The sequence below is a fragment of the Thiomicrospira sp. genome, from assembly GCF_036568485.1.
Taxonomy (GTDB): domain Bacteria; phylum Pseudomonadota; class Gammaproteobacteria; order Thiomicrospirales; family Thiomicrospiraceae; genus Thiomicrospira.
This window is the reverse complement of the sequence record NZ_DATCSL010000040.1, coordinates 1-53,173: the sequence shown is the minus strand read 5'-3', so window position 1 is coordinate 53,173 and position 53,173 is coordinate 1. Positions and strand designations below refer to the sequence as shown.

56 protein-coding genes and 2 tRNA genes are annotated in these 53,173 nt (G+C 43.8%); 10 read left to right on the top strand and 48 right to left on the bottom strand.

The window, feature by feature from the left end; genetic code table 11:
• Nucleotide 1 precedes the first annotated feature (1 nt).
• The 23 genes from VIM91_RS04030 to rlmE form a co-directional block, all read right to left on the bottom strand.
• Nucleotides 2-78, bottom strand: a tRNA-Met gene (locus tag VIM91_RS04030).
• Between the two features lie 69 nt (nucleotides 79-147).
• On the bottom strand, nucleotides 148-471 hold the full coding sequence (locus VIM91_RS04025) for a DUF2818 family protein (protein ID WP_331863531.1): 324 nt from the start codon (nucleotides 469-471) through the stop codon (nucleotides 148-150).
• Nucleotides 472-545: 74 nt separating this feature from the next.
• Nucleotides 546-1,988 carry an NADH-quinone oxidoreductase subunit NuoN gene (gene nuoN, locus VIM91_RS04020; protein ID WP_331863530.1) on the bottom strand — a complete coding sequence of 481 codons (1,443 nt, stop codon included), beginning with the start codon at nucleotides 1,986-1,988 and terminating at the stop codon, nucleotides 546-548.
• Between the two features lie 25 nt (nucleotides 1,989-2,013).
• Entirely contained in the window at nucleotides 2,014-3,528 is a 1,515-nt protein-coding gene (locus VIM91_RS04015) for an NADH-quinone oxidoreductase subunit M (RefSeq protein WP_331863529.1), read from the bottom strand.
• A 32-nt stretch (nucleotides 3,529-3,560) separates the two neighbouring features.
• Nucleotides 3,561-5,534: an NADH-quinone oxidoreductase subunit L gene (gene nuoL / locus VIM91_RS04010; protein WP_414719596.1), complete on the bottom strand. Its 1,974-nt coding sequence runs from the start codon at nucleotides 5,532-5,534 to the stop codon at nucleotides 3,561-3,563.
• A 12-nt stretch (nucleotides 5,535-5,546) separates the two neighbouring features.
• Complete coding sequence (gene nuoK, locus VIM91_RS04005; RefSeq protein ID WP_331863527.1) at nucleotides 5,547-5,852, bottom strand: NADH-quinone oxidoreductase subunit NuoK; 306 nt, start codon at nucleotides 5,850-5,852, stop codon at nucleotides 5,547-5,549.
• Entirely contained in the window at nucleotides 5,852-6,490 is a 639-nt protein-coding gene (locus VIM91_RS04000) for an NADH-quinone oxidoreductase subunit J (RefSeq protein WP_331863526.1), read from the bottom strand. Before VIM91_RS04000 ends, nuoK begins: the two co-directional genes overlap by 1 nt.
• Nucleotides 6,491-6,510: 20 nt before the next feature.
• Nucleotides 6,511-7,002 carry an NADH-quinone oxidoreductase subunit NuoI gene (gene nuoI, locus VIM91_RS03995; protein ID WP_331863525.1) on the bottom strand — a complete coding sequence of 164 codons (492 nt, stop codon included), beginning with the start codon at nucleotides 7,000-7,002 and terminating at the stop codon, nucleotides 6,511-6,513.
• A 13-nt stretch (nucleotides 7,003-7,015) separates the two neighbouring features.
• On the bottom strand, nucleotides 7,016-8,077 hold the full coding sequence (nuoH, locus tag VIM91_RS03990) for an NADH-quinone oxidoreductase subunit NuoH (protein ID WP_331863524.1): 1,062 nt from the start codon (nucleotides 8,075-8,077) through the stop codon (nucleotides 7,016-7,018).
• Between the two features lie 11 nt (nucleotides 8,078-8,088).
• Nucleotides 8,089-10,203: an NADH-quinone oxidoreductase subunit NuoG gene (gene nuoG / locus VIM91_RS03985; protein WP_331863523.1), complete on the bottom strand. Its 2,115-nt coding sequence runs from the start codon at nucleotides 10,201-10,203 to the stop codon at nucleotides 8,089-8,091.
• A 30-nt stretch (nucleotides 10,204-10,233) separates the two neighbouring features.
• Nucleotides 10,234-11,514, bottom strand: a complete 1,281-nt coding sequence (gene nuoF / locus VIM91_RS03980; RefSeq protein ID WP_331863522.1) for an NADH-quinone oxidoreductase subunit NuoF — start codon at nucleotides 11,512-11,514, stop codon at nucleotides 10,234-10,236.
• 2 nt (nucleotides 11,515-11,516) lie between these two features.
• Nucleotides 11,517-12,020, bottom strand: a complete 504-nt coding sequence (nuoE, locus tag VIM91_RS03975) for an NADH-quinone oxidoreductase subunit NuoE (protein WP_331863521.1) — start codon at nucleotides 12,018-12,020, stop codon at nucleotides 11,517-11,519.
• Nucleotides 12,017-13,270, bottom strand: coding sequence for an NADH-quinone oxidoreductase subunit D (locus VIM91_RS03970; protein ID WP_331863520.1), 1,254 nt, complete (start codon nucleotides 13,268-13,270; stop codon nucleotides 12,017-12,019). The genes nuoE and VIM91_RS03970 overlap by 4 nt, the downstream gene beginning before the upstream one ends.
• A 24-nt stretch (nucleotides 13,271-13,294) precedes the next feature.
• Nucleotides 13,295-13,948 (bottom strand): NADH-quinone oxidoreductase subunit C, encoded by a 654-nt coding sequence (locus VIM91_RS03965; protein WP_331863519.1) that lies wholly within the window; start codon nucleotides 13,946-13,948, stop codon nucleotides 13,295-13,297.
• Nucleotides 13,949-13,978: 30 nt separating this feature from the next.
• Complete coding sequence (locus VIM91_RS03960; protein ID WP_029933956.1) at nucleotides 13,979-14,455, bottom strand: NuoB/complex I 20 kDa subunit family protein; 477 nt, start codon at nucleotides 14,453-14,455, stop codon at nucleotides 13,979-13,981.
• Complete coding sequence (locus VIM91_RS03955) at nucleotides 14,446-14,802, bottom strand: NADH-quinone oxidoreductase subunit A (protein ID WP_029933955.1); 357 nt, start codon at nucleotides 14,800-14,802, stop codon at nucleotides 14,446-14,448. Before VIM91_RS03955 ends, VIM91_RS03960 begins: the two co-directional genes overlap by 10 nt.
• A gap of 58 nt (nucleotides 14,803-14,860) precedes the next feature.
• Nucleotides 14,861-14,945: transfer RNA gene (locus tag VIM91_RS03950), tRNA-Leu, on the bottom strand.
• 12 nt (nucleotides 14,946-14,957) lie between these two features.
• The gene (gene secG / locus VIM91_RS03945) at nucleotides 14,958-15,278 is read right to left on the bottom strand and encodes a preprotein translocase subunit SecG (protein ID WP_331863518.1); all 321 of its coding nucleotides are present in this window, start codon (nucleotides 15,276-15,278) and stop codon (nucleotides 14,958-14,960) included.
• The gene (gene tpiA / locus VIM91_RS03940; protein ID WP_331863517.1) at nucleotides 15,266-16,036 is read right to left on the bottom strand and encodes a triose-phosphate isomerase; all 771 of its coding nucleotides are present in this window, start codon (nucleotides 16,034-16,036) and stop codon (nucleotides 15,266-15,268) included. Before tpiA ends, secG begins: the two co-directional genes overlap by 13 nt.
• 69 nt (nucleotides 16,037-16,105) lie before the next feature.
• The gene (gene glmM, locus VIM91_RS03935) at nucleotides 16,106-17,446 is read right to left on the bottom strand and encodes a phosphoglucosamine mutase (RefSeq protein WP_331863516.1); all 1,341 of its coding nucleotides are present in this window, start codon (nucleotides 17,444-17,446) and stop codon (nucleotides 16,106-16,108) included.
• 3 nt (nucleotides 17,447-17,449) lie between these two features.
• On the bottom strand, nucleotides 17,450-18,295 hold the full coding sequence (gene folP / locus VIM91_RS03930) for a dihydropteroate synthase (protein ID WP_331863515.1): 846 nt from the start codon (nucleotides 18,293-18,295) through the stop codon (nucleotides 17,450-17,452).
• 86 nt (nucleotides 18,296-18,381) lie between these two features.
• Nucleotides 18,382-20,325 carry an ATP-dependent zinc metalloprotease FtsH gene (gene ftsH / locus VIM91_RS03925; RefSeq protein ID WP_331863514.1) on the bottom strand — a complete coding sequence of 648 codons (1,944 nt, stop codon included), beginning with the start codon at nucleotides 20,323-20,325 and terminating at the stop codon, nucleotides 18,382-18,384.
• Nucleotides 20,326-20,467: 142 nt separating this feature from the next.
• Nucleotides 20,468-21,085, bottom strand: a complete 618-nt coding sequence (rlmE, locus tag VIM91_RS03920; RefSeq protein WP_331863513.1) for a 23S rRNA (uridine(2552)-2'-O)-methyltransferase RlmE — start codon at nucleotides 21,083-21,085, stop codon at nucleotides 20,468-20,470.
• Nucleotides 21,086-21,170: 85 nt separating this feature from the next.
• On the opposite strand from rlmE, the gene yhbY reads away from it, so the two are divergent.
• Nucleotides 21,171-21,479: a ribosome assembly RNA-binding protein YhbY gene (gene yhbY, locus VIM91_RS03915; protein ID WP_331863512.1), complete on the top strand. Its 309-nt coding sequence runs from the start codon at nucleotides 21,171-21,173 to the stop codon at nucleotides 21,477-21,479.
• 24 nt (nucleotides 21,480-21,503) lie between these two features.
• On the opposite strand, the gene VIM91_RS03910 is transcribed toward yhbY, so the two are convergent.
• The 15 genes from VIM91_RS03910 to leuC form a co-directional block, all read right to left on the bottom strand.
• Entirely contained in the window at nucleotides 21,504-22,724 is a 1,221-nt protein-coding gene (locus VIM91_RS03910; protein WP_414719593.1) for an O-succinylhomoserine sulfhydrylase, read from the bottom strand.
• Complete coding sequence (gene purF, locus VIM91_RS03905) at nucleotides 22,684-24,207, bottom strand: amidophosphoribosyltransferase (RefSeq protein ID WP_331863535.1); 1,524 nt, start codon at nucleotides 24,205-24,207, stop codon at nucleotides 22,684-22,686. Before purF ends, VIM91_RS03910 begins: the two co-directional genes overlap by 41 nt.
• 93 nt (nucleotides 24,208-24,300) lie before the next feature.
• Nucleotides 24,301-24,987, bottom strand: coding sequence for an SPOR domain-containing protein (locus VIM91_RS03900; protein ID WP_331863510.1), 687 nt, complete (start codon nucleotides 24,985-24,987; stop codon nucleotides 24,301-24,303).
• A complete protein-coding gene (gene folC, locus VIM91_RS03895) occupies nucleotides 24,975-26,255 on the bottom strand; it encodes a bifunctional tetrahydrofolate synthase/dihydrofolate synthase (protein WP_331863509.1) in 1,281 nt (426 codons plus the stop codon). The genes VIM91_RS03900 and folC overlap by 13 nt, the downstream gene beginning before the upstream one ends.
• Nucleotides 26,256-26,264: 9 nt before the next feature.
• Complete coding sequence (gene accD, locus VIM91_RS03890; protein ID WP_331863508.1) at nucleotides 26,265-27,116, bottom strand: acetyl-CoA carboxylase, carboxyltransferase subunit beta; 852 nt, start codon at nucleotides 27,114-27,116, stop codon at nucleotides 26,265-26,267.
• Entirely contained in the window at nucleotides 27,113-27,940 is an 828-nt protein-coding gene (gene trpA / locus VIM91_RS03885; RefSeq protein ID WP_414719595.1) for a tryptophan synthase subunit alpha, read from the bottom strand. Before trpA ends, accD begins: the two co-directional genes overlap by 4 nt.
• A 10-nt stretch (nucleotides 27,941-27,950) precedes the next feature.
• A complete protein-coding gene (trpB, locus tag VIM91_RS03880; protein ID WP_331863506.1) occupies nucleotides 27,951-29,156 on the bottom strand; it encodes a tryptophan synthase subunit beta in 1,206 nt (401 codons plus the stop codon).
• Between the two features lie 24 nt (nucleotides 29,157-29,180).
• Nucleotides 29,181-29,804, bottom strand: a complete 624-nt coding sequence (locus VIM91_RS03875; RefSeq protein ID WP_331863505.1) for a phosphoribosylanthranilate isomerase — start codon at nucleotides 29,802-29,804, stop codon at nucleotides 29,181-29,183.
• The gene (gene truA / locus VIM91_RS03870; RefSeq protein ID WP_331863504.1) at nucleotides 29,795-30,577 is read right to left on the bottom strand and encodes a tRNA pseudouridine(38-40) synthase TruA; all 783 of its coding nucleotides are present in this window, start codon (nucleotides 30,575-30,577) and stop codon (nucleotides 29,795-29,797) included. Before truA ends, VIM91_RS03875 begins: the two co-directional genes overlap by 10 nt.
• An 8-nt stretch (nucleotides 30,578-30,585) precedes the next feature.
• Entirely contained in the window at nucleotides 30,586-31,605 is a 1,020-nt protein-coding gene (locus tag VIM91_RS03865; protein ID WP_331863503.1) for an aspartate-semialdehyde dehydrogenase, read from the bottom strand.
• Nucleotides 31,606-31,640: 35 nt separating this feature from the next.
• The gene (locus VIM91_RS03860; protein WP_331863502.1) at nucleotides 31,641-32,021 is read right to left on the bottom strand and encodes a polymer-forming cytoskeletal protein; all 381 of its coding nucleotides are present in this window, start codon (nucleotides 32,019-32,021) and stop codon (nucleotides 31,641-31,643) included.
• A 17-nt stretch (nucleotides 32,022-32,038) separates the two neighbouring features.
• The gene (locus VIM91_RS03855; RefSeq protein ID WP_331863501.1) at nucleotides 32,039-32,995 is read right to left on the bottom strand and encodes a M23 family metallopeptidase; all 957 of its coding nucleotides are present in this window, start codon (nucleotides 32,993-32,995) and stop codon (nucleotides 32,039-32,041) included.
• A gap of 3 nt (nucleotides 32,996-32,998) precedes the next feature.
• Nucleotides 32,999-34,075 carry a 3-isopropylmalate dehydrogenase gene (gene leuB / locus VIM91_RS03850; protein ID WP_331863500.1) on the bottom strand — a complete coding sequence of 359 codons (1,077 nt, stop codon included), beginning with the start codon at nucleotides 34,073-34,075 and terminating at the stop codon, nucleotides 32,999-33,001.
• A gap of 24 nt (nucleotides 34,076-34,099) precedes the next feature.
• On the bottom strand, nucleotides 34,100-34,738 hold the full coding sequence (gene leuD, locus VIM91_RS03845) for a 3-isopropylmalate dehydratase small subunit (protein WP_331863534.1): 639 nt from the start codon (nucleotides 34,736-34,738) through the stop codon (nucleotides 34,100-34,102).
• 2 nt (nucleotides 34,739-34,740) lie between these two features.
• Complete coding sequence (gene leuC, locus VIM91_RS03840; RefSeq protein WP_331863499.1) at nucleotides 34,741-36,168, bottom strand: 3-isopropylmalate dehydratase large subunit; 1,428 nt, start codon at nucleotides 36,166-36,168, stop codon at nucleotides 34,741-34,743.
• A gap of 145 nt (nucleotides 36,169-36,313) precedes the next feature.
• Here leuC and queE point away from each other — a divergent pair, with 145 nt between their 5' ends.
• A complete protein-coding gene (gene queE / locus VIM91_RS03835) occupies nucleotides 36,314-36,949 on the top strand; it encodes a 7-carboxy-7-deazaguanine synthase (protein ID WP_331863498.1) in 636 nt (211 codons plus the stop codon).
• Nucleotides 36,950-36,968: 19 nt separating this feature from the next.
• Entirely contained in the window at nucleotides 36,969-37,568 is a 600-nt protein-coding gene (locus VIM91_RS03830) for a class I SAM-dependent methyltransferase (RefSeq protein ID WP_331863533.1), read from the top strand.
• On the opposite strand, the gene VIM91_RS03825 is transcribed toward VIM91_RS03830, so the two are convergent.
• The 4 genes from VIM91_RS03825 to VIM91_RS03810 form a co-directional block, all read right to left on the bottom strand.
• Nucleotides 37,569-38,264 carry a flagellar motor protein MotB gene (locus VIM91_RS03825; protein WP_331863497.1) on the bottom strand — a complete coding sequence of 232 codons (696 nt, stop codon included), beginning with the start codon at nucleotides 38,262-38,264 and terminating at the stop codon, nucleotides 37,569-37,571. It abuts the gene before it with no gap.
• Between the two features lie 27 nt (nucleotides 38,265-38,291).
• Nucleotides 38,292-39,134 (bottom strand): motility-associated protein, encoded by an 843-nt coding sequence (locus tag VIM91_RS03820; protein ID WP_331863496.1) that lies wholly within the window; start codon nucleotides 39,132-39,134, stop codon nucleotides 38,292-38,294.
• 104 nt (nucleotides 39,135-39,238) lie between these two features.
• Entirely contained in the window at nucleotides 39,239-41,467 is a 2,229-nt protein-coding gene (gene parC / locus VIM91_RS03815) for a DNA topoisomerase IV subunit A (RefSeq protein WP_331863495.1), read from the bottom strand.
• A gap of 2 nt (nucleotides 41,468-41,469) precedes the next feature.
• A complete protein-coding gene (locus tag VIM91_RS03810) occupies nucleotides 41,470-41,748 on the bottom strand; it encodes a heavy metal-associated domain-containing protein (protein ID WP_331863494.1) in 279 nt (92 codons plus the stop codon).
• A 39-nt stretch (nucleotides 41,749-41,787) separates the two neighbouring features.
• On the opposite strand from VIM91_RS03810, the gene VIM91_RS11840 reads away from it, so the two are divergent.
• Both VIM91_RS11840 and VIM91_RS03805 read left to right on the top strand, forming a co-directional pair.
• On the top strand, nucleotides 41,788-42,147 hold the full coding sequence (locus tag VIM91_RS11840; RefSeq protein WP_414719592.1) for a PilZ domain-containing protein: 360 nt from the start codon (nucleotides 41,788-41,790) through the stop codon (nucleotides 42,145-42,147).
• A 202-nt stretch (nucleotides 42,148-42,349) separates the two neighbouring features.
• Nucleotides 42,350-42,931, top strand: coding sequence for a response regulator (locus VIM91_RS03805; protein ID WP_331863493.1), 582 nt, complete (start codon nucleotides 42,350-42,352; stop codon nucleotides 42,929-42,931).
• A gap of 35 nt (nucleotides 42,932-42,966) precedes the next feature.
• Here the strand turns inward: VIM91_RS03805 and VIM91_RS03800 are convergent, their stop codons facing one another.
• The 5 genes from VIM91_RS03800 to ectA form a co-directional block, all read right to left on the bottom strand.
• Nucleotides 42,967-43,956, bottom strand: a complete 990-nt coding sequence (locus VIM91_RS03800; protein WP_331863492.1) for an amidoligase family protein — start codon at nucleotides 43,954-43,956, stop codon at nucleotides 42,967-42,969.
• An 18-nt stretch (nucleotides 43,957-43,974) separates the two neighbouring features.
• Nucleotides 43,975-44,412: a gamma-glutamylcyclotransferase family protein gene (locus tag VIM91_RS03795; protein ID WP_331863491.1), complete on the bottom strand. Its 438-nt coding sequence runs from the start codon at nucleotides 44,410-44,412 to the stop codon at nucleotides 43,975-43,977.
• An 86-nt stretch (nucleotides 44,413-44,498) separates the two neighbouring features.
• The gene (locus VIM91_RS03790) at nucleotides 44,499-44,891 is read right to left on the bottom strand and encodes an ectoine synthase (protein ID WP_029933922.1); all 393 of its coding nucleotides are present in this window, start codon (nucleotides 44,889-44,891) and stop codon (nucleotides 44,499-44,501) included.
• Nucleotides 44,888-46,165 (bottom strand): diaminobutyrate--2-oxoglutarate transaminase, encoded by a 1,278-nt coding sequence (ectB, locus tag VIM91_RS03785; protein ID WP_331863490.1) that lies wholly within the window; start codon nucleotides 46,163-46,165, stop codon nucleotides 44,888-44,890. Before ectB ends, VIM91_RS03790 begins: the two co-directional genes overlap by 4 nt.
• Before the next feature lie 54 nt (nucleotides 46,166-46,219).
• On the bottom strand, nucleotides 46,220-46,711 hold the full coding sequence (ectA, locus tag VIM91_RS03780; RefSeq protein WP_331863489.1) for a diaminobutyrate acetyltransferase: 492 nt from the start codon (nucleotides 46,709-46,711) through the stop codon (nucleotides 46,220-46,222).
• Nucleotides 46,712-47,104: 393 nt separating this feature from the next.
• Here ectA and hemA point away from each other — a divergent pair, with 393 nt between their 5' ends.
• From hemA to VIM91_RS03755, 5 genes are read left to right on the top strand one after another with little or no spacing between them, the layout of a single operon-like run.
• A complete protein-coding gene (gene hemA, locus VIM91_RS03775) occupies nucleotides 47,105-48,391 on the top strand; it encodes a glutamyl-tRNA reductase (RefSeq protein WP_331863488.1) in 1,287 nt (428 codons plus the stop codon).
• Nucleotides 48,388-49,476: a peptide chain release factor 1 gene (gene prfA, locus VIM91_RS03770; RefSeq protein ID WP_331863487.1), complete on the top strand. Its 1,089-nt coding sequence runs from the start codon at nucleotides 48,388-48,390 to the stop codon at nucleotides 49,474-49,476. The genes hemA and prfA overlap by 4 nt, the downstream gene beginning before the upstream one ends.
• 3 nt (nucleotides 49,477-49,479) lie before the next feature.
• Entirely contained in the window at nucleotides 49,480-50,319 is an 840-nt protein-coding gene (gene prmC, locus VIM91_RS03765; RefSeq protein WP_331863486.1) for a peptide chain release factor N(5)-glutamine methyltransferase, read from the top strand.
• Nucleotides 50,316-51,068, top strand: a complete 753-nt coding sequence (locus VIM91_RS03760) for a molybdopterin-synthase adenylyltransferase MoeB (RefSeq protein WP_331863485.1) — start codon at nucleotides 50,316-50,318, stop codon at nucleotides 51,066-51,068. The genes prmC and VIM91_RS03760 overlap by 4 nt, the downstream gene beginning before the upstream one ends.
• On the top strand, nucleotides 51,058-51,696 hold the full coding sequence (locus tag VIM91_RS03755) for an outer membrane beta-barrel protein (protein ID WP_331863484.1): 639 nt from the start codon (nucleotides 51,058-51,060) through the stop codon (nucleotides 51,694-51,696). The genes VIM91_RS03760 and VIM91_RS03755 overlap by 11 nt, the downstream gene beginning before the upstream one ends.
• A gap of 52 nt (nucleotides 51,697-51,748) precedes the next feature.
• On the opposite strand, the gene hemN is transcribed toward VIM91_RS03755, so the two are convergent.
• Nucleotides 51,749-53,131: an oxygen-independent coproporphyrinogen III oxidase gene (gene hemN, locus VIM91_RS03750; RefSeq protein ID WP_331863532.1), complete on the bottom strand. Its 1,383-nt coding sequence runs from the start codon at nucleotides 53,129-53,131 to the stop codon at nucleotides 51,749-51,751.
• Nucleotides 53,132-53,173 lie beyond the last annotated feature (42 nt).

The following is a 53,173-nucleotide window of genomic DNA, read 5'->3' as shown; positions in this document are numbered from 1 at the left end:
TTGGTAGCGGGGGCAGGATTTGAACCTACGACCTTCGGGTTATGAGCCCGACGAGCTACCAAGCTGCTCCACCCCGCGTTAATTGATGTGCGTATTATACTGGCTGAGACTCAGATTACAAGCCTTTATTTGGTTTATTTATAATGATTATTTCTTGGCTTTGTCTAGATACATTTTTAGGTTGTATCGATAGATAAAACCTGGAAATGAAAAGATGATAAACATAAATAGGTTAATTACATAAAACTCCCATTGTTGCGGTTCTATATTTCCCATAGTGCTGTATTCCAGCCCCACTCCGATCAAACCAACTAGGACTAAATACACAGACCATTCTATTAGATTCAACCAAAGTGGTTTGGGTTTAGCCAGTGGCACCACCACGAAAAGCTTGTTAGATATGATCCATGGAATATTGGCCATTACAATTGCTAAAAACAACAATACCCATACAGCTTGATCTAGACTCATTTTTAATTCCTTTTAATACAAATAAGGCGCCATATGGCGCCCTCTTTTAAATGCTTAAAAGTCTCGTTTGGACCTTAAACAAGTAAGCTGTTATAAACAATAGTCATTAACCAAGCAGGCATTAAGCCTAACACTAACAAGGCTAATGAAAACACACTAACGGCTACCGCCATTTCTTTCGTGGTGGCCTTTAATTCGCCTTCAACCGGTGCCGTATCAAAGTACATGACTTTCACCACTCTCAAGTAATAGAAAGCACCTGCAACAGCGGTTACCACACCAACAATTGCCAACCATACGAACCCAGCTGTGATGACTTCTTGTAGCACCACAACCTTGGCGTAGAAGCCAATAAATGGTGGAATACCCGCCATAGAGAACATAATGATAAGCATCATAGCCGCTAACCATGGATTACGTTGATTAAGGCCTTTAAAATCCTTAATTTCATCAAATTCAAACCCTGTGCGCGCTAAGGTAATAATCATACCGAATGCCGCTACACTGGTAAGCGCATACACTAATACATAAAACATCGCGGCTGAGTAGCCTTCTGGCGTAGCTGCAATAAAGCCTAGTAATAAGAAGCCAATGTGTGCAATACCAGAATAGGCTAATAGACGCTTGAAATTGGTTTGAGCAATCGCAATCACCGTACCCACAACCATCGACAATACTGCCATGATAATCAGTAATGGCTGCCAATCAAGCACCAGGCCTGGTACTCCATCTACTAAAAGACGGTATACAATCGCAAAGGCAGCAATCTTAGGTGCCGCACCGATAAAAAGAGTTACTGCCGTTGGCGAGCCGTGATACACATCCGGCACCCACATATGAAACGGAACCGCACCCAATTTGAAGCCTAAGCCAATTACAATAAAGACAACACCAAAAGCCAGTACAACCGAGTCGGCTTTACCGGCTTCAACGACTGATTTGACCTCTGGAATAGTCAAGCTGCCAGTCGCGCCATAAATCATCGATAAACCATATAGTAAAAGACCTGTGGCCAGCGCGCCCAAAACAAAGTACTTGATGGCCGCTTCAGTGGCTTTGCTTGAATCACGTTGCATCGCAATCATGGCGTACATCGCAAGCGACATAATCTCTAAGCCAACAAATAACGTAATAAAGTTATAAGCCGACACCATGACAAACATGCCTAGAATTGCAAATAATCCTAGGGTAAAGAATTCACCTTTGTAAAAGTCATTTTGCTTTAAGTACTCTCTAGAAAATAAGAACACACCTAAAGAAACAATGACGATAAATATCTTCAACACATCCGCAAATGCATCACGCGCGAAACTCTGATCAAAGGTCACGACCGTGTCAGTAGTGAAACTAATCAAAATTAATACGCCCACCAATAACAAGGTGAACTGCGTGGCATAGTAAGTTGCATTTGCAAAACGCTTAGACCACATCGTATCCGCAATGAGAATAAACGACGCCAGCGCTAAAAGCACAATCTCTGGAATGGCTGGCATAAAATCTGGAATAACAAAATTCATAGTTTTGACTCACCTAATCTCATAGTTACAGTTTTGATGTGGTTGCTTGGATTAATAAATTATCAACCGAGCTATGCATCACTTCTAGTAAGGGGTTTGGCCACACACCCAATAAAATGATGACAAAGGCCAAGGTAGCCATAATCGCAAACTCACGGCGATTTAGATCTTGTAGTTTAGCGATCTCTTCATTCGCAACTGATCCGAAAATCACGCGCTTAATCATCCACAAGGTATAGGCGGCCCCAACAATTAAGGTGGTTGCGGCTAATACACCAAACCAGACATTCGCTTTAAACGAACTTAAGATAACCATAAATTCACCAACGAAGCCAGATGTACCCGGCAGACCTGCATTGGCCATTGCAAACAGAACTGCAAAGAAGCCAAACCACGGCATGCTATTTACTACCCCACCATAAGCGCCAATTTCACGTGTATGCATACGGTCATATAACACACCAATGGCCAAGAACATTGCACCTGAGATAAACCCGTGCGAAATCATCTGAACCATCGCACCTTCCATACCTAAAGCCGCGCCATGAACATCACCGGTTTTGCTCACAATGCTGTAGACCAAGAACAAACCTAACGTAACAAAGCCCATATGTGCAATCGAAGAATATGCGACCAGTTTTTTCATATCGCTCTGAATCAGGGCTACAAACGCAATGTAAACAATAGCAATCAGCGACAAGGCAATAATCAGCCAATCCAATGTCATCGAAGCATCGGGAGTAATCGGCAAGCTAAAACGCACGAAGCCATAACCACCCATTTTCAACATAATCGCGGCTAGTACAACCGACCCGGCTGTTGGTGCTTCAACGTGCGCATCCGGAAGCCATGTGTGGACAGGGAACATTGGAATTTTGACCGCAAATGCAATTAAGAAGGCCAAGAAAATCAAGATTTGCGCGGTCATACCAATCGGCATCGCGTGGAAATCGAGGATCGAGAAACTGCCTGACTGAAAAAACATGTACAGGAAGGCAACCAGCATGAATACCGAGCCCATAAAGGTATAGATAAAGAACTTTAAGGTTGCATAAACGCGTTTTGGACCACCCCATTTACCAATTACAATAAACATTGGGATGAGCAAAGCTTCCCAGAATACATAAAACAGGATTGAGTCAAGCGCAACAAACACACCGATCATCAAGCCCTGCATGATCATAAATGCACCCATGTATTGCTCAACACGTTCTTTAATCACCGTCCATGCTGAAGCAATCACTAATACCTGGGTAAAGGTGGTTAATAAAACTAATGGCATAGATAAGCCATCAACACCCAAGAAGTATTCGATATTGTATTGAGGAATCCAACTGGCACGCTCAACAAATTGCATCGCAGAAGTCGTGGTATCAAATGCCACGTAAAGCGGTAAAGATAGGAGGAAAGTTAATACCGCCGCCCCCAAAGAGAACCATTTAGCAAACGCTGGGTTATTACGACCTGCAAACAATACAATCAAACCCGCAATGATCGGTAACCAAATAAGGGTACTGAGAATCGGATAGCCTAAAGACATGAAATCGTTTTCCTTTTCTTATTATTCTCTAATTACCAAAGTGCCCAAATCAACAGACCTAAAAGCCCAAAGATCATGACAAAAGCATAATGGTACATATAACCAGTTTGTGACTCTCTAAACATGGTTGCCATATCCGATACACGACGAACTGTACCATTGACCATACCCGTATCAATGACACGCATATCTACAGAGCGCCAGAAGAATTGACCCAAACGAATCGATCCTTTTACAAATACAATTTCGTTTAAGCGATCAAACCCATAAGCATTTTCAAGCATATAATTTGCTCGCGTACACTTAGTTTGAATCCACGCTGGGATATCTGGACGTTTCATGTAAAAGAACCAGGCTAAAGCGACACCAGAAAGGGCGAGCCAAACAGGCGACGTCATAAAGCCGTGAATAATAAACCCAAGAACATTATCGAACTGCGTTGCATATATATCTGACAACACATCATGTGATGGTAATACCGTAATTGCATCCGCGAAATAACTACCTGACAACACAGGTTGAATCATAAACAAGCCCAGTACAACTGACGGAATGGCCAATAATATTAATGGCACAGTCACCACTTTTGGTGATTCATGGATCTTGTGCGATTTCACATAATCACTTTCATCGCCGTGGAACACGAGGAAGAACATTCTAAAGCTATAGAAAGCCGTCACAAACACGCCCATTAGTAATAAAGTGTAGGCAAAACTCGAACCCCAAGAATCGGTCTGATTAACCGCCAATAGAATACTGTCTTTTGAAAAGAAGCCTGAAAAGCCAGGGAAGCCAATTAGGGCTAATGAACCTAATAACAATGCCCAGTAAGTAACCGGCATATGTTTTTTCAATCCACCCATTTGGCGAATATCTTGAATATGGTGCATTGCAATAATGACTGAACCCGCCGCTAAGAATAACAAGGCTTTAAAGAATGCATGCGTTAGCACATGGAACATACTCGCAGCATAAGCAGACGCGCCAAGTGCCGCTGTCATATAACCCAACTGAGAAAGCGTTGAGTAGGCAACTACACGCTTAATGTCGTTCTGGATAATCCCTAACAAGCCCATCATGAATGCCGTCAAGGCACCTACCACTAAAATGAACGCTAACGCCGCTTCTGACATTTCATAAGCTGGTGATAAACGAGCGACCATAAAGATACCGGCGGTAACCATTGTCGCCGCGTGGATCAAAGCCGAAATAGGGGTTGGGCCTTCCATCGATTCTGGAAGCCAAACATGTAATGGCATCTGTGCCGATTTACCCATCGCCCCAATAAACAACAGAATAACCATGACGGTAATCACTGACCACTCAACACCAGGAATAAAACTCATCATGGTATGTTCATGTTGAGCCAAACGATCAAAGAACTCTTGATAGTCGAGGGTATTGAAGTAGACGAATACCATCGCAATACCTAAAATGAAGCCAAAATCACCTACACGGTTTACTAAGAAAGCTTTTAAATTAGCCGCGATGGCTGATTCACGCTTCATGTAGAAACCAATCAATAGGTAAGAAACTAAACCTACTGCTTCCCAACCAAAGAATAGTTGCAAGAAGTTATTGGCCATAACCAACGACAACATTGAAAAGGTAAACAAGGATAAATAGCTAAAGAAACGCTGATAGTATGGATTGCTATGATCATAATCTTCATCGTGATCCATATAGCCGATGGTATAGATGTGAACCATTAAAGATACAAAGGTCACCACCAGCATCATAGTTGCCGTTAAGCTATCAACCAAAAAGCCAATTTCAAAACGAATACCATCACTGATCATCCAGGTATACAGCGCCGCATTATAGGTTTCAGCGCCATTAAAGACATACTCAAAAAACACATAAGCCGATAATACGGTTGATACCGCGACACTAAAAATAGTGGCCGAATGAGCCCCTCGGCGTCCTATTCTACGGCCAAACAAACCTGCTGCAACCGCACCAAATAGTGGCGATAACAATATGACGGTAAGTATAAAATGCAACATCTCCATCTAACCTTACCCCTTCAGTGAACCAAGATCATCAACGTTGATACTGTTTCGATTACGAAACACCAGTACGATGATGGCTAACCCGATCGCGGCTTCGGCGGCCGCCACGGTTAGAATAAAGAATACGAAAATTTGACCGGCCATATCATTTAAGAAATAAGAGAAAGCGACCAGGTTTGTATTGACCGCAAGCAACATCAACTCAATTGACATTAATAAAATAATCACATTTTTACGGTTTAAGAATATCCCGGCCATACTCAGAGTGAAGAGTATTGCACTAAACACCAGATAATCAGACAGTGCAACCATTACTCGTCCTCCTCTTGTTTCTTAATGGGTTCTTCTTTAGTCGCTTTCATTTTGATCATTTCAAAACGATCTTTAGCTTGTACCTTGACCTGTTTGTCGATGTCTTGATACAAGACTTCATGAGGTGATCTACGGCGGATAGTCAAAGCAATCGCGGCCACAATGCCCACCAACAACAATACAGCAGCCAAAATGAAGGCATAAGCATGTACGGTATAAAGCTCTAAACCAAGCATCGTAGTATTGCTGTGATCGGCTGAGAATTTTAGAGGCTCACCCGTTTTATCTAAACCAAAATGAGCTGGTCCTAACACCATGTACATCATGGCAAAAATTGCGACCGACGCTAGAACACCAATTGGTAAATAGCGGGTAAAACCTTCTTTTAATTTGACTAGGTTGATATCCAGCATCATCACGACAAATAGGAATAACACCATCACAGCACCGGCGTAGACGAGGATAAGCACAATTCCTAAAAATTCTGCTTGCGCAGTAATCCAGACACCGGCGGTGGAAATAAACGCTAAAACTAGCCACAAAGCCGCTTTAACCGGGTTATTAACACTGATCATCATTAAGGATGCAATCACCGCAATACCGGCTAATACATAAAATATAAGTTGTTCAAAAGTCATAAAATCAAATTCCTGTAGATTTAACGGTACTTAGCATCGGCGGCACGGTCGGCTGCGATTTGAGCTTCATGCTTGTCACCAAATGCTAACAACTTATCTTTCGTCATAATATGAGGTCCACGCTCATCAAATGCATACTCAAACACGCGCGTCTCAACGATGGCATCTACCGGACAAGCTTCTTCACAAAAACCGCAATAAATACACTTGAACATATCAATATCGTAAACGGTGGTACGACGTGATCCATCACTACGTTCTTCTGCTTCAATTGTGATCGCATTCGCAGGACAAACCGCCTCACACAATTTACAGGCAATACAGCGCTCTTCACCATTTGCATAACGGCGTAAAGCGTGGTGACCACGAAAACGTGGCGACATAGGGGTTTTTTCTTCTGGATAACGAACCGTGATTTTCTTTTTAAAGAAATACTTACCGGTTACCGCTAAACCTTTAAATAACTCGATGAGACCAAAGGTCTTAACCTGATGTTTTAAAAATGCAATCATGTTCAAACCTCACTCAATTAAACCAGGGGCCAATGCTGAAGTAATGCATTAAACCAACTACAAATACCCAAACAATGGTGACAGGAATTAAGACTTTCCAACCTAAACGCATCAACTGGTCATAACGGTAACGTGGGAAGGTCGCACGGAACCATAGGAAACAGAAAAGTAAAAAGGCGACTTTTAAGAACAGCCAAACGAAACCTGGAATCCAAGCCGTTAACGGATCAAGCAAAATAATGCCTTCAAATGGCGAATACCAGCCACCCAGGAACATAATTGCAGTCATAAACGAGATTAAAATCATCATGGCATATTCTGCCAACATGAAAATACCAAAGGTGATTCCCGAGTATTCAACATGGAAACCCGCTACGATTTCCGCCTCGCCTTCTACTACGTCGAACGGTGCACGGTTGGTTTCGGCTAAACCAGAAATAAAATACACCGCAAACATAGGTAATAATGGAATCCAATACCAGTTCCAGAAACCGCCTTGCTGACCGTGCACAATTTCCGTTAGGTTCATGCTATCAGCCACCATTAAAACGGTTACCAAAGCAAAACCCATCGCAATCTCATAAGATACTTTTTGTGCTGAACCACGCAATGCACCTAAGAATGCATACTTAGAGTTAGATGCCCAACCGGCAATAATAACCCCGTAAACCACAATCGAAGAAACGGCTAACACATACATCACACCCACATTCAAATCGGATGCTACCACACCTTCATCAAATGGGATAACGGCCCAAGCTGCTATTACAGGCGCAAAGGCCAAGATAGGGGCAATGAGAAACAAATAAGCATTCGATTCAGCCGGTCTAATCACCTCTTTCATGATGAGCTTAATGACGTCTGCAAAGGGTTGCAGAATGCCATAGGGCCCGACTCTGTTTGGCCCCATTCTCACTTGCATAAAGCCAATCACTTTACGCTCGGCTAAAGTTAAAAAGGCCACGGCTAAAATAACCGGTACAACTACAATTAAAACTTGAATCACCAAAGTGATCATGACAGCCAACCAATCCCATAAGAAAACGCTTAGCCAGCCTTCTAAAGCATTAAACATACACTTTTCCTTTATTCCTTAGATTGGCCAATCGAACCAGCATCCGGTGTCGCTTGTAATGCAGGTGAACGTCGCACCAAAGCATCTACCGAATAAGGTGACACGAAACCAGACTCATAAGTTGATGACACTTTATCCACCAACCCAATGCTCAAGTCTTCATAATTGGCAGGCTTCAATTCTAAATTAAGTGCCTGAATCTCCGTTAAAATCTCGTTCGTGTTGACGTAGTCAAAACCGGCTTGGTCAAACATATTGCCCAACACACGTAGAATCTTCCATAAAGGTTTAGCTTCTGCTTTGGCATTCGCCACCATTTTAAAGCTCTGCCAATCTCCCTGAGCATTAATGTAGGTGCCAGCATTTTCAGCGAACAGAGCCATCGGCAACATAAATTCGGCATAACCACGCTGGGCCACGCTATCAAAACCCGTGATATTGATAACTAATTCGGCATTTTGCATCGCTTTAAGCGCGCCAGAAGATCGCACAGCATCTTGCTCTGGTTCAACGCCTAAGTTAATAAATACTTTTTTACCTTTTTCCAACCAATCATTTAGGTTGTCAGCGGCATGATCCGATAGCAACAAGTTGGCACCCTGAGTATTCGCAGACATTGGCAAGTTACTCAATACACTGTTAGTCGCTTTTGCCATTAAAGCTGCCAAACGAACCAAAATTGAATAATTTTGATCCATCTGTGCTCGTTGACCTAACACCACACAGGCTTTATCTGATTTGAATAATGATTGCGCAATCGCTTTATGTTGAGCAGATGGTTTTACATCGGACAACCAGGCCTGGTTGTCCAACTTAGCCAAATCTAACGCGGCTTTCGTAATAGCCGCTAAGTCTTCAACCATATCGCTTGAAACAATTTCATTTTCAACCTTGTAGTTGTAATCCAAAGCTACTGGGTTAAGTGTATGAATCTGAGCACCTGCTAAATGTGCTTTACGTACGCGATTATTTAAAAGTGGTAATTCTTTTCTTAAATATGAACCAACCATAAAGATCGAGTTCAAGTTCTCGACATCGGCAAAAGTCTGGCCCAACGAAGTCTTAACTCCAACAGAATCGGCACGGAAGTCTTGCTGACGTAGACGAGATTCAATTGAGCGCACACCTAACGCATTAAATAACTTTTTAGTTAAATACAGCTCTTCTAATGTTGCGTTGGGAGAAATTAATACAGCAATATCTTCAGGCGTGGTTAAGTAAGACTTCAATCTTGAGACTAAGCTTTCTAAGGCGGACTCCCATTCTACCTGCTGCCAGCCGGCATCCGTTTTTAACATAGGAGAAGCTAAACGCTCAACGGAATTTAAAGCCTCATACGAATAGCGATCACGATCAGAAATCCATGTTTCATTTACTGATTCATTTTCAGCTGGAACCACACGCATGACTTCTCCATTACGTGTATGCACCAGTAGGTTTGAACCCACACTATCATGCGGTGAAATACTCGGGTGAGAAATCAGCTCCCAGGCACGTGCTTTATAACGGAAAGGTTTTGACGTTAACGCACCGACAGGGCAAAGATCAATCATGTTGCCAGACAGTTCTGAATCAATCGACTTTTCAATATAGGTGCCAATTTCCATCCACTCACTTCGGCCAGTCGCACCTAATTCTTTTAAGCCCGCGATTTCTTGTCCAAAACGTACGCAACGGGTGCAGTGTATACAACGCGTCATGTCCGTTTGAATTAACGAACCAACATTGCGGTCACCGACAATTCGTTTTGCTTCAGAATAACGAGAAACGTCATCACCATAATCCATGGCAACATCTTGCAACTCACATTCGCCACCCTGATCACAAATTGGGCAGTCCAATGGATGATTAATTAACAAAAACTCCATCACAGATTTTTGTGCGGCAATCGCTTTTGGAGAGCGTGTATTGACGCGCATCCCATCTGTCACAGGTGTCGCACAAGCGGGGATCGCTTTGGGCGCACCTTCAACTTCGACCAAACACATACGACAGTTAGCTGCGATGGAAAGTTTTTTGTGGTAGCAAAAGCGTGGAATAGATACGGATGCGCCATCGGCCACATCAATCAACATATCACCCTCTCGAGCTTCTACAACCTGACCATTTATCTCGACTTTTACCATAATTCTTAACCTAATATTCGACGCTTAAATTTAAGCGCGGTCGAAAATACTGCATCCGTGATCAATATAATGACGGAACTCATGTTCAAAATGCTGCAAGAAGCTTGTCACCGGGATCGCCGCTGCATCTCCTAAACCACAAATAACGCGTCCCATAATTTTGCCCGAGACGTCTTTTAATGTTTCTATGTCCTCTGGGCGACCTTTACCCTGACGAATACGATGTACTACGCGATACATCCAACCAGTACCTTCGCGACAAGGCGTACACTGACCGCAAGACTCGTCATAATAGAACCAAGTCAAACGCTCGAGTGCTTTAACCATATCGGTTTGATCATCCATAATAATCACCGAGCCTGCCCCGAGGAAGGATCCCGCCTTAGCAATAGAATCGTAATCCATTGTCATAGCTAATGCTTTATCTGCTGGAAGCAAGGCCGTTGAAGACCCGCCAGGTATAACAGCCTTTAATTCTCGGCCCTTCCAGATCCCACCAGCCAACTCAAGTAAATCTTTAAACGGTGTACCCAAAGGTATTTCGAAATTACCTGGTTTTTCGATATGGCCAGACATTGAGAAAAGCTTAGTTCCACCGGCATTTGGTACACCTAGCTTGGCAAACCAGTCACCACCTTTAGCCAAAATCATTGGGATAGAAGCCAATGTTTCCGTATTATTTATGGTCGTTGGACGACCATAGACGCCGTAGCTAGCTGGAAAAGGTGGCTTAAATCTTGGCTGACCTTTTTTCCCTTCTAAAGACTCAATTAGGGCGGTTTCTTCACCACAAATATAAGCGCCTGCACCCTGGTGAGTATGAAGGTCAAAATCATAACCCGACCCTAGAATATTCTTTCCTAGTAACCCCGCTTCTCGCGCTTGAGTAATTGCACCAGTAAAACGTTCATAAGGTTCCCAAAACTCACCACGAATATAGTTATAACCCGTGTTTGCTCCAATTACATAACCTGCGATCATCATGCCTTCAATTAGCTGATGTGGGTTATAACGCATAATGTCACGGTCTTTAAACGTTCCCGGTTCACTCTCATCGGAATTACAAACAATGTATTTTGGACCAGGTGCTTGACGGTTCATAAAGCTCCATTTCAAGCCTGTTGGAAAACCTGCACCGCCTCGACCACGTAAATTAGAGGTTTTAACCTCATCAATAATTTCCTGTGGACTTAAGTCACCAGCTAAAACCTTCTTCCAAATTTGGTAGCCGCCTTGCGCAATGTAAGTGTCGATATCCCAAGAGTTTTCTAGATGATTATTGCGGTAACAACAAAGATTTAGTTCAACCATAATTACTCCAAGTTATCCAATATGTCATCTAGTCGAGTTTCGGTTAGATCTTCATAGTAAACCTTGCCGATTTGCATCATAGGTGCACCACCGCATGCACCTAAACACTCCACTTTTTTGATTGAAAACTTACCATCCTGAGTCACTTCACCTACACCAACACCCAGTTTTTTCTGGAGATAATCAAGTAGTTCGTCACTGCCGCGTAACATACAAGAAATGTTTGTACACAAACAAATTTTGTGACGCCCAACCGGTTTATGCTCAAAATTAGAATAGAAGGTTGCAACCTCATAAACTGAGATCGGTGTCATGTCTAAATAGGCCGCTACTTGGTCCATTAAATCACGAGTTAAATGACCACCATTGACCTCTTGCACAATGCGCAATGCAGCAATAACAGCAGATTGCTTTTGATCATCTGGATAACGAGCCAACCAGCGATCAATACGGGTTTTAACATCCCCTTGAATGATGTTGATGTTCTCCGAATTAGCCGTGCTCATCGATCAATCTCCCCAAATACAATATCTTGTGTACCGATAATTGCGACCACATCTGCAATCATATGTCCCTTTGCCATTTCATCCAGTGCCGCAAGGTGTGGGAAACCTGGTGCTCTTACTTTCAACCGGTATGGTTTGTTTGCGCCATCTGACACCATATAAATACCAAACTCACCCTTAGGATGCTCAACCGCACTATACACTTCACCTTTTGGGACAATAAAGCCATCTGTAAAGAGTTTAAAATGGTGTATCAGGGCTTCCATGTTGGACTTTGCATCTTCTCTAGAAGGTGGTGTAACTTTATGGTTATCAGCAATCACTGGGCCTGGATTTTTCTTTAACCAATCTACGCATTGTTTAATGATTTTGTTTGATTCACGCATTTCTGCAACTCGAACCAAATAACGATCATAGCTATCCCCTGTTTTGCCAACTGGTATATCAAAATCTAATTTGTCATATACTTCATAGGGCTGGGTTTTACGTAAATCCCATGCAACTCCTGAACCACGTAACATCGGCCCAGTAAAACCTAACTGTAGTGCACGTTCAGGCGACACAATGCCAATATCCACCGTACGTTGCTTCCAAATACGGTTATCCGTTAACAATGTTTCATATTCATCAACATAGCCTGGAAAACGCTCAGTAAAGGCTTCAATAAAATCCAGTAGCGAACCTTCGCGTGTTTCATTCAACTTATCCAGCTTTTTACCCTTGTGCCATTCAGACTCAGTGTATTTAGCCATAGTATCTGGTAGATCACGATAGACACCTCCTGGACGATAATAGGTCGCGTGCATTCTGGCACCAGATACCGCTTCGTAGCAATCCATCAAGTCTTCACGCTCACGGAATGCGTACAGGAACACCGTCATCGCACCGATATCCAACGCATGCGCACCCAACCACATCAAGTGATTTAGGATGCGGGTAATTTCATCAAACATGACACGAATGTATTGTGCTCGTTCAGGCACATCAACACCCAGCATTTTTTCGATGGCCATGACATAAGCATGCTCATTTGACATCATGGACACATAGTCCAAACGATCCATATAGCCTATTGACTGGTTATAAGGCTTGTATTCAGCCAATTTTTCAGTACCGCGATGCAATAGTCCGATATGAGGGTCAGAGCGCACGATGGTCTCACCATCCAGTTCCAGAACAAGTCTTAAAACACCATGCGCGGAAGGATGCTGTGGACCAAAGTTAAGGGTATAGTTGCGAATTTCAGGCATAGCTATCTCAATCCTTATCAGAACTTAGTTGCGAATGACTCGCGGTACATTCACTCTATTCTCAATGCTCACTGGCTCATATACGACTCGACCTTTGTCAGCGTCATAACGCATTTCAACATGACCAACAAGTGGAAAATCTTTACGCAATGGATGCCCTACAAAACCGTAATCGGTCAAAATACGACGTAAGTCTGGGTGACCATTAAATAAAATACCAAATAAATCAAATACTTCACGCTCAAACCAGTTTGCAGATGACCAAACATCAACAACAGATTCAACCATAGGTTGCTGACTATTAGTTGGGTATGTCTTAACACGAATACGTAAATTATTTTGAATCGACAGCAAGTGATAAACTACAGCGAAACGACGCGCTGGGTACAAGTCCTCCGTATCACTTGCAATATCAAAATCAAACACGCCGCGGCTGAAACCAGAGTTACTTGCCTGAGCACTTTCCCAGTTCGCTAAACCATAACTCAAATAATCAACACCACAGACATCAACAAGCTGCTCAAAGCCTAACTCATCTCGCATTCTGACTAAGACTGGCTTAACGTCTTCTGGGGCTAACTCGATGGTTAATTCATCAAACTCGACTTTCATATCGAGCACTTGACTACCAATCAATTCGCTTACTCGCGCTTGCAAATCTAATACAGACTGTTTCATAAAATTCTACCGTTACCTAAGGTGAGCACGCTATCTAGCAATCGTATTGGTGCTGCGGATTTTATTTTGAAGTTGGATAATTCCGTACAACAAGGCTTCTGCCGTCGGTGGACACCCAGGAACATACACATCAACTGGGACAATTCGATCACAGCCTCTTACTACCGAATAAGAATAATGGTAATAACCGCCACCATTAGCGCATGAGCCCATTGAGATAACCCAACGTGGCTCAGCCATTTGGTCGTACACTTTTCTTAATGCGGGTGCCATTTTATTTACCAATGTTCCTGCCACAATCATTACGTCCGATTGGCGAGGACTAGGACGAAAGATAATACCAAACCGATCAAGGTCATAACGGGCCGCACCAGCATGCATCATTTCAACCGCACAACAAGCCAAGCCAAATGTCATGGGCCACATCGAACCGGTACGAGCCCAGTTGATTAATTTATCTGCAGAAGTGGTGATAACACCTTCTTTCAATACGCCTTCTATTCCCATTCTAGCGCCCCCTTCTTCCATTCATAAATAAAGCCCACGACCAATAAAGACAAAAAAACCGCCATTGACAGTAAGCCAAACAAGCCGATTTCATCTAACACGATCGCCCAGGGAAATAAGAATGCAATTTCAAGGTCAAAAATAATGAATAGAATAGCCACCAAATAAAAACGCACGTCAAATTTCATACGCGAATCTTCAAAAGCCTCAAAACCACACTCATAAGGTGAATTTTTTTCTGAGTCTGGTTTGTTTGGTGCCAATACAAAACTCATCACGAGTGGACCGATACCAAACAGCACACCCAACACAATGAACGCCAGCACAGGTAAATAGTTTTCTAGCATCGGTTATACCCACCTCTTCTAGGATTAAGAATAAACCGGAAAACTCCGGCTTAAAAAATGGTGCCGATGGCCGGACTCGAACCGGCACAGCTTTCGCCACTACCCCCTCAAGATAGCGTGTCTACCAATTTCACCACATCGGCTAATAATAAAATTTAATTTGGAACAACAGGTGTATTCGTGTCAGCTTCTTCTTTAGGAGCTGGAGTTGATTGTTCCGACACTACACTTTTATATCCTTTGACTTCTTTGCTAGCAATGTAGGCAAGGGATAAGCTGGTAATAAAGAATAAAGTGGCCAAAACAGCCGTCGTTCTGGACAAGAAATTCGCCGAACCTCGACTGCCAAATACAGATTGTGATGATCCACCACCAAAGTTCGCGCCGGCATCAGCCCCCTTACCTTGCTGCAATAAAACCAATACAATCAACACAAACGCAATCACAATATGAATTGCTAGAATTATTTCGAACATGCATCACCCGCTGCTTCACATATGGCTAAAAAATCAACTGCATTTAATGATGCTCCCCCAATGAGGCCACCATCAATATCAGTCTGACAAAACAACTCTTTTGCGTTTTCAGGCTTAACACTTCCACCATACTGAATAATAAGACCTTCAGCTACAGCTGCATCATGCTTGGCAACCAAACCACGAATAAAGGCATGAACGTCTTGAGCTTGCTGTGGTGACGCTGTCATACCTGTGCCAATCGCCCAAACCGGTTCATAAGCTACGACCACTTTTGCAAAGTCTTTAACACCAACCTTATCCAAAACAGCTTGCATCTGCGAACCAACGACCTGTTCCGTAATATTCGCTTCACGCTCTTGAAGGGTTTCACCAACACATAAAATGGGCGTTAAGCCTTCTGCTAATGCAATTGCAACTTTATTGGCAACTTGTTCGTCCGTTTCGCCGTATAAGGTACGACGTTCTGAATGACCAACAATTACATAGCCACAACCTACATCTTTCAACATTAATGCGGTTACTTCACCTGTAAAAGCACCTTGCTCAGCAACATCGGCCATATTTTGACCACCGACGGCTATTGAACTTTTACCTATAGTTTGTTTGACATAATCGATATAAACAGATGGCGGGCATACGGCCACATCCACTGAATCTAAACGCTCTGCACGCTCAACCAGCTCTGTTAACAATGTATGGATCATGGCTTTTGAGCCATGCATTTTCCAGTTTCCAGCAACAAACGGTCTTCTCACTCGACTCTCTCCAACCAAAAAGTCCGACAATATTAGCGGCTTTGAATCAAAAAAACAATATTGACAATTTTATGAAAACGCTTTCTTCACCAGCCCAGACAGCTTTTCTACGTAGTTTGAAACTACTTTTTCGTCTGAGGCTTCGACCATAACACGAACAACTGGCTCAGTACCGGATGCGCGAATTAATACCCGCGCCTGTCCGGCATAGTTTGCATTAAACGCTTCAATTGCCTTAACTAACTCAGGATCAGAATTTAAATCAAACGGCTTAATCACTTTCACATTAACCAATTGCATAGGGTATTTTTCGACACCATGAATCAATTCAGATAAATTTTTTCCGCTTGAACGCATAACACTTAAAACCTGCAGAGCGGCAACTATACCGTCACCAGTCGATGATTTATCTAGACACAAAATATGCCCAGAACCTTCAGCTCCAAGCAACCAATTTCTTTTCTTGAGTTCCTGCATTACGTAGCGATCACCTACATTGGCACGCACAAAATCCAATCCCTTATGCTTAAGCGCATTTTCAATAGCCAAATTGGTCATTAAAGTTCCAACCACGCCAGCTTGCTGGGCATAGGTTTGTGTTGCCAAAATATACAGCAGATCATCACCATCCAGTATCCGCCCAGTATCATCTACCATCATTAAACGGTCGCCGTCACCATCTAGTGCGATACCTAAATCGGCTTTTTCTTCTTTAACCTTATCAATTAAGGCCGACAAATCTGTAGCGCCGCAGCCTTGGTTAATATTCAAGCCATTAGGCTTATCACCAATACTAGTCACTCTAGCGCCCAACTCTTCAAAGACATGCGGAGCCACTTGGTAAGTAGCGCCATGCGCACAGTCGACAACCAAATGCAGTCCGTCTAACTTTTCACTCAATGAATAAGTGCTTTTACAATACTCAATGTATCGCCCTGGTGCATCAGAAACACGTTGAGCTCGACCCAGTGCCGCCAACTCGTCCAGCTTATTATTAATCAGCAAGGGCTCATCAAAGGCCGCTTCGATTGCCAATTCCATTTCATCGGAAATTTTTAGACCTTGTTCATTAAAAAACTTAATCCCATTGTCATAGTGTGGATTATGTGAGGCACTAATTACTATTCCAACATCAGCATGGAAAGTTCTTGTTAAATAAGCCACAGCAGGCGTTGGCATCGGACCAAGCAATAACACATCGACTCCGGCATAAATCAGACCCGCCTCTAAAGCCGACTCGAACATATAACCTGAAATACGGGTATCCTTACCGATTAAAACTTTTGAGGCACCGCGCGCTTTTAAAACTCGACCTGTTGCCCAACCCAGCTTGAGCACTTGATCTGGCGTCATCATACCTTGCCCTACCCGACAACGTATTCCATCTGTTCCAAAGTACTTTTTATTCATCCGTTATTCCAATATTTGTAGTGATTCACTTGTTAAGGCTTTTGCTAGATTAAGTGCCTGCACGGTTTCTAATACATCATGAACTCGCACGATTTTAGCGCCGCGTTGCGCAGCCAATACGGCGGCGACCACACTCCCAACCATACGCTGGTTAACTGGCAATCCATTCAAAATTTCGCCAATCATCGTTTTGCGAGACACCCCGACTAACACAGGAAAATCCAGTTGCGTTAGTAACGCCAAATTTTGAAACAAGATTTGATTATGCTCTACGCGCTTACCAAAACCAAAGCCAGGATCCAGCACTAAACGCTTTCCATCTATGCCTGCCAACTCACAAGCTTTTACTCGTTCAATTAAGAAACTATGGACTTGTTTCAACACATCTTCATATACTGGACTAGCTTGCATATCCTGCGGCTGTCCCTGCTTATGCATTAAGCAAATAGCCACGTCACTGCTCGCCAATAGCTCTAAGGCTCCAACAGATTGCAATGCATTTACATCGTTTATCATATCGACGCCTAAAGCGAGTGACTCACGCATTACACCGGTTTTGTAAGTATCAATGGATACCCAACAATCCGAATGCTGCTTAGCCAACTCAATCGCTGGCAACACACGATCCAACTCTTCTTGCAAACTAACATTCGAAGCACCAGGCCTGGTCGATTCGCCGCCAATATCAATAATATGCGCACCCTGATCTACCAACGCCTGTATGCGCTGTTTTAACTGATCGTGTTGCGTATAACGGCCACCATCAGAAAACGAATCCGGCGTGACATTTAAAATACCCATAATAAGGGGGTCAGCGCTCTCGACTAGCAAACGGTCAACTAAACTCATAAAAATACCCACAAAAAAGCCCTAGTTGACTTAATGGGTTTACTTAACCAGCATTAAAACAAGTAGGGCTTTAGCTAAACGCTAAATTAATGAAGCTTAGGCTCAGCTCCGGCTGGTTTTTCATCTTTACCAGCTAGGTCATCCGATACCATTTCCGGCGCATCGGCCTCTGGATCATTCGGTTTGATTGGGGAACTTGGTTCACTCCAGTCTTTTGGCGCACCAGGTTCTCGACCTTCCATAATATTTTTGATTTGCTCGGCATCAATGGTTTCATACTGCATTAAGGCTTCCGCCATAATTTCAAGCTTATCCTTATGCGTGGTTAAGATATCTTGAGCACGTTTGTAATTATCATCAATCACACGACGAACTTCACTATCAATTAACTTCGCCGTCTCATCTGAAATATTGCTGGAACGTGACGTTGAACCCAAAAAGTTCTGCTCTTCTTCCTCATAAAGCAAAGGCCCCAATTTATCTGACAAGCCCCACTTTGTTACCATGCTACGTGCCAATTTTGTAGCACGTTCAATATCGTTACTCGCGCCGGTCGTCACAGCATCTGAGCCAAACGTCATTTCTTCAGCAATACGGCCACCATATAAGCTTGAAAGCTGACTTTCGAGTTTACGCTTGCTGTAACTCCAAGAATCTTCTTCTGGCAAGTACATCGTGACACCTAAGGCGCGTCCACGCGGAATGATACTCACTTTATATACCGGATCATGCTCAGGCACTAGGTAACCAATAATCGCATGACCAGCTTCATGATAAGCGGTTAGACGCTTTTCCGCTTCGCTCATAACCATGCTCTTACGCTCAACCCCCATAAGAATTTTATCTTTGGCACGCTCAAAGTGGTTTTGAGTCACCGTTCTCTCACCCAAGCGCGCCGCAAACAAAGCGGCTTCGTTTACTAGGTTAGCCAAATCAGCACCAGAAAAACCGGGCGTACCACGAGCGATTAAAGCCGGTTTAACATCATCGGCGACCGGTACTTTACGCATATGTACTTTTAAAATTTGTTCACGACCACGCACGTCAGGCAAACCAACAGTCACCTGACGGTCAAAACGACCCGGACGCAATAAAGCTGGGTCCAACACATCAGGACGGTTGGTAGCGGCAATGACAATCACGCCTTCGTTACCTTCAAAACCATCCATTTCAACCAACATTTGGTTTAAGGTTTGCTCACGCTCATCGTTACCACCACCCATGCCAGCGCCACGACTACGGCCGACCGCATCGATTTCATCAATAAAGATGATGCAAGGCGCGTGGGCTTTTGCTTGCTCAAACATGTCACGAACACGCGATGCACCAACACCGACAAACATCTCTACAAAGTCAGAACCTGAAATCGTGAAGAAAGGTACCTTAGCTTCACCAGCAATCGCTTTGGCCAATAAGGTTTTACCTGTACCAGGCGGCCCCACCATCAAGACACCACGAGGAATTTGGCCACCCAAGTTTTGGTATTTTTCAGGATCACGTAAAAAGTCTACCAGTTCAGAAACCTCTTCTTTTGCTTCGTCCGCACCAGCGACATCGTCAAAGTTCACTTTTACTTGGTCCTCTGAAAGCATACGAGCCTTGCTTTTACCAAACGACATCGGTCCACCTTTACCGCCCATGCCACCACCCATAGAGCGCATAAAAAATATCCAAATCGCAATCAACAACAACATCGGGAACCACGAAATGAAAATTTGCATCAGCAAGCTTTGTTTTTGCGGAGGCTGAGAACTGACCGTCACGCGATTAGCAAGCAAATCACCCATCAACCCTGCATCGCCTGGGTTATAAGTAGTGAAAGCGTCGCCTGACGAATAGACGCCACGAATCGTCGAGCCTTCGATATTAACGCTACTGACTTTGCCATCACGTACTTCATCAATAAACTGCGAGTAATCTAAACGGCTGGAAGACTGATAATTTGATGATCCAAAGTGATTAAACACTGACATCAAGATTAAGGCTACAGCCGCCCAGATCAGTAGGTTTTTTAGCATATCGTTTTTCATTTAGTTTTCCTTAAAAATCATGCCAAGCATGATGTTTTAACAATGTCACATGGAGCAATCATACCATGCACATAACACCCGAGCAAAAAGAAGAATAAGTTTTAATTATGACCTAATAAGTTAATACTCAAGTAAGCTTATGTTATTTTTTACCTATACCGAGCACATAAATTTCTTTACTACGAGGCCTTGAAGCTTTTGGTTTTCGACTTATTACTTTCATATAGTCTGCCCGCATGTTTTGCAAGAGTTGATCAAAGCCTTCTCCCTGAAAAACCTTCATAACAACCGTGCCATTTTTTTTCAACACCTGACTGGCGAGTTCCAATGTTAACTCCACTAAATGCATAGCACGTGGGATATCCACCGCTTTATTACCACTCATATTCGGCGCCATATCCGACATAACAAGATCGACTTCTCGGTCACCTAATTCGTTCAATAAGTTTTGATAAACTTCATCCTCTCGAAAGTCGCCCTGAATAAAGGTCACCCCCGCGTACGGATCTACTGGCAAAATATCCAAGGCAAAAACATGACCGGCGTCGCCCACTTGCTGTGCGGCCCATTGCGACCAACCGCCTGGTGCGGCACCTAGGTCAACGACGACCAGGCCTGGTTTAAAGAGTTTGTCTTTTTCATCTAACTCTTGCAGCTTATAAATCGCACGCGAACGCCAACCCTCTTTTTGCGCTTGCAAAACATAAGGATCATCAAAGTGCTCTTGTAACCAGCGTGCACTGGATTTGGATCTGGACATATTCGATTGATTCCCGCTGATTTAATTCTCGGAAGAAGTTGTTTTCATTTAAAATAGATTATTTAGCTTTTGAGTAACTACCAAGATGAAGACCGATTCAACCTTAACCGCAAATCAGAAAAAATTTTTACGAGGCATTGCTCACGGCCTAAACCCCGTTATTATCATTGGCTCACAAGGCGTCACCGATAGCCTGATGGCTGAGTTAAACAAGTCACTAGAACATCATGAGTTACTAAAAGTGAAAATGGCGGCTGGTGAGCGAGAAGATCGCAAAGCCATCATCGACTATGTTTTAACGCACTCGAAAGCTAAGCTGGTACAAACGGTGGGTAAAATGTTTGTCATTTATCGTGCACGCAGCAAAAACCCCGAATTAGTGTTACCCAAATAACGCGCTTTAAAACTGACACCCGGCTTAGATCAAACGGTCTAAGCCGCGCTGCAAATCGGTTTGAATATCAGCAAAGTTCTCAAGACCCACCGATACCCTGACCAAGTTCTCCGTGATGCCAGTTGCTAAACGTTCCTCCGCCGCCACTCTACAATGCGTTGTACTGGCAGGATGCGTAATACTGGTTTTAACATCACCTAAGTTGGCCGTAATAGAAAACATCTTGGTCGCATCAATGACCGACCAGGCCTGCTCACGCCCACCTTTAACACGAAAACTCACTAATGCACCCCCATCTGACTGTTGCTTCTGAGCCAGCTCATACTGCGGATGCGATTCTAAGCCGGGATAAAAAACGCTTTCTACAGCTGGGTGTTCACTTAACCAAACCGCCAGTTTACGTGCACGTAAACAATGTGCTTCCATACGAACGTGAAGCGTTTCTAGACCTTTAATGAAAACCCACGCATTAAATGGACTCATACTCGGCCCAGCCGTTCGAATCACCCCACGAACTTCTTCGCCTACAAGTTTTTGCGAGCCAATTACCGCACCACCTAAGCAACGTCCCTGTCCATCAATAAATTTGGTTGCAGAATGAATGACGATATCGGCGCCCAGTTTTAAAGGTTGCTGCAAAATAGGCGTGCAAAAACAGTTGTCAACGACCAAAAGTGCGTTATGTGTTTTTGCCAGTTCGGCCAAGCTTCGAATGTCTGCAATTTCCGTCAAAGGATTAGAAGGTGTTTCTAAAAACAACGCTTTAGTATTCGGTTGAATCGCAGAGCACCAGGCCTGGTGGTCCGTTTGCGAAACAAAGCTAACCTCAATACCGAACTTGGCTAAATACTTGGTAAACAAAACCTTAGTAGTACCAAATATGCTACTGGATGAAACGATATGATCGCCTTGCGAAAGCAGCCCCATAAAGGTCGCCAAGATCGCGGCCATACCGGAAGCCGTTGCAACACAAGCTTCCCCACCTTCCATTTCAGCTAAGCGCTGCTCAAATGTTCGCACGGTTGGGTTCGTAAAGCGTGAATACACATTACCCGGATCCTCACCGCTAAAACGATCAGCCGCCTGCTGAGCGCTCTCGTATACAAAACTGGACGTCGGAAAAATAGCTTCACTGTTTTCTTGCTCATGCGTTCGTTGGTAGCCCGAACGTATGGCTAGGGTTTCTAACGCAAATTCGTCCAATTTAATTTCCTTGATTATGTAATCCAATCGTTTCGGGAGCATGGTTTTTCTGTTTAGCTTTTGCACCATCGTTGCGCGCATTGGCAATGCTTTGCAAATATTCTTCCGTAATATCACCGGTTACATATTCGCCACTAAAACAAGAGGTATCAAAACACGATATTTGCTGACTCCCCACACCTACCGCTTCAACTAAATCTGAAAGATCCTGGTAAATAAGTTTGTCTGCGCCAATAAATTCAGCCACTTCATCTTCTGTGCGATTATTCGCCACCAATTCGGTTGCAGATGGCATGTCAATACCGTACACATAAGGGTATCTGACGGGCGGAGCGGCCGATGCAAAATACACCTTGTTTGCACCGGCTTCGCGTGCCATTTGCACAATTTCACCCGAGGTGGTGCCTCGGACGATGGAATCATCAACCAGCAACACATTTTTGCCTTCAAACTCTAAACCAATGGCGTTTAACTTTTGGCGCACCGATTTTTTACGCTGGGTTTGCCCGGGCATAATAAAAGTGCGGCCGATATAACGATTTTTTATAAAACCTTCACGGTAGGGTAAACGCAGTTTCTCAGCCAACTGTAATGCAGCCGTTCGACTCGTATCTGGAATCGGCATCACGACATCAATATCGTGATCGGACCACACACGTTGAATTTTTTCGGCCAGTTTTTCTCCCATACGTAAACGGGATTTATAAACTGAAATATCGTCAATCATCGAATCTGGACGTGCAAAATAAACAAACTCGAAAATACAGGGCGAATACTGTGGATTGTCATGACACTGTTCAAAGTAAATTTCACCACTTTCCATCACCACGACCGCTTCACCTGGTGCTAAATCTCGATAGTGACTAAAACCCAGTCCATCTAAAGCAACGCTTTCTGAGGCCACAATATAGTCTGTACCCCCATTAGGATTCGCGCGTTTACCGACGACAATCGGGCGTAAAGCAAATGGGTCACGGAAGGCTAACATCCCAACACCCGAAACCAAACCAATGGCTGCGTAACCACCACGCACTCGTTTATGTAAGCGGCGAATAGCGCTGAAAATATCTTGTTGATCAACAAATAGCTTCTGCTGCTTCATTAACTCGTGAGCAAAGACATTCAACAAAACTTCTGAATCGGAGTTGGTATTAAGGTGGCGTTGATCTTGTTGGTAAATTTCTTTACTCAACTGTTCGGCATTGGTTAAGTTACCGTTATGCCCCATCACAATGCCATAAGGCGAGTTGACATAAAATGGCTGTGCTTCAGAACTGGAAGACGAACCGGCTGTTGGATAACGTACGTGACCTATACCAGTTGAACCATGCAGGTCACGCATGTGACGGGTATGAAACACATCCTTAACTAAGCCATTATCTTTGCGCTGAAAAAAACGCCCATTATCATGAGTTACAATTCCCGCTGCATCTTGCCCACGATGTTGCAAAATCGTTAGCGCATCATATAACTCTTGATTAACAGGTTCCCCACTCGCCGAGACAATTCCGACAATACCACACATGAATTTACTCACTTATCTTAGATTTAAATCAAAATTTCCAGCCACTGTCGTAACAGTCGGCCGACTAAAAACGGGTTTGAATTCGTTTACTCATTATCGAATCTGGACAATAACAGAGTTGGTAACCAACTCTTTATCCAATTCTTGCTTGGCTTTTTGTGCCTCTTGAAAACTCAAAAATGGCCCTACTCGAACTGAGTAAATTTTTTGATTTTTAGTAGAAAAGTCACCTATTGTAACTTTATAACGCATTTCTAAAACACCCAAAGTTCGGTTCGCTGACTCGATTGAGTTGTAGGACGCTACGCGCACTAACCATGCAGGTGACTTATCCTCTGACGGCATCACGGGTTCTTTTATTTCAGCCGTTTCTTGTGTTGTCATAGGCTCGTCTAACTCAACCTCTGTGGTCGAGCTTTTTTTCGCATTGGCGATTTCCGGGTTATCACTTGATTGTTTTGTTTGTGCTGCTTCTTTTGAGCTTATATCGTTTTGCGTTTGAGCTGACGTGTTCGAAGTATCTTTGTTTGTATCGACTGTTACAACTGGCTCTGATTTCGTGGTTTCAGTTGTTTGATCTGAAACAATTACACTGGTTTGGCTGACTTCTTTTGCGGGGGGAAGCTCATCAACTGGGGATAATTCATCAGAACTTGAGTATAACCAAGGTTGTGCTTTTTCATAATCAACAGGGTTGGCGTACCAACTTGGCACCAACATAATCAATAAGGCCAACCAAATCACTGCGCCGGTTATTCTATATTTTGTTAACTCATCCATTCTGTCAACTCTGTCATTGCTTGTGAAACGGTAACAAAAGAACCGTAGATTAAAATCCGTTTTTCTGTCGATTGACGTGCACAGTTAACGGCTTCAGCCATCGAACTAAAAGCCTGCTGACGGCTTGACACAACGCCCGCTAATCTTAACACCTCTTGCAGTCGAGCTAAAGGCGCTGAACGATCCACCTGTAAATCAACCAACAACCACTGACTAGCAAAAGGTTTTATTTGTGACACCATCGCCTGGATATCTTTATCCGACAAAGCTGAAAAGATAACAAGATAATCATCCCCATCGGCCTGTAACTTTAAATGTTCAGCCAAGGCATCAACTGACTGTGGATTGTGCGCTACATCAAACAACCAGGCCTGGTGGTCGACTTGAATGGTTTGTAGGCGACCGGGATGTTGTGCTGCTCTTAAACCCTGTTCACAGTCGGTGTGATCTATTTCCAAGCTGGTTTGAGCCCGTAATAAAGCCAGAACACCAGCCGCATTTTGTAACTGAAATTGACCCGCTAAATTTGGTTTCGGTAAATGGATCGATTGTTGTGCCGTTTTGAACACCCAATCTTCTGGGTTGGCCAAATAATCATAATCTCGGCCCAATAACCTTAAATCAACCCCTAATGCTTGCGCGTATTCAAGCAGTGTTTTTGGCGGATTTGGATCCGAACACACCGCCAAACCATTGGGTCGCATCACCCCCGCTTTTTCAAAACCGATTTTTTCACGATCAGAACCTAACCATTCAACGTGATCGACATCAATAGCGGTTAATAAGCAGGCTTGCGCATCCACAATATTAACGGCGTCTAAGCGCCCGCCCAATCCTACCTCTAGCACAACCACATCAAGTTTTGACTGTTTAAAAATGGTTAAGGCGGCTAAAGTCGCAAACTCAAAGTAAGTTAATTTAACACCTTGTCTGGCCAATTCAATCGCGTCAAACGCGCCAACAATTAAAGAGTCTAAAACTGGTTGCGCGTTAAGCTGAATGCGTTCATTAAAACGCAAAATATGTGGTGAGGTATAGCTCCCGACCTGATAGCCAGCCGCCCTCAAAATCGCCACCAACATCGCGACACTAGATCCTTTGCCATTGGTACCAGCGACCGTAATAACATAGGGAGCGGGCGTCAATACATCAAGCTTTTTAGCGACCTCTCGAACCCGTTCCAGTCCAAGGTCAATTTCTTGAGTATGCAGCTTTAGTAACCAGTCTAACCAATCAGTCAAGCTACTGCGAATAGTCGGCGAATTCAATTTAATCTCTTATTGATTCATTAACATCCGCGCCATAGAGGCCAACTCTTTATTGAGTTGGTGACGATGAATGATTCGATCAATGGCACCATGCTCTAGTAAAAACTCACTACGCTGAAAACCTTCTGGCAGTTTTTCACGAACAGTTTGCTCAATTACGCGCGGGCCAGCAAAACCTATCAAAGCTTTAGGTTCGGCAATATTTAAATCGCCCAACATTGCAAAACTGGCTGATACCCCACCCATAGTAGGGTCCGTCATTACCGAAATATACGGTAAACCTTGCGCCCTTAAACGACCTAAAGCGGCACTGGTTTTTGCCATCTGCATCAATGAAAACAAGGCTTCTTGCATTCGGGCACCACCACTAGCAGAAAAGCAGACCAGTGGACAACGGCGAGCTAAAGCCTCATTGACTGCACGAACAAATTTTTCACCCACGACCGAACCCATTGATCCGCCCATGAACTTAAATTCAAATGCAGCAGCTACTACCTCTAAACCATCAATGGTTCCAACTTGCGTAATCAGAGCATCTTTTTCATTCGTTGCTCTCTGTGCCCCAGCAATACGGTCTTTATATTTCTTTTGATCCCGAAATTTCAAAGCATCGACAGGAGAAACATCATTTGAGATTTCCGTTATTTTGCTACCTTCATCAAAAAAGGCTTTCAAACGTTTACGTGCACTCAAACGCATGTGGTGGTCGCATTTTGGGCAGACCTCGTCATTACGTTCAACTTCGGAGCGGTAGAGCACACTCTCACACTTTGGACACTTCATCCAAAGACCTTCAGGTACCGATTTTTTACGATCTGTTACTTGCTTAATGCTGGGTAAAATTTTCTCAAACCAACTCACAATGTTTCTCCCTTATCGGCTTGATCCAAAGCATGTCGAAACACGCGCATTTGATTAGTCAAAGCCTGTTTAATTGCTGATAATCCGTCGTTCTGGTGCTGTTCAATCAAGTTGACTAAAGCAGAACCTACAATCACCGCTTCTCCAACTTGTGCCATTTGATAGGCCGACTCCGCATCACGAATGCCAAACCCTATTCCAACAGGTAAATCAACCTGCTTCTTTAATAGTTCAACTTGAGTTTTGACATTCGTCGCATCCAGCTTGCCTGTGCCCGTCACGCCTTTTAGCGAAACATAATAAACAAAGCCACTACCTTGATCAGAAACAGCTTTTAACCTAGATTCTGGCGTGGTTGGTGAAACTAAAAATACGCGATCTAAATTATATTTCTTTAATAATTCGGTATAACCTGCCGTTTCTTCAGGTGGCATATCGACAGTTAAGACTCCATCCAAGCCTGCTTGTTGAGCTTGCTCTGCAAAAAACTCAAACCCCATAGCTTCGATCGGATTTAAGTAACCCATCAATAAAACAGGGGTTTCAGTGTCGGTTTCACGAAACTGTTTAACAATCGATAAAACCTGCTTTAAGCTGACATTATGCTTTAATGCGCGCTCGACAGCTTTTTGGATAACAGGACCATCGGCCATTGGATCGGAAAATGGCACACCTAGCTCAATCAGGTCTGCACCTTCGGCGACTAACAGTTTCATTAATTCAAGTGTGGCACTTGGTTCGGGATCACCCGCCGTAATATATGGAATTAAAGCGGTGCGCTTGTCTGCCTTTAATTGAGCTAAACGGGCGTTGATTCTATCTATATTCATCATCTTAGAACTCAAACCCTTCAATCTTCGCTATGGTATTCATGTCTTTATCACCGCGTCCTGATAGATTAATGATAATGGTTTGATCTTTACGCATCGTAGGCGCCAGTTTGGTAGCATAAGCTAATGCATGGCTGGTTTCTAACGCTGGAATAATGCCTTCCATACGGGTTAGATCTCGCCAACCTTGTAAAGCTTCATCATCCGTAATGGCAACAAATTCAGCACGCCCTATATCTTTTAACCATGCCAACTCTGGCCCAACACCTGGATAATCCAAACCTGCTGAGATTGAATGGGTTCCAGAAATCTGGCCGTTTTCGTCCTGCATTAAATAAGTGCGGTTGCCGTGTAATACCCCCGGTTTACCTTTGCATAACGGCGCCGCGTGCTGGCCTGTTTCCAAACCATGCCCGCCTGCCTCGACTCCATAAATTTTTACGCTCTCGTCCGGTAAAAACGCATGGAACAGACCCATCGCATTTGACCCCCCACCCACACAAGCAATCAGCGCATCAGGCAGTTTGCCTTCTTTTTGTAAGATTTGTTCACGTGCCTCTCGCCCTATAATAGACTGAAAGTCACGCACCATCATGGGGTAAGGATGTGGGCCAGCCACGGTGCCTATAATATAAAAAGTATTATCAACATTGGTTACCCAATCACGCATCGCTTCGTTCAGAGCGTCCTTGAGTGTACGAGTACCGGATTCAACTGGTACGACGGTCGCACCCAACATTTTCATACGGGCCACATTCGGTGCTTGACGTACAACATCATCAGCCCCCATGTAGACAACACACTCCAAACCTAAACGCGCCGCGACGGTCGCACTCGCCACACCATGTTGTCCTGCACCAGTTTCAGCAATAATTCGTGTTTTACCTAATTGCTTTGCCAACAAGGCTTGACCGATCGTATTGTTGATTTTGTGGGCACCAGTGTGGTTCAAATCTTCTCGTTTTAAATAAATCTTGGCCCCGCCGAGGGTTTCACTCCAACGTTTTGCATAATAAAGCGGGCTAGGTCGTCCAACATAATCCTGATAATCCACTTTTAACTGTTCTAAAAAATCGGGATCATTTTTAATTTTTTGGTATTGCTGCTTAAGCTCTTCTAACGGTGCCATCAGCGTTTCTGGTGCAAACATGCCACCATAAGGGCCAAAGTGACCCGTCTCATCTGGAAACTGAGCGTAATCAATAGTCATTTAATTATCCATTTCATTATTTTTTTACAGGGTAGCCTGAATAAAATCGGTTATTTTTTGAGCTGATTTTATGCCCTTTGTTGACTCAACACCGCCACTTACATCAATCGCCCACACATTTGAAATCTCTAGCGCATTTTTAACGTTTTCAGGCGTTAAGCCACCTGCTAAAACGACTGGCTTTGCCAAGCTCTTAGGAATCCATTGCCAGTTAAAGACCTCGCCGGTTCCACCTGGCACGCCCGGCTTGTAAGTATCTAGCAATAAAGCACGTGCATCCTTATAAACATCGACCAGCTCTATCACATTCGTATCGGACTGCATGGATATGGCTTTGATATAAGGACGTGAAAATTGGCCACAAAATTCAGCCGATTCATTTCCGTGAAACTGCAACAAGTCTATCTTTACATCATCTATGACCTGCTCAACTAGTGATGCATTTGCATCTACAAATAGAGCCGTTGTGGTGACAAAAGCCGGCAAGTTTTGGACAATACGTTTGGCCTGTTCAATCGTCACAGCACGCGGGCTGGGTTCGTAAAATACTAAACCAATCGCGTCTGCGCCTGCTTGTGCCGCTGCTAAGGCATCCTCTGGCCGGGTTATGCCGCAAATTTTCACCCTCACTCGCTGCGCTATTGCCATAAAACCTCATTCAGAGGAGTTTGCGGTATAGCAAACTCCTCTGGATAAAATGCATTTACAAAATACAAACCCATAGCCGGCGCCGTCACAGTAGCTTTCGTTCTGTCTTTGAGTGCTAATAAATTGGCCACCCATTCAACAGGAGCTTCAGTTCGACCGATTTGCATTAAAGTTCCAGCAATATTTCGAACCATATGATGCAAAAAAGCATTGGCTTTTATATCGATAAAAACAAAGTCTCCTCGGCGTCTCACTTGAACAAACTGTACTTCTCGTCGTGCATGACTCGCCTGACACTCTGACGCCCTAAAAGATGAAAAGTCTTGTTCACCCAATAAGGCTTGTGCGGCTTGATGCATTAATGCTTCATTCAAAGGTTTACGTTCCCAGGTCACGCGACCACTTAATACCGCACTACGTACAGGCCGATTGAATATTACATAACGATATTGTCGCGCAAAGGCACTAAACCTTGCATGAAAATCCTTATCAACTAGCTTGACCCAGCTAATCCGAATGTCATCGGGTAAATGTGTATTGCTACCTTCTAACCATGCCCTTGCTGGACGTTCAACAAGCGTTTCAAAATGCACGACTTGACCGATCGCGTTCACACCCGTGTCAGTCCGACCCGCACAAAAAACGTCAATTGGCTCCGCAGCAATGCGACTCAAGGCCTGCTCTACAAAAAACTGAACCGACTCGCAATGACTCTGGCGTTGCCAACCGCAATAATGCTGTCCTAAGTACTCGACTCCTAACGCCCATTTCATCAATATAATTACAGGTATTTCTCGATTAATACTTCTGCAATTTGTACGGTATTGGTAGCCGCACCTTTGCGCACGTTATCAGCAACAACCCAAAGGTTAAGCCCACGCTCAATTGTAATGTCTTCACGAATTCGACCCACATAGACTGGGTTGGTGTCAGCGGCATCTGATACAGCCGTTGGGTAGCCACCGTCAACATGTTCATCAATAACCACCAGGCCTGGTGACTTCTGTAGTAGTTCGCGAGCTTGTTGAGCTGTAATCTTTTGTTTTGTTTCGATGTGAACGGCTTCACTATGACCAAAGAAAACCGGTACTCTTACCGCGGTAGGGTTGACTTTAATTGCTTCGTCACCAAAAATCTTTTTAGTTTCCCAGACCATTTTCATTTCTTCTTTGGTATAACCATTTTCCATAAACACATCAATTTGCGGAATACAGTTAAACGCAATTTGTTTTGGGTAAACATCTATTTCAACCGGCTTAAGATTCAAAATATTAGCAGTTTGCTTAGCCAATTCTTCAATTGCCTCTTTGCCTGTTCCTGACACAGCTTGGTAGGTCGCGACATTGATACGTTCAATACCGACCGCATCATAAATCGGTTTTAGAGCGACCATCATTTGAATCGTAGAACAATTTGGATTCGCAATAATGCCTCTGTTTTTGTAACCCGCGATCGCATCAGGATTTACTTCAGGTACAACCAGGGGAATGTCTTCGTCGTAACGGAATTGAGAGGTATTATCAACCACTACACAACCCGCTTCGGCGGCTTTAGGTGCATACACAGCTGACACACTGGCACCTGGCGAGAATAGTCCAATTTGAGCCTTTGAGAAATCAAACGTTTCTAGATCTAAAACTTCAATCCACTCACCTTTAAATTCAATTTTTTTGCCTGCAGAGCGGCTACTTGCAAGCGGATACAAGTTCCCGACCGGAAAATCACGCTCTTCTAGCACTTTTAAAATTGTCTCACCCACGGCGCCAGTGGCCCCTACTACTGCGACATCAAATTTTCTCATAAGAAACTCAACCTATCCTTTGCTTTACGCTTTAGTTATGCTTTTTTCTCTTCTAAATCTGACTCATCATCCTGATTTGAGTCTGACTCTTGTCCAAATTTAGGCTTTTCGATTTGCGCGGGTTTTTCATCCTCAACGCCGACGATAATACCGCTTTCGCTTAGCTCACGACTTTGCCCAATAAATTTACCACCGGTTTCAATGGTTAATTCACCACTAATTAATTCACCGACTAACTTGCCCGTTTCTAGAATTTCAATACGCTCACAAGCGACCTTACCTTCTAACTTGCCACTTAGAAAAATTGAACGAGCCTTGATTAAACCATTTAAACTGCCGTTTTGGCCTATTGAAATATCATAACTGGTTTCTACAATCCCATCGATATGACCATCAACATGCAAAGCGCCTTGCAAATCAACAATTTCACCGTTTACTGAACATCCCTCAGCAATAATTGTTTTTCCACCTTCTCGACTTGGTTTCTGATCGCCTGACTTAAAGATCCCCATGGTATGCCCTCTACTTTATCAAAAATGCTATCGTAATCTTCCAGGCCCCATTGCACAAACGGAGCTGGGTTTAGTTTTCGCTGAACAAAATTCACTTCATAATGCAAATGCGGCCCAGTCGATACACCGGTTGAGCCAATCGCACCGATTAAATCACCCTTATTAATGAACTGGCCTGTTTTTACATTTAAGCTATTCAAGTGACCATAAAAAGTTTTAAAACCATAAGCATGACTCAAAATAACAAGGTTTCCGTAACCACTACTTCGGTGATAACCTGAATATTCGACAACCGCATCCGCGGTCGCTAAAACAGGGGCTCCGCGTTCACCACGATAATCAATCCCATAGTGAAATTCACGTGTTCCACGCACTGGATGAGTGCGCCAGCCATAACCACTACTCACTCCTCTAAACACACCCACTGGACGACCATTTGGAATATGATCTAGCATAATCTGCTTTTCTAAAGTGGTTAACTGAGTTATCTTGACCCGCTCAATAATTGGCGCATCGATTTCCGGCTGAACACCAATTAGCTCTTCTAAGCCTTGCAAAGTCTGGTCCAAAAAACCGACCTGCTTAATCTTTTCTTCTAGCTCATTAATTAACTGTGCTTTTTCTTCAACTAGATTGGAGTACTCATTTTGGCGCTCATCCAATGCCCTTAAAAAAGACATCTCGGCTTGGCGTTTTAAGGTCTGAATTTCTTCGACCTCTTTATTCAACCACCAAATAGAGCCGGCCCCACCTGTAACAACCAAGAAAAAAACGATCATCAAAACCCAAACAAACTTTTTTACAAACTGACTAAATGAGTAATGACGCGCGCCATGTACATCGGTTATCGTGATTGTAAAATGTTGTCTTGATGACATCCGTTATCCTAAAGCTTTCACAACAGCTGAACCCATTTCAGAAGTAGACACTTTCTGCATTCCATCTGAGTAGATATCACCCGTTCTTAATCCTTGGTCCAATACCTTACTGACAGCCTGCTCTATTTTAAGTGCCAAATCTTCACGCCCCAAACTGTATCGCAACATCATAGCGGCTGACAAGATAGTCGCTAAAGGGTTGGCCAGATTCTGGCCTGCAATATCTGGAGCCGAGCCATGACTTGGCTCATACATACCCTTATTATTTGCGTCCAATGACGCGGAAGGGAGCATGCCGATTGAACCCGTTAACATAGATGCCTCATCAGACAAAATATCCCCAAACATATTGCCCGTTACCACCACATCAAACTGTTTCGGATTACGTACAAGCTGCATAGCCGCGTTGTCTACATACATGTGCGACAACTCAACTTCTGGATACTGCTTCGCCAAATCTGTCATAACTTCACGCCACAACTCAGTCACTTCAAGCACGTTAGCTTTATCAACTGAACATACTTTTTTGTTACGTTTCATGGCCGCCTGAAATGCCACATGCCCAATACGTACAATTTCAGACTCGGAATAAACATAGGTGTTGTAACCCTGACGTTCACCATTTTCGAGCTTGCGAATACCACGCGGCTGACCAAAATAAATACCACCCGTTAATTCACGTACAATCAAGATATCTAAACCGGATACGACTTCAGGCTTCAAGGTTGATGCATCAGCCAACTGGGGGTACAAAAAAGCTGGACGTAAATTTGCAAACAAACCTAAGCCAGAACGTAAGCCTAACAGACCTTTTTCAGGGCGCACTGAAATATCTAGTGACTCCCATTTGTAGCCGCCTACAGCTCCGAGCAAAATTGCATCGACATTACGCGCCATTTGCATAGTTTCATCAGGCAAAGGATGACCTGTTTCGTCGTAAGCGGCGCCTCCAACCAAACCACTTACCATATCAACATCTAAACCATGGCTTGCTTTTAGTGCTTCTAAAACCTTAACCGCTTCAGCAACGATTTCCGGCCCAATGCCATCACCTGGCAGTAACAATACTTTTTTGGTCATTCTAATCTTCCTAACAATCTTGGTTTATGCGAATAGCCACGGTGTCGCTTTACGCATTTTTTGTTCATATGCTTTTATCTCATCAGCATGCACTAAGGTTAAACCTATGTCATCCAAACCATTCAATAGACAATGGCGTCTAAACGCATCCACTTCGAAAACAATAACATCACCACCCGGCGTAATAATTTGCTGCTTCTCCAAGTCAACGGTTAACTCATAACCTTCTTCAGACTCAACGGCTTTGAACAAATCATCTACTTGTTTTTCAGACAAGGCAATCGGCAAGATGCCGTTTTTAAAGCAATTATTAAAAAAAATGTCAGCAAAACTTGGCGCAATAATGACATCAAAGCCATAATCTTTTAAAGCCCATGGAGCATGTTCGCGACTCGAACCACAGCCGAAATTTTCACGCGCCAACAAAATCTTAGCCCCCTTATAACGAGGCTGATTCAATACAAACTCGGTATTCAGTGGCCGCTGGGAACAATCTTCTCCGGGTTGACCTACGTCGAGATAACGCCACTCATCAAACAGATTAGGACCGAAACCGGTCCGTTTAATCGATTTTAAAAACTGTTTAGGAATAATGGCATCCGTATCAACATTCGAACGGTCAAGTGGCGCGACTATTGCGGTTAACTTGGTAAACTGATTCATACTCACTTAGACACCCCCATCATTTCGCGCACATCAACAAAATGACCAGCTATAGCGGCCGCGGCGGCCATTTGTGGACTGACCAAATGCGTGCGCCCGCCAGCACCTTGTCGCCCCTCAAAGTTTCTATTCGAAGTAGATGCACAATGCTTTTTCGGTGGCAAACGATCCGCATTCATCGCCAAACACATCGAGCAACCTGGATTACGCCATTCAAAACCGGCTTCCATAAATATTTTATCCAAGCCCTCAGCCTCTGCCTGCTGTTTAACACGGCCAGAGCCTGGCACAACCAAAGCCTGCTCAACATTTGGCGAGACTTTATGACCCTTTACGACGCTAGCAGCAGCCCGCAAATCTTCTATACGCGAGTTAGTACAAGAACCGATAAACACATAATCTATCGCGACATCTTTAATGGCCATATTAGGTTTCAAACCCATGTAATCAAGGGCGCGTTTAATGCCATTGGCTTTAACAGGGTCAGATTCTTTAGCTGGATCTGGCACCATGCCATTCACACCCACCACCATTTCAGGAGAGGTCCCCCAGCTTACCTGTGGCTCAATGCTTGAACCATCTAACTCAACTACCTTGTCAAATTTGGCATCAGAGTCTGACTTAAAATTTAACCAATAGGCTACCGCCGCATCCCAATGCTCATCTTTTGGCGCAAAGTGACGACCTTTAACATAATCTATGGTTTTTTCATCAACGGCCACCAGGCCTGCTCTCGCTCCAGCTTCAATAGCCATATTACAAACCGTCATACGTCCTTCTATCGACATATCCCGCATGACCTGACCACCAAACTCAATCGCACACCCATTGCCACCAGCGGTACCAATTTTACCGATGATCGCTAACACAACATCCTTAGGGCCAACACCAGGCTTTAACTGGCCATCAATCCTAACCAACATGTTTTTCATTTTTTTCTGAATCAAGCATTGTGTCGCCAACACATGCTCTACTTCTGATGTACCGATACCATGAGCCAGAGCACCTAAAGCACCATGTGTTGAAGTATGTGAATCGCCACACACCACCGTCATACCTGGTAAAGTCGCACCAGACTCAGGACCGACAACATGGACAATACCTTGGCGCACATCACCCATACCATATTCTGTAATACCAAACTCCTTGGTATTCGCGCCCAATGCTTGCACCTGAATACGAGAAATTGGATCCTTAATACTTTCGACTCCGCCCTCTAGCTCCGTAGTAGGCACATTATGGTCGGGTGTGGCCAAGTTTGCTGAAATTCGCCAAGGTTTACGCTGAGCCAAACGCAGGCCTTCAAAGGCTTGCGGTGATGTTACTTCATGCAATAGCTGACGATCAATATAGATCAAGGCCGTGCCATCTTCCTCTTGACGAACCACATGGGCATCCCACAACTTATCGTAGAGCGTTTTTGCTGACATTAGTTTTTCCGTATACATTTAATACTTGAGCGGTATACATTCCGAGCAAGCTAAAGCCTAAAAAATAGTTTTCGATTATAACATTTTGAAACTTTTACAACGTAGTAAAATATCACCAATTCCAATCAAACCTTGCGAAAATAACATGAGTTATCAGATCAAAGAAGTATTTTATACCCTTCAAGGGGAAGGGTTTCATGCTGGACGGCCTGCTATTTTTTGCCGATTTAGCCAATGCAATCTCTGGACAGGTCGAGAACAAGATCGTAATAATGCAATTTGTTCATTTTGTGACACTGATTTTGTAGGGACAGACGGACAGAATGGTGGACGCTTTGAAGATGCGCAGGCCTTAACTCAGCACCTATTAACTTTTTGGCCAAAAACCAGCCAGCAACACCCGTTTGTCGTTTTAACAGGAGGCGAACCATTATTACAACTCGACCAATCCTTAGTTGATGAAATGCATCAGCATAAGATAGAAATTGCAGTTGAAACCAATGGCACCAAACTGCCACCGAACAATATTGACTGGATCTGTGTCAGCCCTAAGGCCGGCGCACCCTGGATTCTTACTGAAGGTGATGAACTCAAACTGGTTTATCCTCAAGCTAACTTACTACCCAGCAGCATTCCTCTCAAAGGTTTTAAACATTTTTACATACAACCCATGGACGGTGATCAACAGTCAGTCAACCTCCAGTCTGCGATTCAATTCTGCCTTGACCACCCAGAATGGAAACTCAGCCTACAGACACATAAAATTATGAATATTGATTAAAGATTAAGGACTTAGTGTGATGTGGGATCAAAAGTTTAATCGAGAAGATTATTTATATGGAACAGAACCAAACGATTTTTTGCGTAGTGTCTGCCAGCAACTCACACCCAACAGCGACATACTTTGTATTGCCGAAGGGGAAGGAAGAAATGCAACCTACTTAGCAAAGCTTGGACACAAAGTTACAGCGGTAGACGCCTCTGAAGTAGGTTTAAACAAAGCCAACCAACTCGCAGAAAAAAATGGCGTTAATATTCATACAAAAGTTGCCGACCTGACAGATTTTGACATGGGCGAAGGGAAATGGGATGCGATTATTGCGATTTTTTGCCACCTACCCCCGATTTTAAGAAAACAAGTCAATCAAAAAATCGTAAACGCACTCAAACCCAATGGATTATTCATAGCAGAAGCCTATAGCAAAAAACAATTACCAAACAATACCGGCGGCCCAAAAGATTTAGACCTTTTAATGGACTTAACCACCGTTAAAAGTGAGCTCGCTGGATTAAATTGGCTGTTAGCCAAGGAGGTTAAACGAGAAATTATAGAGGGCTCAGGACACACTGGTACAGGTGAGGTCATTCAGTTAATAGGAATTAAGCCAGATAACACATGACTAGGGTAGTAAATTACCTGTCTTATCAACCATAATAATGACTCGACGATTCAATGAGCGCCCATAGGGCGTGTCATTGGGTGCGACAGCATCATTATCCGCACGACCCTCAATTGAAACCAACTCTCGATCGACTCCCATATAAATAAAAGTTCGACCGACTGTTGCCGCTCTAGAAGCTGACAACTCCCAGTTAGAGGGATATTGAAGTGTATTAATAGGCGCACTATCCGTATAACCTGTAATACGAATAGCTTGACCACGCCCAGCCAAGGTTTCACCCAGCAACTCTAATTGCAATCGTGTTTTTTCGTTAATGGTTGCACGCCCACTTTCGAAAAAACTGTCTGATTTTAACGTAATCTTTGTAAACTCAGGTGTATCTTCAATCTCAATGTCCTTCGGATCAACTTGATTCATTGCCTGCTGAATCTCAAGTGTCGTGGCAGGCGGCTTTAAATCCAATGGGTTTAACTCACTTCCGCGAATACTGGCATCCTGCTCGACTTCTTTCGAAGTTTTATCACCCATCAGTGACTGCACGAAATCATCACGATCCCCAGGATCAACAACCGAAACCAACCACATCACCAAGAAAAACACCATAAGTACCGTCATCAAATCGGCCAATGCTATTTTCCAAGATCCACCATGAGCGCCACCATCATCGTGTCCACCACCGCGACGACGAGACATATCAAACTCCCTGCTTCAAATTATTCATTAATTATTCCGAGGAACATCATATTCGGGTGGAATACGCTGACGCGCAACCTCAACCGCGAGATTGGGGGATACCCCATTTGCATAGGCGGCAATAAAAGCCGCAGCCATTTCAAGCAACGTCCGATCTTGTCGATTCATTACCTCCAAGGCATGAGTAAAAGGGGCAACCAAAGCAAACGCAAAGAACACACCAGCCAAAGTACCAACCAAAGCGGCGCCCACCGATTGTCCAATCAAGGCCACATCCATCTCACCACCCAATAAGGTCATGGTCAAAATAACCCCCATAATCGCCGCTACAATCCCGAAGCCTGGTAACCAATCGGCAACTTTACCCGTTGCTTTTGGCAACTCCATCATGGAATTATAAATACCATCAATCTGATCTAGCAAATGATCCTCAAAATGTTGGTTTTGTGGTGGATTTAAGAGCAAATAACTAAAGTTATCAACTATAAATTTGCGTAGCTGTTTGTGCTTCATTACCAAAGAATAATGGCTAAAAATAGGACTTACACCTGGATTTACTACATGCTTTTCTAAAGCCAACATACCACTAGCTCGCGCCGTTCTTGCCAACTCTTCGAGTAGACCGATCGTTTCTGCATACAAACGCTTATTAACACGATCTCCGGCAAACACACGTCCGGTGCTTTTAATCGCATCAAACCAAATATACATAGGGGTTGATACCATGAATGCACCTAAGGCCACACCTAAAATAATCACCAACTCTGATGGATGCCAAATCGAGCCTAAGTCGCCCCCCATCAGCTTGAAGCCGCCGAGAAAGCTCAAAAATATAACCAAGATCCCGAGGGGTTTTGCAATAATACTCATATCTGACTATTCACCGAGTTAGTTCACATCCAAGCTTACTTGGATTGCACGTTTGATTTTAGTTGCTTTGACTGTCGACAAACAAAGCAACTGCTATGCCAGCCTTACTTTGCGACACGGACCTCATTTACTTTTTTTAAGGTTCTTGGTAAAGGCACACCACGTTTAGCTCGCTGTGACAGTGCTTCTTCAATCGCACTTGCACCCATCGTTTTAACATAATCTCCAGCCACAAAATCCAGCTTAATACCGGGCTCGCAAGCGAACACAGCGGTTACCTGCTCACCTTTAGCCAACTGCATTAACTTATTACCCTTACCTTTCGCCAGTTCAGGTAATTCATCTGAGGCAAACACTAGAAGCCTTGGCTCAGATGTCACAACGATCACCCAATCACCTGGTTTTACTACACATGGCGATAAAACTTCGGACTTCGCTGGCAAACTTAAAATCGCTTTGCCCGATTTATTTTTGGATACCAGGTTATCTAAACTTGTTATAAACCCGTAACCCGCCGATGAGGCCATGATAACCTTCTGCGTTGGCTCTCCCATAAGCACATGGGTTATACGACCTCCAGCTGGTAAGCTCAAACGTCCACTTAAGGGTTCACCATGACTTCTAGCGGAAGGTAAACTATGACCTGCTAAACTATAACTTCGCCCAGTTGAGTCAAAAAATAGCGCCATTTGGCGGCTCTGACCAAAGGCTTGACCGGCAAAGCTATCCCCTGATTTATAAGCCAATTGACGGCCATCGACATCATGCCCTTTAGCGGCCCTGACCCAGCCGTTCTCAGACAACACAACCGTAATAGGTTCGGATGGCAGCAAGTCTTGCTCACTCATAGCTCGAGCCGCATCCACTTCCAAAAGAGGGGAACGACGATCATCACCATATAGCTCGGCATCCGCCATTAATTCCTTCTTCACCTGAGTATTCAGACGCGCTTCGCTTGAAAGAATACGTTCGAGTTTTTTGCGCTCTGCTTCCAATTCAGCCTGTTCACCACGAATCTTCATTTCCTCTAAACGTGCTAGGTGACGAAGTTTTAACTCTAAAATGGCCTCGGCTTGAATATCACTTAAACCAAAACGTTCCATCAAGACCGGCTTAGGCTTATCCTCTTCACGGATAATGGCAATCACCTCATCAATATTTAGAAAGGCGATCAGCAAGCCATCTAAAATATGCAGACGATCCAGCACTTTATCTAACCGATACTGTAAACGTCGACGCACTGTTTCAACTCGATAAACAAGCCACTCAGATAATAAACCACGTAAATTTTTAACCTGAGGTCGCCCATTTAAACCAATCACATTTAAATTCACTCGATAACTACGCTCCAGATCGGTACTAGCAAACAAGTGCAACATAGTCGCGTGAACATCAATACGTTTAGATCGTAATTCAATCACCAAACGCGTCGGATTTTCATGATCCGATTCATCACGCAAATCCACCACCATGGGCAATTTTTTCGCACGCATTTGGTTCGCAATTTGTTCTAAAACTTTGGCCCCTGACACTTGGAACGGCAAAGCATGCACAACGACATTTACATCGTCTTCTACTTCATAAGCCGCGCGCTGACGCACCGAGCCGTGTCCTGTTGTATAAAGCTGAGCTAACTCTTCTTTTGGCGTAATAATCAAGGCTTCGTTTGGATAATCGGGACCCGGAACAAACTCTAGCAACTCTGAGTCCGTTAAGTTTGGATTTTCAATCAGGGCAATACAACCTGCGACAATTTCACGTAAGTTATGTGGTGGTATATCGGTTGCCATCCCGACAGCGATCCCAGATGTACCATTAAGAAGAATATGTGGCACTCTAGCTGGCAATACCAAGGGCTCATTCATCGTGCCATCAAAATTGGGCACCCAATCAACCGTGCCTTGCGCCACTTCATCAAGTAATAACTGCGCAAACTTAGACAACCTGGATTCGGTGTAACGCATGGCCGCAAATGACTTAGGATCATCAATCGAGCCCCAGTTACCCTGCCCATCAACTAATGTGTAACGAAATGAAAAGTCCTGCGCCATCAACACCATGGCTTCATAACAAGCACTGTCCCCATGTGGATGAAACTTGCCCAGCACGTCCCCCACCGTTCGTGCCGATTTCTTATATTTTGATGTTGCTTTTAAGCCCAGCTCCGACATGGCATAAATAATTCGACGCTGTACCGGTTTTAAACCATCACCAATATGGGGTAAAGCGCGATCTAAAATCACATACATGGCGTAATCGAGATAGGCCTTTTCTGTGAAGTGCGCCACACTCTGCTGCTCCACCCCCTCGTAATTGATGATTTGCTGAGACACGTTTACTCCTTAGTCACTTTTCCAATGGCACAACTAACAAATGATTTAGCCTTGGCACCGGCGGCGCCCAAACCTTCCAGTGATCCTGTTTCAGGATACCCCATATTCTTTAGTTGCAATTTTACCTGATCAATTAATTCGTTTTTTGAAGAAAACGTAACTTGACCTTGTTCAATATCGACCGCAACGTCAGACACCCCATCCAAGCCAGACAACTTAGATACAATAGAATGTGCGCAACCGCCACATTTTATATTGTCAACATCCAATCTATGTTGCATAGTAATCACCTTTATTTAGTAAATTAAGAAACGACCATTATGTCAAACAAAAGTTCACACTCAAACACCGAGCTTCGTCATAATAAACGAATAACCACCCACAGACCAATTATCTTAAATCATCAAAACCTAAGTTTAGGCATCACGATGATCAACTTATCTTTAAGCGGGCTCGGGGCAACCAGCTCAATTAAAATAAATCCGAGCGATCCTGTAGAGGTCCGATTCAGCTTGCCATTTAATGATGAATTTATTGAACTTGAACTCAAAGCTCAACTCATACACAGCACACCGGTTCGGGGTCAATTTCTGATTGGGCTCGCTTTCGAGAAATTAAGCTCACATCAACAACGCATTATTTCTAATTTCATTAATAGCCATGAAAAATCAAGGCTTTAGGCTTATTCCCAATTAAAAGAAAACGTCCAACCAAGTCGCGCAAATATTAGATTACTCAAAAAGCGCAAATTAATCATCTTAAAAACGGTTAAGACACTATAACGCGTCTTATGATCTTAAAAATTCAAATTTTTGCCCATTTTTAAAAAAAAGCAGATACAATACTTAATAAAGCAATAATTCGAACTATCTGAGACAATTCATGGCAAAAACTAATTCTAAATACATCACAACCACTGAAGCTTGTGACTTAATTGGCGTATCCAAAACAGTCATCAAACGTTTGGCGGATGAAGGCGTTCTGCAAATATGGAAAACTCCCGGCGGTCACCGGCGCTTACTGCGCTCTTCTGTCGATGAGTACATTATGCAAAATGGCCGTGAAAGAGCGAATGAAGATGATGGTGTATTAAAAGTATTAGTTGTCGATGACGACCGAATTTCTCAAGAACTGATTAAATCCATGGCACAAAGTCTAGACTTCCCTATGAAAGTCTTAACGGCTAACGATGGTTACGAAGGTTTAATCAACGCTGGCCGCTATAAACCAGAAATTATTTTTGCCGATCTGATTATGCCGCAAATGGATGGTTACAGCATGGTACATGCTATGCGCAACTTTGAAACCACTAAGTCCGCAACGATTATTGTGATGACGGGTGAAAAACCAAGCGAAATTGATCGTGAACGTTTGCCAAAAGATATCACGGTCATGCACAAGCCTGTCCAAGCAGATATTTTAAAACAGTTTTTAACCTACGAATACAATCTGAAGCGCGGTTAATACCCGCAGCAAAACCTGAAGCATAAATTAGATTTTTAGTTTAAAAAGCGAACCAACTGCTCATCCCAATTGCTCATAAAGCGTTCAAGTGGGTGAGCCAGAAATGTCTGATAAGTTTTACAGATGTGTTTTAATCGGGCATCATCCGCTACCAGTTTCTCAACCTCTAACCAGTCATTCCAGGCTTGATAAATACCCCAATCCGGTCTATCTATCTCGCTATCTGGCAAGCGATAATGCAAAGTTGGTCGTGACTGAATTAAATCACCATCAACAAAACTCAATACTCGATTCTCATCTAAAAACCGAAACAACGGCAGCATATCTAGTGCCCGATTTCGAGTTGGGTTATGCTCTAAATAATCATCGATTAACTGATCCTGCGACGGCCAATAATCTGGATCAATTACCTTAAGCACATAAGCTCGCGGAAACGGGTCAACATAACGTGCAATCTTACGCGCAAAATTAATATCAGCGCGTGTTTCAAGCCAATCGTACAAGCACAAAAAGGCCTTCAAAAAACGCACAATGGTTTGTGGATCCAAACTTGGCATTTCAGGATTAAACTGCATTCCAAACGCATTGCGCCAGCGGTCTGAGGTTCCTTTTGCCCCCGCTTCTCTCAACTGATTAACTAAAGCTTCCACTTCGTCTAACCTATCCATACTGATCGGAGGGCTAACTAACTCTAAAGGTACTAGCTGTTCAGAAAGGGTTTTAAGTGTTTGCTCTAAACTTGCATCTAATTCATCCATCAAACCCGTGCCCAGCCTTTGTTGTCTACCCCAGCGTTTCAACAAATCAAAGTCCAGCTCTACTTTCCAGTCACCAGACGCATCCCCTTTTAATAAACGCTCATAGCGGCCTTCGGCCTCTACTCTTAAATTGAAATATTGCGCCACTATCTGAGCCAACTCATCCACACTCAAGCCGCTCATTTCAATTTCGACACCAATTCGACGCCGATTACCTTCAAAGTTTTCAGTAAAAACCAGCGGTTTTAATGTACGCTTGTTCGGCATAGTGCTTCCTATTTAAATTTAAGAATCCAAACGTTGATAAACCCAAGCTTGGGAACCATCTGCCAAATTTAGTTTGACGCGCTTATAACGTTCACCTACCCGCTCATATCGATCCAGTTTTCGCAAAGCCTTCGCATCGACCTCAAAAACCAGGCCTTCAGTTAATGCGCCTTTACGCGCATACACATCTAAGCCAACTTGATGGTAATCACGCAACTGAGCTGGTTGAGTATCCACTCGCTGGTGGATAATCAACCAGCGGATAACTGGATTAGTTAAGGTTCCATAGGCAAACACTCGATAACTGGCTTGCTCTGATAGATCATCAATAGGCTTTGGAGTGTAACCAAACGGACTAACGAATACCCACCATAAATAAATCATCACGGCCAGTAAAACTGAGGTTCCCAAGGTTAACCAATGTTTAAATTGACGCCACGAGCTCAATAATTTCATAAGATCTCGACTTGAATTACGGAACAGTAAGAAAAAAGAAGGGAAAACCAGGCCCGGTAGAACCACCAGGCCTGGTGATGAACAGATTACTCGGTGATTAGAGGATAAACACCATTTTCATCATGTACCTCACGCCCTGTAACAGGCGGATTAAACACACAAATTAAACGCATATCTTTGGTTGCACGCAAGTGATGACGATCGTGATTATTTAGAGCGTAAAGCGTTCCATCTTCAATCGGCGTGGTCACACCTGTCTCTAAATCTTCAATTTCGCCCTCACCGGCCACACAGTAGACTGCTTCGAGATGATTGGCATAATGAAAATAGTTTTCATGACCTGCGTAAATAATGGTTTCATGCATCGAAAAACCCATGCCATCTTTTGCAAGTAATAGACGGCGGCTGACCCAATGACCGTTATCCGGTTTTACATCACGATCGGTTCCAATAATCTCTTTTAACTTGCGAATAATCATACTTTCTCCTTTTCAAACTTTTCGACGGCTGCCGCTACGGCTTCACGAAGAATGGCAAAACCTTCTTCCAGTTCGGTTTCGCTAATCACCAATGGAGCTAGGAATTTCAACACCTGGTCATCGGCGCCCGCCGTTTCCATAATTAGACCGCGCTGGAAAGCTTGGTAAGACACTTCATTACAGAAGCCTTCAACCAATGACTCTAAGCCCCAAATCATGCCTAAGCCACGCACATCCGTAATGTATTTTGAGAATTCTTTTTGCAAGCTTCTAAAGGTGTCTTCTACTTGCTTGCCCTTGGCACGAATCGAATGACTAAAGTCATCATTCTTCCAAAGTTCCATCACCGCGGCACCCGCAACAAACGCATGGCTATTACCACGGAAAGTACCTGTGTGCTCGCCCGGCTCCCAAACATCGACTTCAGGCTTCATCAACACGATCGACATCGGCAAACCTGTACCAATCGACTTAGACAAGGTAATAATGTCCGGCTTAATACCCGCGCGCTCAAACGAGAAGAAATCGCCTGTACGACCGTTACCCACCTGAATATCATCCATAATCAATAAAATATCCAAGTCTTTACACAACTTGTCTAGTTTCTGTAGCCATTTAGTGCTGGCCACATTGATACCACCTTCACCTTGAATCGATTCAACAATAATCGCAGCAGGCAGGTCATAACCCGAACTGTTGTCTTCCATATAATGGCGCAACATATCCATACTATCCATGCCTTTGTCATTATCGAAATAATTGTCAAACGGCATCTTGGTGACATTTAACGGCACACCATAATAGTCATCATGATAAAACTCGTTACCGGTTACCGCCAATGCACCCAATGTATGGCCGTGATAAGCATTGGTAAAAGCAATCACATTGCTACGCTGCTTTTTCTTACGAGCCAATTTAAGCGCGGTTTCAACCCCATTTGTTCCTGTTGGGCCAACAAACTGAATTTTATAATCCATTCCGCGAGGCTTCAAAATCGTGTTCTGGAACGACTCAATAAAATCGTGCTTCGCCACAGTAGCCTTATCCAACGCATTACTAATACCATTGCGCTGAATGTAGTTTATTAAAGCCTGGTTAACTAATGGGTGATTGTGACCATAGTTTAATGAACCAGCTCCGCCAAAAAAGTCGATATAACGTACGCCGTCAACATCAACAATAGTCGCGCTAGTGGCGGTATCAAAAATTTTTGGAAAAGAGCGAATATAACCACGAACGTTAGACTCATATTGTTCAAATAATGCAATGTCCATTTTTGTATCCTTACGTTTAAGTGTTTATGTTTTAGTTTTATATTTGTGTATAAATTAAGACTTAGGCAAATCAATGACCACTAAAGGCTCATCTTCATGCCCCCCACCTAAGTGGAACTCTGTCAAAAAAGGTTCAATCTTAGTATGTGAACCCAGCTCACCGGCTAATTTATTAAACAAAGCATTTGAAGCCGTATTCGATGGCGAGATGGTGCACTGAACCTGGCGAATCTCGCCGAACCAATCTCGTTGCGTTAAATTTTTTAACAGTGACATCGCCAACCCCTGTCCGCGCATTTTGGGATCCACGGCAACCTGCCAAACAAACAATACACTTGGATCTTTAGGTAAACGATAAGCCGTAACAAACCCGACCAATTCGTTATCCGTATCATCAAGCTGTGCTACCGCACACGTATCTGAAAAATGCTCGGCAAGTAGGAAATAGAGGTAACTGGAGTTCACATCCAGTGTTTGCGATTGTTTTACCAATCGAGTGATGGCCGCACCGTCTTGTAGACAAGGGGGTCTTAAAGTGAAATTCATGTTGATTGCGTTTTCATCGTCACTTCCTGCTGAAGTGGAACGCTAAAAAACGTCTCCTTTGCTTTTTAAGTTAACTGAATCGAAACCGCCAAAGGCAACTTCCGTCAAAATTGATATCTTTTTAACCCTAACATAACTTAACCCCATTCTTCAAGTTTAAACCTAAAAATAGGTGACATTAATGCTAACCATTTAAGCCAGCTTATTCAGATTAAATCAAACAAAATTAATGAGTTAAAACAAAATCAACATCACACCTAATCGTCTTAACTATTCGCATAACCACTCTATTTAACCGACTCATTAGCTACTGGGTTGTGAATGTTTTGTTAAAGTGGTCAAAATCGGATAAAATCGCTGTCTCTTTTTTAACCAGACACTTGCAGTGATCGCATGAATTTATTCGCCTTAGGTGTGAACCACGAAACCGCTCCCGTAGACATTAGAGAAACGGTGTCTTTTACGGCTGAGCGAGTTTTTAGTGCCCTACAGCAACTCAAAGACGATCAATTAGTGGCTGAAAGTATTATTCTATCGACCTGTAACCGCACCGAAATCTACTTTACGATCAAAGATGCACAGGCTCAGGGTGTGATTGATTGGCTGCACGCCTTTTTTGAATTAACGCCCGATAGTTTGACGCCTTATGTTTACCTGCATCAAGACTTAAAAGCCGTCCAACACATCATGCGCGTTGCTTGTGGTTTAAACTCGCTGGTATTGGGCGAACCTCAAATCTTGGGGCAAATTAAAGATGCCTACAATTTAGCCCATAAAACTGAAAGCGTACACCACACGCTTGAACACTTATTTCAGCAAGTATTTCGCACGGCAAAACAAGTCCGAACCGATACGGCGATTGGCTCGAGTCCTGTATCGGTCGCTTTTTCAGCTGTGTCACTTGCCAAACAATTTTTTGGCGACTTATCTAATCAAACCGCCTTGCTGATTGGGGCTGGTGAAACCATTGAATTGGTTGCTCGCCACTTACATGAAAGTCATATTGGCCGTATTATTATTGCCAACCGCACCTTTAGTCGCGCCCATGCTTTAGCTGAAACCCTAGGAGGGTTCGCGATCGAACTGGACGAATTAACGGGACATTTGCACGAAGCCGATATGGTAATCGCTTCCACTGGTAGCCCAGTACAATTAATCCATAAAGACGATGTAAAACACGCGCTTAAAAAGCGCCGAAATCGCCCAATGTTTATGGTTGATATCGCCGTACCTCGTGATATTGATGCCCAAGTTAACGAGTTTGAAGATGTTTACTTGTACAGTGTGGATGACTTACAAGAAATCATTTCAGAAAACAAACGTTCACGCCAAGATGCCGCCGACGAAGCGGAAGAAATCATTCAGATGCAAGCCGAACGTTTTATTTGTCAATATCAAGCCATTCAGTGCGTTAATCCATTAATTCGTAGTTACCGACATCAGGCCGAAAAAATAAAACAGCAAGTGTTGCAACAAGCATTGCATCAACTTGAACTAGGTCAAGATCCTACAAGCGTTATTAACCGCTTAGCGCATCAACTCACCAACAAGCTTATTCACACTCCTAGCCATCAGCTACATGAAGCCGGATTGGCGGGCAATCAAGATTTAATCAATATGGCTGAAACCCTATTATTAGATCCGAATAATCACCCAACAGAATCGAGAAAACCTGAGTGAAATCGTCTATACGTCATAAACTACAAGCCCTTGTCGAACGACTAGAAGAAGTCGGTGCTTTGCTATCCGAGCCCAGTATTGTCAACGACCAAAACCAATTCCGTAACTTGTCAAAAGAGCACGCACAACTCACGCCCGTGGTCGAAACCTATCAAAAGTTTCTCGCCGCTGAAGCCGACTTGGATGAAGCGAAAGAAATGATTGCTTCGGGTGATCGTGAACTCAAGGAAATGGCGCAAGAAGAATACCCGAGTTTAGAAAAAACCATTGACCAACTCGAACTCGATCTAAACAAGATGTTATTACCGCGTGACCCCAATGACGATGCCAATATCTTCCTCGAAATTCGTGCCGGCACGGGTGGGGATGAAGCGGCGATTTTTGCAGGTGATCTGTTTAAAATGTACAGCCGATATGCCGAAAGCATGCGTTGGCAAACTGAAATCATTAACCAAAGTGAAGGTGAGCACGGAGGATTCAAAGAAATCATCGTGCGCATTATTGGGGATGGCGCCTACTCAAAACTTAAGTTTGAGTCCGGCGCCCACCGCGTACAACGTGTACCCGCGACCGAAACTCAAGGCCGTGTGCACACCTCCGCCGCGACGGTTGCGGTTATGCCTGAAGTACCAGATGTGGAGCAGATAGAACTAAACCCGGCTGACCTTAAGGTCGATACCTTCCGCGCGTCGGGGGCCGGTGGTCAGCACGTTAACAAAACCGATTCAGCGATTCGAATTACCCATATTCCGACCGGTACCATCGTTGAGTGTCAGGATGAACGTTCACAACATAAAAACCGCGCCCGTGCGATGTCGCTATTAGCGGCTAGAATCATGGATGCCAAACGTCAAGTTCACGATCAAAAAATTGCTCAAGAACGCAAGAATCTGGTCGGTTCTGGTGATCGTTCAGAACGCATTCGCACCTACAACTATCCTCAAGGTCGCGTGACCGATCACCGCATTAACTTAACCCTCTACAAGCTAGATGAAGTCATGAATGGTGGCTTAGCGAGCGTGATTGACCCATTAACGCAAGAACATCAAGCAGAACAGCTAGCGGCATTAAGCGGCGCGGAATAAGCTATGCACCAGGCCTGGTCGTATCAAAGCGCCATTCAACACGCTCAGTCGCAACTCAATCAGGTGTCGGCGAAACTTGAAGCTGAGATATTACTCTGCCACCTGCTCAAAATATCACGCGTTCAACTCTATACCTGGCCAGAGCGCGAACTCACTGAACAACAAGCCAAGGACTTTTTTGAGCTGATTAATCAACGTCAACAAGGCCAGCCAGTTGCTTACCTAACTGGCCAGCGGGAGTTTTGGGGTTTAACTCTGGAGGTCAATCCGTACACCCTAATTCCACGCGCCGACACGGAAACTCTGGTCGAATCGGCCTTGCAGAAAGCGAGCACTTACCCAAAACCGAAAATATTGGACTTAGGCACAGGTTCTGGCGCGATTGCATTAGCCTTGGCGAGCGAATTAAACCAAGCAGAGATCCACGCGGTCGATAAATCACACGGCGCGCTTAATACCGCCCACCACAATGCCAAAATGCTGAATTTATCAGTTCAATTTCATCAAGGTAATTGGTTTGAACCGGTTCGAGATCAATTGTTCGACCTGATCCTGTCAAACCCGCCTTATATTGAATCGGCTGACCCGCATTTAAGCCAGGGCGATTTACGCTTTGAACCCAGCCAAGCCCTAGCATCTGGCACAGATGGCCTGGATGACTTGCGTGTGATCATTACGCAAGCCACAGCCCATTTAAACCCACAGGGTTGGCTTATGGTTGAACACGGTTATAATCAAGCACACGCGGTGGCGGATTTATTTCAAAAATCCGCTTATCAAGCAATTGAATTACGAACCGATCTAGCCGGTCAACCCAGAGTCACTATTGGACAAAAACCATGATTACAGAGCTCACCGATAATGAACTGATGCGTTATTCTCGCCAAATTCTGTTGCCCGAAATCGATTACAGCGGTCAGCTAAAACTCGCACAATCTCATGCATTGATTATTGGTTTGGGGGGATTGGGTTCACCCGTAGCGATGTATTTGGCGGCCGCGGGTGTGGGTGAACTAACCCTGGTGGATTTTGATGAGGTCGACGACTCCAATCTTCAGCGCCAAGTGATTCATAATGAAAGCCGTGTGGGATTAAATAAAGCTGAATCCGCCGCGCAAAGCTTGCGTGAGCTAAATCACCGCACCCAATTAAATGTAATTACACAACAACTAGATGCTACTGAACTTGCTCAAAAGATTGATCAAGTTGATATTGTATTGGATTGCTCTGATAATTTTGATACTCGTTTTGCACTCAACCAGGCCTGCTTTAAAGCAAAAAAACCACTGGTTTCTGGTGCAGCGATTCGCTGGGAAGGTCAACTGACCACTTACGATTTTCGTAATAGTCAGTCGCCCTGCTATGAATGCCTTTATAAACCTGGCACACATACTGACCAAACCTGCAGCCAAAATGGAGTGGTGGCACCTTTAGTTGGGATGGTCGGTTCAATGCAAGCAATGGAGGCGATTAAAGCCTTGGTGGGTTTGCCAATTTTAATGGGGCAGCTCATGTTAATTGATGGGTTTACTATGACGATTCGTCGGTTTAACTTAAACAAAGACCCAGGATGTCAGCACTGTGGCGACTAATTTTGGTTTAACTTTATCTGGGTTGGCGCTCATTTTAGGCGGCCTGATCAGTCCTTGTTCGCAAGCTCAATCCAACTTTAATTACTCTCAGTTTCAAGCTCAATTTGGTTTTACCAGTTTTGATGAGCCTTTTGTCATTGAGCACGACACCCTAGTGGATGAATATTCGACTTTGCAAATTTGGGGACTAGGCGTCAGTTACCAAACCCGACCCGGCTTGATTGTCACTTTCAACACCACACAAGGCCAAAGTGCGACTGACTTTACTAAACTCAGCAGCCAAACCTATGCTGGCAAACTCGGTTATGCGATAGGGGTCAGGCAAAACTGGGATATTTATGCGCACCTAGGTCAATACTTAAGCCGCGCCCAAGCCTGTAACCAGGTTGATTGTAATCGTGTCGAACAAACCAAGCTAGGTTATGATTTCGGGTTTCGTGCTGGCGCAAAAAACTGGTTTGAATGGGGAATGAATTTAAATACCGTTGGATTTTTAGAGGCCGAGGAAACCTCGACATTAGGCTTGTATACCGCCTTTTGGATTGATCGCTATTCCAGCCTCACAACCAGCGCAATCCGTAATGCCGACGCCCATGCTGTTACGCTCGGTTACCGCTTCAGTTTTTAGTTGTGACCTAAAACGAACGAGCACCAGGCCTGGTGCCCGTATTTAAATCAAGTTAAATCACTTTAGAAAAGCGGTTTTGAGTGCCAGGTTTTAAATAGGCATCAAAAGCCATGCAGATATTACGAATCAATAAACGTCCCTTCGCGGTAATATAAATATCTTCTGCATCCAGCGTTAATAAGCCGTCATCTGCAAAGCCTTGTAGTGACTTCAATTCTTCCGAAAAGTATTCATCAAACCGAACGCCCCACTGCTGATTAATCTTTGCAAAATTCAAGTGGAAATGACTGATTAAACGGGTAATGACATCACGACGCAATTCATCGTCTTCGGTCAAATGCACCCCGCGAAACACCGCCAATTGTCCAGCGTCAATGCGGGTGTAATAGTCATCCAAACTGCGCATATTCTGTGCGTAGGTGTTATCAATCAAACTAATTGAAGTCGCCCCCATGCCAACTAAATCACAATCAGCATGCGTTGAATAACCTTGGAAGTTTCGATATAGGGTTTCATTTCGCTGAGCAATCGCCAATTCGTCATCCGGTTTAGCAAAATGATCCATGCCAATATACACATAACCCGCGGCTAACAGACGTTCGGTGGTGGCCTGCAAAATCGCGAGTTTTTGATCAGGCGATGGCATGTCTTCTTCTTTCATGCGTTTTTGAGTTGGAAACATAGTAGGCATATGCGCATAGTTAAAAATTGAGAAACGATCTGGCTCAACGTCTAATAACTTATCTAGTGTCTCTAAAAAACTGGTTTGAGTTTGAAATGGCAAACCGTAAATCAAATCCACGTTAACCGATAAGAACCCTTCCGCCCGTGCGGCATTCAGCACCGTAAAAGTTTCTTCTTCTGACTGAATACGATTGACGGCCTTTTGTACTTTAGGGTCAAAATCCTGCACGCCTAAACTCATGCGATTAAATCCCAACTCACGCAATAATTTAACGGTTTCAGCGGTGGCTTCACGCGGGTCGATTTCAATCGAATATTCACCGCTGTCATCGTCATACAAATTAAAACATTCGCGGGTTTTCGCCATTAACTGACGCATTTCATCGTGATCGATAAAGGTGGGTGTGCCGCCGCCCCAGTGTAATTGTTCAACCTTGCGATTTGGGTCAAACAGCTTGGCTTGCATTTCAATTTCTTTAAATAGGCGCTCTAAATAAGGCGTGGTTTTTGAACGGTCACGTGTCCAGACTTTGTTACACGCGCAATAAAAGCAAATCGTGTCACAAAATGGAATATGAAAATATAAAGATAAACCACGTCCAGACTCATTACTACGATGGGCGGCTTTTTCGTAATCAACAATGCCAAAGTTTTCTTCAAACTGTACCGCCGTTGGATAGGAGGTGTAACGAGGCCCGCTTTGGTTATAACGTTTAATTAACGCTGTATCAAATTGAATACCCTGTTCCATCATTGCGTCCTCTTGTTTTTTGCCGCCATTCTATCTCAACCA

Coding starts and splice junctions, on each gene's coding strand:
- VIM91_RS04025 (WP_331863531.1), bottom strand. CDS start 471: ATGAGTCTAGATCAAGCTGTATGGGTATTGTTGTTTTTAGCAATTGTA.
- nuoN (WP_331863530.1), bottom strand. CDS start 1,988: ATGAATTTTGTTATTCCAGATTTTATGCCAGCCATTCCAGAGATTGTG.
- VIM91_RS04015 (WP_331863529.1), bottom strand. CDS start 3,528: ATGTCTTTAGGCTATCCGATTCTCAGTACCCTTATTTGGTTACCGATC.
- nuoL (WP_414719596.1), bottom strand. CDS start 5,534: ATGTTGCATTTTATACTTACCGTCATATTGTTATCGCCACTATTTGGT.
- nuoK (WP_331863527.1), bottom strand. CDS start 5,852: ATGGTTGCACTGTCTGATTATCTGGTGTTTAGTGCAATACTCTTCACT.
- VIM91_RS04000 (WP_331863526.1), bottom strand. CDS start 6,490: ATGACTTTTGAACAACTTATATTTTATGTATTAGCCGGTATTGCGGTG.
- nuoI (WP_331863525.1), bottom strand. CDS start 7,002: ATGATTGCATTTTTAAAACATCAGGTTAAGACCTTTGGTCTCATCGAG.
- nuoH (WP_331863524.1), bottom strand. CDS start 8,077: ATGTTTAATGCTTTAGAAGGCTGGCTAAGCGTTTTCTTATGGGATTGG.
- nuoG (WP_331863523.1), bottom strand. CDS start 10,203: ATGGTAAAAGTCGAGATAAATGGTCAGGTTGTAGAAGCTCGAGAGGGT.
- nuoF (WP_331863522.1), bottom strand. CDS start 11,514: ATGGTTGAACTAAATCTTTGTTGTTACCGCAATAATCATCTAGAAAAC.
- nuoE (WP_331863521.1), bottom strand. CDS start 12,020: ATGAGCACGGCTAATTCGGAGAACATCAACATCATTCAAGGGGATGTT.
- VIM91_RS03970 (WP_331863520.1), bottom strand. CDS start 13,270: ATGCCTGAAATTCGCAACTATACCCTTAACTTTGGTCCACAGCATCCT.
- VIM91_RS03965 (WP_331863519.1), bottom strand. CDS start 13,948: ATGAAACAGTCTGTATTAGATTTGCAAGCGCGAGTAAGCGAATTGATT.
- VIM91_RS03960 (WP_029933956.1), bottom strand. CDS start 14,455: ATGGGAATAGAAGGCGTATTGAAAGAAGGTGTTATCACCACTTCTGCA.
- VIM91_RS03955 (WP_029933955.1), bottom strand. CDS start 14,802: ATGCTAGAAAACTATTTACCTGTGCTGGCGTTCATTGTGTTGGGTGTG.
- secG (WP_331863518.1), bottom strand. CDS start 15,278: ATGTTCGAAATAATTCTAGCAATTCATATTGTGATTGCGTTTGTGTTG.
- glmM (WP_331863516.1), bottom strand. CDS start 17,446: ATGAATAAAAAGTACTTTGGAACAGATGGAATACGTTGTCGGGTAGGG.
- folP (WP_331863515.1), bottom strand. CDS start 18,295: ATGAGTTTAGTTGACCGTTTGCTAGTCGAGAGCGCTGACCCCCTTATT.
- ftsH (WP_331863514.1), bottom strand. CDS start 20,325: ATGAAAAACGATATGCTAAAAAACCTACTGATCTGGGCGGCTGTAGCC.
- rlmE (WP_331863513.1), bottom strand. CDS start 21,085: ATGTCCAGATCCAAATCCAGTGCACGCTGGTTACAAGAGCACTTTGAT.
- yhbY (WP_331863512.1), top strand. CDS start 21,171: ATGAAGACCGATTCAACCTTAACCGCAAATCAGAAAAAATTTTTACGA.
- VIM91_RS03910 (WP_414719593.1), bottom strand. CDS start 22,724: ATGCTCCCGAAACGATTGGATTACATAATCAAGGAAATTAAATTGGAC.
- purF (WP_331863535.1), bottom strand. CDS start 24,207: ATGTGTGGTATTGTCGGAATTGTCTCGGCGAGTGGGGAACCTGTTAAT.
- VIM91_RS03900 (WP_331863510.1), bottom strand. CDS start 24,987: ATGGATGAGTTAACAAAATATAGAATAACCGGCGCAGTGATTTGGTTG.
- trpB (WP_331863506.1), bottom strand. CDS start 29,156: ATGACTATTGATTACGCTCAGTTTCCAGATGAGACGGGTCACTTTGGC.
- VIM91_RS03875 (WP_331863505.1), bottom strand. CDS start 29,804: ATGGCAATAGCGCAGCGAGTGAGGGTGAAAATTTGCGGCATAACCCGG.
- truA (WP_331863504.1), bottom strand. CDS start 30,577: ATGAAATGGGCGTTAGGAGTCGAGTACTTAGGACAGCATTATTGCGGT.
- VIM91_RS03865 (WP_331863503.1), bottom strand. CDS start 31,605: ATGAGAAAATTTGATGTCGCAGTAGTAGGGGCCACTGGCGCCGTGGGT.
- VIM91_RS03855 (WP_331863501.1), bottom strand. CDS start 32,995: ATGTCATCAAGACAACATTTTACAATCACGATAACCGATGTACATGGC.
- leuB (WP_331863500.1), bottom strand. CDS start 34,075: ATGACCAAAAAAGTATTGTTACTGCCAGGTGATGGCATTGGGCCGGAA.
- leuD (WP_331863534.1), bottom strand. CDS start 34,738: ATGAATCAGTTTACCAAGTTAACCGCAATAGTCGCGCCACTTGACCGT.
- leuC (WP_331863499.1), bottom strand. CDS start 36,168: ATGTCAGCAAAAACGCTCTACGATAAGTTGTGGGATGCCCATGTGGTT.
- queE (WP_331863498.1), top strand. CDS start 36,314: ATGAGTTATCAGATCAAAGAAGTATTTTATACCCTTCAAGGGGAAGGG.
- VIM91_RS03830 (WP_331863533.1), top strand. CDS start 36,969: ATGTGGGATCAAAAGTTTAATCGAGAAGATTATTTATATGGAACAGAA.
- VIM91_RS03825 (WP_331863497.1), bottom strand. CDS start 38,264: ATGTCTCGTCGTCGCGGTGGTGGACACGATGATGGTGGCGCTCATGGT.
- VIM91_RS03820 (WP_331863496.1), bottom strand. CDS start 39,134: ATGAGTATTATTGCAAAACCCCTCGGGATCTTGGTTATATTTTTGAGC.
- VIM91_RS03810 (WP_331863494.1), bottom strand. CDS start 41,748: ATGCAACATAGATTGGATGTTGACAATATAAAATGTGGCGGTTGCGCA.
- VIM91_RS11840 (WP_414719592.1), top strand. CDS start 41,788: ATGTCAAACAAAAGTTCACACTCAAACACCGAGCTTCGTCATAATAAA.
- VIM91_RS03805 (WP_331863493.1), top strand. CDS start 42,350: ATGGCAAAAACTAATTCTAAATACATCACAACCACTGAAGCTTGTGAC.
- VIM91_RS03800 (WP_331863492.1), bottom strand. CDS start 43,956: ATGCCGAACAAGCGTACATTAAAACCGCTGGTTTTTACTGAAAACTTT.
- VIM91_RS03795 (WP_331863491.1), bottom strand. CDS start 44,412: ATGAAATTATTGAGCTCGTGGCGTCAATTTAAACATTGGTTAACCTTG.
- VIM91_RS03790 (WP_029933922.1), bottom strand. CDS start 44,891: ATGATTATTCGCAAGTTAAAAGAGATTATTGGAACCGATCGTGATGTA.
- ectB (WP_331863490.1), bottom strand. CDS start 46,165: ATGGACATTGCATTATTTGAACAATATGAGTCTAACGTTCGTGGTTAT.
- ectA (WP_331863489.1), bottom strand. CDS start 46,711: ATGAATTTCACTTTAAGACCCCCTTGTCTACAAGACGGTGCGGCCATC.
- hemA (WP_331863488.1), top strand. CDS start 47,105: ATGAATTTATTCGCCTTAGGTGTGAACCACGAAACCGCTCCCGTAGAC.
- prmC (WP_331863486.1), top strand. CDS start 49,480: ATGCACCAGGCCTGGTCGTATCAAAGCGCCATTCAACACGCTCAGTCG.
- VIM91_RS03760 (WP_331863485.1), top strand. CDS start 50,316: ATGATTACAGAGCTCACCGATAATGAACTGATGCGTTATTCTCGCCAA.
- hemN (WP_331863532.1), bottom strand. CDS start 53,131: ATGGAACAGGGTATTCAATTTGATACAGCGTTAATTAAACGTTATAAC.